General features: G+C 59.8%; 52 protein-coding genes, 3 tRNA genes and 3 pseudogenes (1 of these 58 running past the window's edge). 30 read left to right on the forward strand and 28 right to left on the reverse strand.

The genetic code is table 11. The features are described from left to right. Positions 1-377: 377 nt before the first annotated feature. Complete coding sequence (locus tag ACIO0C_RS17975; RefSeq protein ID WP_401314216.1) at positions 378-1448, reverse strand: 3-deoxy-7-phosphoheptulonate synthase; 1071 nt, start codon at positions 1446-1448, stop codon at positions 378-380. A 624-nt stretch (positions 1449-2072) separates the two neighbouring features. Here ACIO0C_RS17975 and ACIO0C_RS17980 point away from each other — a divergent pair. From ACIO0C_RS17980 to ACIO0C_RS18010, 7 genes and pseudogenes are all read left to right on the forward strand, one after another. Further along, positions 2073-2549: a GNAT family N-acetyltransferase gene (locus tag ACIO0C_RS17980; RefSeq protein ID WP_401314220.1), complete on the forward strand. Its 477-nt coding sequence runs from the start codon at positions 2073-2075 to the stop codon at positions 2547-2549. 128 nt (positions 2550-2677) lie between these two features. Beyond that, positions 2678-3319 (forward strand): UvrY/SirA/GacA family response regulator transcription factor, encoded by a 642-nt coding sequence (gene uvrY, locus ACIO0C_RS17985; protein ID WP_008015884.1) that lies wholly within the window; start codon positions 2678-2680, stop codon positions 3317-3319. 2 nt (positions 3320-3321) lie between these two features. Next, entirely contained in the window at positions 3322-5145 is a 1824-nt protein-coding gene (gene uvrC / locus ACIO0C_RS17990; RefSeq protein ID WP_401314222.1) for an excinuclease ABC subunit UvrC, read from the forward strand. Positions 5146-5178: 33 nt separating this feature from the next. Further along, positions 5179-5739, forward strand: coding sequence for a CDP-diacylglycerol--glycerol-3-phosphate 3-phosphatidyltransferase (pgsA, locus tag ACIO0C_RS17995; protein WP_401314223.1), 561 nt, complete (start codon positions 5179-5181; stop codon positions 5737-5739). 63 nt (positions 5740-5802) lie between these two features. Continuing rightward, a tRNA-Gly gene (locus ACIO0C_RS18000) sits at positions 5803-5878 on the forward strand. A 45-nt stretch (positions 5879-5923) separates the two neighbouring features. Further along, positions 5924-5997 (forward strand) — tRNA-Cys (locus tag ACIO0C_RS18005). A gap of 263 nt (positions 5998-6260) precedes the next feature. After that, positions 6261-6600 (forward strand): annotated as a pseudogene (locus ACIO0C_RS18010) (reverse transcriptase domain-containing protein); the annotation flags it as partial. Positions 6601-6778: 178 nt separating this feature from the next. Here ACIO0C_RS18010 and ACIO0C_RS18015 read toward each other — a convergent pair. The 6 genes from ACIO0C_RS18015 to ACIO0C_RS18040 form a co-directional block, all read right to left on the reverse strand. Next, complete coding sequence (locus ACIO0C_RS18015; RefSeq protein WP_401314404.1) at positions 6779-6919, reverse strand: DUF2256 domain-containing protein; 141 nt, start codon at positions 6917-6919, stop codon at positions 6779-6781. Next, positions 6916-8454 (reverse strand): cryptochrome/photolyase family protein, encoded by a 1539-nt coding sequence (locus ACIO0C_RS18020; RefSeq protein ID WP_401314225.1) that lies wholly within the window; start codon positions 8452-8454, stop codon positions 6916-6918. Before ACIO0C_RS18020 ends, ACIO0C_RS18015 begins: the two co-directional genes overlap by 4 nt. Before the next feature lie 25 nt (positions 8455-8479). Continuing rightward, positions 8480-8785: a DUF6482 family protein gene (locus tag ACIO0C_RS18025; protein ID WP_401314227.1), complete on the reverse strand. Its 306-nt coding sequence runs from the start codon at positions 8783-8785 to the stop codon at positions 8480-8482. Between the two features lie 14 nt (positions 8786-8799). Then, on the reverse strand, positions 8800-9510 hold the full coding sequence (locus ACIO0C_RS18030; RefSeq protein ID WP_401314229.1) for an SDR family oxidoreductase: 711 nt from the start codon (positions 9508-9510) through the stop codon (positions 8800-8802). Between the two features lie 35 nt (positions 9511-9545). Next, positions 9546-10106, reverse strand: a complete 561-nt coding sequence (gene folE, locus ACIO0C_RS18035) for a GTP cyclohydrolase I FolE (protein ID WP_401314231.1) — start codon at positions 10104-10106, stop codon at positions 9546-9548. A gap of 131 nt (positions 10107-10237) precedes the next feature. Next, on the reverse strand, positions 10238-10711 hold the full coding sequence (locus ACIO0C_RS18040) for a thiol-disulfide oxidoreductase DCC family protein (RefSeq protein ID WP_401314233.1): 474 nt from the start codon (positions 10709-10711) through the stop codon (positions 10238-10240). Between the two features lie 233 nt (positions 10712-10944). On the opposite strand from ACIO0C_RS18040, the gene ACIO0C_RS18045 reads away from it, so the two are divergent. After that, a complete protein-coding gene (locus ACIO0C_RS18045) occupies positions 10945-11130 on the forward strand; it encodes a hypothetical protein (RefSeq protein ID WP_401314406.1) in 186 nt (61 codons plus the stop codon). Between the two features lie 278 nt (positions 11131-11408). Here the strand turns inward: ACIO0C_RS18045 and ACIO0C_RS18050 are convergent, their stop codons facing one another. The 3 genes and pseudogenes from ACIO0C_RS18050 to ACIO0C_RS18060 all read right to left on the reverse strand — a co-directional run. Then, complete coding sequence (locus tag ACIO0C_RS18050; protein ID WP_401314235.1) at positions 11409-12179, reverse strand: EAL domain-containing protein; 771 nt, start codon at positions 12177-12179, stop codon at positions 11409-11411. A 71-nt stretch (positions 12180-12250) separates the two neighbouring features. Further along, positions 12251-12760 (reverse strand): methyl-accepting chemotaxis protein, encoded by a 510-nt coding sequence (locus ACIO0C_RS18055; protein WP_401314408.1) that lies wholly within the window; start codon positions 12758-12760, stop codon positions 12251-12253. A gap of 33 nt (positions 12761-12793) precedes the next feature. Beyond that, positions 12794-13567, reverse strand: a pseudogene (locus tag ACIO0C_RS18060) (PAS domain-containing protein); the annotation flags it as partial. A 562-nt stretch (positions 13568-14129) separates the two neighbouring features. Between ACIO0C_RS18060 and ACIO0C_RS18065 the strand changes: the two are divergent. Further along, positions 14130-14327: a hypothetical protein gene (locus ACIO0C_RS18065; RefSeq protein WP_401314237.1), complete on the forward strand. Its 198-nt coding sequence runs from the start codon at positions 14130-14132 to the stop codon at positions 14325-14327. Between the two features lie 3 nt (positions 14328-14330). On the opposite strand, the gene uraH is transcribed toward ACIO0C_RS18065, so the two are convergent. Together uraH and ACIO0C_RS18075 are read right to left on the reverse strand one after the other, a co-directional pair. After that, positions 14331-14741, reverse strand: coding sequence for a hydroxyisourate hydrolase (gene uraH / locus ACIO0C_RS18070; protein WP_401314239.1), 411 nt, complete (start codon positions 14739-14741; stop codon positions 14331-14333). A gap of 10 nt (positions 14742-14751) precedes the next feature. Further along, a complete protein-coding gene (locus ACIO0C_RS18075) occupies positions 14752-15255 on the reverse strand; it encodes a heme-binding protein (protein ID WP_401314410.1) in 504 nt (167 codons plus the stop codon). 146 nt (positions 15256-15401) lie between these two features. Here ACIO0C_RS18075 and ACIO0C_RS18080 point away from each other — a divergent pair, with 146 nt between their 5' ends. The 3 genes from ACIO0C_RS18080 to ACIO0C_RS18090 all read left to right on the forward strand — a co-directional run bounded on the left by ACIO0C_RS18080 (position 15402) and on the right by ACIO0C_RS18090 (position 18311). Further along, complete coding sequence (locus tag ACIO0C_RS18080) at positions 15402-16073, forward strand: heavy metal response regulator transcription factor (RefSeq protein WP_401314241.1); 672 nt, start codon at positions 15402-15404, stop codon at positions 16071-16073. After that, positions 16070-17440, forward strand: coding sequence for a heavy metal sensor histidine kinase (locus ACIO0C_RS18085; RefSeq protein WP_401314412.1), 1371 nt, complete (start codon positions 16070-16072; stop codon positions 17438-17440). Before ACIO0C_RS18080 ends, ACIO0C_RS18085 begins: the two co-directional genes overlap by 4 nt. 784 nt (positions 17441-18224) lie before the next feature. Further along, positions 18225-18311: transfer RNA gene (locus ACIO0C_RS18090), tRNA-Leu, on the forward strand. A gap of 364 nt (positions 18312-18675) precedes the next feature. Here ACIO0C_RS18090 and ACIO0C_RS18095 read toward each other — a convergent pair. From ACIO0C_RS18095 to ACIO0C_RS18160, 14 genes and pseudogenes are all read right to left on the reverse strand, one after another. Then, entirely contained in the window at positions 18676-19281 is a 606-nt protein-coding gene (locus ACIO0C_RS18095) for a GNAT family N-acetyltransferase (RefSeq protein ID WP_401314243.1), read from the reverse strand. Then, positions 19278-20354 (reverse strand): alpha/beta fold hydrolase, encoded by a 1077-nt coding sequence (locus ACIO0C_RS18100; protein WP_401314245.1) that lies wholly within the window; start codon positions 20352-20354, stop codon positions 19278-19280. Before ACIO0C_RS18100 ends, ACIO0C_RS18095 begins: the two co-directional genes overlap by 4 nt. Beyond that, positions 20338-20781 (reverse strand): hypothetical protein, encoded by a 444-nt coding sequence (locus tag ACIO0C_RS18105; RefSeq protein ID WP_401314247.1) that lies wholly within the window; start codon positions 20779-20781, stop codon positions 20338-20340. Before ACIO0C_RS18105 ends, ACIO0C_RS18100 begins: the two co-directional genes overlap by 17 nt. Beyond that, positions 20778-21986: an alpha/beta hydrolase gene (locus ACIO0C_RS18110; RefSeq protein ID WP_401314249.1), complete on the reverse strand. Its 1209-nt coding sequence runs from the start codon at positions 21984-21986 to the stop codon at positions 20778-20780. Before ACIO0C_RS18110 ends, ACIO0C_RS18105 begins: the two co-directional genes overlap by 4 nt. Before the next feature lie 368 nt (positions 21987-22354). Beyond that, positions 22355-22593 (reverse strand): annotated as a pseudogene (locus ACIO0C_RS18115) (DUF1214 domain-containing protein); the annotation flags it as partial. Between the two features lie 59 nt (positions 22594-22652). Beyond that, on the reverse strand, positions 22653-24239 hold the full coding sequence (locus tag ACIO0C_RS18120) for an arylsulfatase (RefSeq protein WP_401314251.1): 1587 nt from the start codon (positions 24237-24239) through the stop codon (positions 22653-22655). Between the two features lie 242 nt (positions 24240-24481). Beyond that, positions 24482-25114 carry an SDR family NAD(P)-dependent oxidoreductase gene (locus tag ACIO0C_RS18125; RefSeq protein ID WP_401314253.1) on the reverse strand — a complete coding sequence of 211 codons (633 nt, stop codon included), beginning with the start codon at positions 25112-25114 and terminating at the stop codon, positions 24482-24484. After that, on the reverse strand, positions 25111-25758 hold the full coding sequence (locus ACIO0C_RS18130; RefSeq protein WP_401314255.1) for a TetR/AcrR family transcriptional regulator: 648 nt from the start codon (positions 25756-25758) through the stop codon (positions 25111-25113). The genes ACIO0C_RS18125 and ACIO0C_RS18130 overlap by 4 nt, the downstream gene beginning before the upstream one ends. Before the next feature lie 124 nt (positions 25759-25882). Then, positions 25883-26707, reverse strand: coding sequence for an SDR family NAD(P)-dependent oxidoreductase (locus tag ACIO0C_RS18135; RefSeq protein ID WP_401314257.1), 825 nt, complete (start codon positions 26705-26707; stop codon positions 25883-25885). Between the two features lie 30 nt (positions 26708-26737). Further along, a complete protein-coding gene (locus ACIO0C_RS18140) occupies positions 26738-27154 on the reverse strand; it encodes a MaoC family dehydratase (RefSeq protein ID WP_090320285.1) in 417 nt (138 codons plus the stop codon). Positions 27155-27168: 14 nt separating this feature from the next. Continuing rightward, on the reverse strand, positions 27169-27609 hold the full coding sequence (locus tag ACIO0C_RS18145) for a MaoC family dehydratase N-terminal domain-containing protein (RefSeq protein WP_401314260.1): 441 nt from the start codon (positions 27607-27609) through the stop codon (positions 27169-27171). A 29-nt stretch (positions 27610-27638) separates the two neighbouring features. After that, positions 27639-28823 (reverse strand): lipid-transfer protein, encoded by a 1185-nt coding sequence (locus ACIO0C_RS18150; RefSeq protein ID WP_401314261.1) that lies wholly within the window; start codon positions 28821-28823, stop codon positions 27639-27641. Between the two features lie 28 nt (positions 28824-28851). Then, complete coding sequence (locus tag ACIO0C_RS18155; RefSeq protein ID WP_401314414.1) at positions 28852-29952, reverse strand: acyl-CoA dehydrogenase family protein; 1101 nt, start codon at positions 29950-29952, stop codon at positions 28852-28854. A 223-nt stretch (positions 29953-30175) separates the two neighbouring features. After that, entirely contained in the window at positions 30176-32992 is a 2817-nt protein-coding gene (locus tag ACIO0C_RS18160; RefSeq protein ID WP_401314263.1) for a LuxR C-terminal-related transcriptional regulator, read from the reverse strand. Positions 32993-33190: 198 nt separating this feature from the next. On the opposite strand from ACIO0C_RS18160, the gene ACIO0C_RS18165 reads away from it, so the two are divergent. The 18 genes from ACIO0C_RS18165 (at position 33191) to ACIO0C_RS18250 (ending at position 55577) form a co-directional block, all read left to right on the forward strand. Further along, entirely contained in the window at positions 33191-34345 is a 1155-nt protein-coding gene (locus tag ACIO0C_RS18165; RefSeq protein WP_401314264.1) for a CaiB/BaiF CoA transferase family protein, read from the forward strand. Positions 34346-34377: 32 nt separating this feature from the next. Next, entirely contained in the window at positions 34378-35181 is an 804-nt protein-coding gene (locus tag ACIO0C_RS18170; RefSeq protein WP_401314265.1) for an enoyl-CoA hydratase/isomerase family protein, read from the forward strand. A gap of 60 nt (positions 35182-35241) precedes the next feature. Beyond that, complete coding sequence (locus ACIO0C_RS18175; RefSeq protein WP_401314267.1) at positions 35242-36798, forward strand: long-chain fatty acid--CoA ligase; 1557 nt, start codon at positions 35242-35244, stop codon at positions 36796-36798. Then, positions 36798-37232 (forward strand): PaaI family thioesterase, encoded by a 435-nt coding sequence (locus ACIO0C_RS18180; RefSeq protein ID WP_401314269.1) that lies wholly within the window; start codon positions 36798-36800, stop codon positions 37230-37232. Before ACIO0C_RS18175 ends, ACIO0C_RS18180 begins: the two co-directional genes overlap by 1 nt. Further along, positions 37223-38746, forward strand: coding sequence for a long-chain fatty acid--CoA ligase (locus tag ACIO0C_RS18185; protein WP_401314271.1), 1524 nt, complete (start codon positions 37223-37225; stop codon positions 38744-38746). Before ACIO0C_RS18180 ends, ACIO0C_RS18185 begins: the two co-directional genes overlap by 10 nt. 245 nt (positions 38747-38991) lie before the next feature. Then, the gene (locus tag ACIO0C_RS18190; protein ID WP_401314273.1) at positions 38992-40131 is read left to right on the forward strand and encodes an acyl-CoA dehydrogenase family protein; all 1140 of its coding nucleotides are present in this window, start codon (positions 38992-38994) and stop codon (positions 40129-40131) included. Between the two features lie 31 nt (positions 40132-40162). After that, entirely contained in the window at positions 40163-41371 is a 1209-nt protein-coding gene (locus ACIO0C_RS18195) for a lipid-transfer protein (protein ID WP_401314275.1), read from the forward strand. Next, a complete protein-coding gene (locus tag ACIO0C_RS18200; protein WP_401314277.1) occupies positions 41368-42525 on the forward strand; it encodes an acyl-CoA dehydrogenase family protein in 1158 nt (385 codons plus the stop codon). Before ACIO0C_RS18195 ends, ACIO0C_RS18200 begins: the two co-directional genes overlap by 4 nt. Positions 42526-42547: 22 nt before the next feature. Then, positions 42548-43549, forward strand: a complete 1002-nt coding sequence (locus ACIO0C_RS18205; RefSeq protein WP_401314279.1) for an acyl-CoA dehydrogenase family protein — start codon at positions 42548-42550, stop codon at positions 43547-43549. Positions 43550-43561: 12 nt separating this feature from the next. Further along, positions 43562-44350, forward strand: a complete 789-nt coding sequence (locus tag ACIO0C_RS18210) for a crotonase/enoyl-CoA hydratase family protein (protein ID WP_401314281.1) — start codon at positions 43562-43564, stop codon at positions 44348-44350. A 168-nt stretch (positions 44351-44518) separates the two neighbouring features. Continuing rightward, on the forward strand, positions 44519-46351 hold the full coding sequence (locus ACIO0C_RS18215; protein WP_401314283.1) for a DUF1302 domain-containing protein: 1833 nt from the start codon (positions 44519-44521) through the stop codon (positions 46349-46351). A gap of 26 nt (positions 46352-46377) precedes the next feature. After that, complete coding sequence (locus tag ACIO0C_RS18220; RefSeq protein ID WP_401314284.1) at positions 46378-47745, forward strand: DUF1329 domain-containing protein; 1368 nt, start codon at positions 46378-46380, stop codon at positions 47743-47745. Positions 47746-47880: 135 nt separating this feature from the next. Then, positions 47881-50037, forward strand: a complete 2157-nt coding sequence (locus tag ACIO0C_RS18225) for a LuxR C-terminal-related transcriptional regulator (RefSeq protein ID WP_401314286.1) — start codon at positions 47881-47883, stop codon at positions 50035-50037. A 133-nt stretch (positions 50038-50170) separates the two neighbouring features. Next, complete coding sequence (locus tag ACIO0C_RS18230; protein WP_401314288.1) at positions 50171-51523, forward strand: coniferyl aldehyde dehydrogenase; 1353 nt, start codon at positions 50171-50173, stop codon at positions 51521-51523. Between the two features lie 28 nt (positions 51524-51551). Beyond that, entirely contained in the window at positions 51552-52634 is a 1083-nt protein-coding gene (locus ACIO0C_RS18235; RefSeq protein WP_401314289.1) for a Zn-dependent alcohol dehydrogenase, read from the forward strand. Between the two features lie 68 nt (positions 52635-52702). Next, positions 52703-53896 carry an acyl-CoA dehydrogenase family protein gene (locus ACIO0C_RS18240; protein ID WP_401314291.1) on the forward strand — a complete coding sequence of 398 codons (1194 nt, stop codon included), beginning with the start codon at positions 52703-52705 and terminating at the stop codon, positions 53894-53896. 10 nt (positions 53897-53906) lie between these two features. Beyond that, positions 53907-55049, forward strand: coding sequence for an acyl-CoA dehydrogenase family protein (locus tag ACIO0C_RS18245; RefSeq protein WP_401314292.1), 1143 nt, complete (start codon positions 53907-53909; stop codon positions 55047-55049). A gap of 306 nt (positions 55050-55355) precedes the next feature. Next, positions 55356-55577, forward strand: a complete 222-nt coding sequence (locus ACIO0C_RS18250; RefSeq protein ID WP_401314293.1) for a hypothetical protein — start codon at positions 55356-55358, stop codon at positions 55575-55577. 62 nt (positions 55578-55639) lie between these two features. Here the strand turns inward: ACIO0C_RS18250 and ACIO0C_RS18255 are convergent, their stop codons facing one another. After that, positions 55640-56020, reverse strand: coding sequence for a hypothetical protein (locus ACIO0C_RS18255; RefSeq protein ID WP_401314295.1), 381 nt, complete (start codon positions 56018-56020; stop codon positions 55640-55642). Positions 56021-56319: 299 nt separating this feature from the next. After that, on the reverse strand, positions 56320-57545 hold the 3' portion of the coding sequence (locus ACIO0C_RS18260; protein ID WP_401314297.1) for an arylsulfatase. It continues 433 nt past the right edge of the window; only the last 1226 of its 1659 coding nucleotides appear in the window; the start codon falls outside the window, past its right edge; it ends in the stop codon at positions 56320-56322.

The raw sequence follows: 57545 nt of genomic DNA on the forward strand, positions 1-57545 counted from the left end.
GATGCGGTGTATTTAAACCCGGAGCGTCCTGAAATTAAGGGCGCAACGGGCTAACAACTGTAGGACCAAGGCGACAGGTACCTTGACACGTACCGGGGTTCAAGAAAGTGATTTCGACCTCACTTTAAAGACTCCAATCCCCGCGCGATGCATGAAATGGGCGCTGTGGCCTGGGGAAAAAGGCATAGGTACGGTACGAATGCTCGGAGGTGGACGTGGACGTGGCCTTGGTCGTGAACTGCGCAGGGCTTTTGTGTGGGGGGGAATAGCCGTTGCCGGGATAACGGCCACTTACGGTTTTGCCCTTACTGTATGAGCGAGCATGCTCGCGAGAACGGGGTGTCAGGCACCCCGGAACATGCTCGCTCCTACAGGCGTTATTCCTGTATCCGCAGCCGATCTGCCGCCTGGCGCAACAGCTGTTCTGTCGCGCTCCAGCCCAGGCAGCCGTCGGTGACCGACACGCCGTACTTCAGCGACGGGCCCAGCGGCTGGCAACCCTCGAACAAATGACTTTCGATCATCATGCCGATCAGCGAGCGATCACCCTGCAGGCGTTGTTCCAGCACGTCGTTGAACGCGGCTGGTTGGCGCAGCGGATCTTTACCGCTGTTGGCGTGGCTGCAGTCGACCATGATCCGGGCCGGGATCTTCAGGCGGGTCAAGTCGGCGTGCACGCGGGCGACGCTGGCGCGGTCGTAGTTGGAGCCGTGATGACCGCCGCGCAGCACCAGGTGGGTGTCCGCGTTGCCCGGGGTCTGGATGATCGCGGGATGGCCCTGGCTGTCGACACCGAAATGGCGATGCGGGTGGGCGGCCGAGCGCATGGCGTCACAGGCCACGCCGACACCGCCGTCGGTGCCGTTCTTGAAGCCCACCGGCATGCCCAGGCCGCTGGCCATTTCCCGATGGATCTGCGATTCGGTGGTACGCGCACCAATGGCCACCCAGCTCAGCAGGTCATCGAAGTAGCCAGCGGCCATGGGTTGCAACAGTTCAGTCGCCACCGGTAAGCCGAGCATGAGCATTTCACGCATCAGTTCGCGCGACAGGCTCAGGCCACCGGCCATGTCATCGCTGCCATCGAGGTGCGGATCGTAGGCAAGGCCTTTCCAGCCTACCGTGGTACGAGGCTTTTCGACGTAGGCGCGCATCACCAGGAGCATCTGGTCGCTGACGTCGGCGGCCAAACGGGCCAGATTGTCGGCGTATTCGAGCGCCGATTTCGGATCATGGATCGAGCAGGGTCCGACGATGACCAGCAGGCGGGAGTCTTGCCCGCCGAGGATCGCGCGAACCGCCTGGCGGTGAGTCGCGACTTGGCGGGCCAGGGCGTTGCTCAGTGGCAATTGCTGTTTGAGTTGCAACGAACTTGGCAGGCGCAGGGTCAGCGCTTCGTTGGCTGGGTTGAGGGTTGACAGTGGCAGAGCAGAGACGGACGAGTTCATGTTCAGGCTTCCTGGGCGGCGGCGGGTCGTTCCCGCGCGCTCGGCCCTACTGGGGTGTTCGACAATTGGCCGGATTGGCTGCGTGTGTGTGCTTGCCACCAGTGGGTGACCGATCGGAGGCGGCAGGCTGTCCCGAGCGGAGGGTGGTAAATCGCCAGGCGGTAAAACTGTCGTGACGGTAATAAGTGGCGTAGTTCATTTCGTGAATCCTCTTGATGGCGGTGTGTCGCTAAATAAGTGGCGGGCCCAAAAAACAAAACCCCCGGTCGGGAGGCCGACCGGGGGTTGAAAATTCTCTGGTGGCGACCCGTTTGAAGTGGGCGCCGTTTGGGTATCAGGCGCGCCAGTGGCTAAACCAATACCCAAAATAAAAGCTTGCCGGAGCGCACGCGTCGTTCACCCGGGCAGCCGCGACCGAGCGCGGGGCGCTGGCGGTACGAAGCAGTGGGCGGGCGTTGAACATGGTCTATCTCCGATGAATGCACCGAGCTTACTAGAGGCTGGTGCGAGGTTTCAATCAGAAAATGCTATCGCTCATCAACGGCGGCTTCTATCGCTTGAGTGCCCATGGGGTTGTGACACACTCCGTGTTCTTTGAAACAACCCACCCTCACAGGATCAAGCATGACGCCATTGCATGACGTTCGCCGCGACTTGCCGGATGCTGACTGGCGCCCGGCAGCGGACCGCGACCTCGACTTCGCCCGGGACCTGACGTGCGTCAACATGCTGCGTTATTACATCCAGCACGATCTGTTGTGGCTGGACGAAGCATTCGATGTCGCCTGGGCCGGGCGGGACAACCGGGTGATTGTGCGCGGCGAGTGTCGTCTGGGATTTGTCAGCCTCAGTCGGGATGCCAGGGCGCTGTACATCCGCGAACTGCAGGTTGGCCAGGCGTTTCGAGGGCAGGGCGCGGGTTCCTGGGCAATCGATCAGGTATTGGCACTGGCGTGCAGGGAAGGGCGCCAGCTCTTGCGCTTGACGGTTTTTGAACATAATCCGGCGCGGGCCTTGTACGAGCGCAAGGGCTTTAAGGAGGTGGGCAGGGACGAGTATTTCCTGCGCATGGAGCGTGAGGTGTCCACTGCGCCACGTTGAAACACGCAGCCGACAGGCCGCGCAAGACGAATGGAAACTTTTTATATAACGCTTGGCGCTAGGTCTGCCAGATGCTTTTTGCTAAGGTGGCGGGCAATCCAAATAAGATCATATCGCGAGGTGTCTGCTTGATTAGGGTGCTAGTAGTCGATGACCATGATCTCGTTCGTACAGGCATTACGCGAATGCTGGCTGACATCGATGGCCTGCAAGTAGTCGGCCAGGCAGAGTCCGGGGAAGAGTCCCTGCTCAAGGCGCGTGAGTTGAAACCCGATGTGGTCTTGATGGACGTCAAAATGCCCGGGATCGGCGGTCTTGAAGCCACCCGCAAATTATTGCGCAGCCATCCCGACATCAAGGTCGTCGCGGTGACCGTGTGCGAGGAAGATCCGTTTCCCACGCGGCTGTTGCAAGCCGGTGCGGCGGGCTACCTGACCAAGGGCGCCGGATTGCCGGAAATGGTCCAGGCCATCCGCCTGGTGTTTGCCGGGCAGCGCTACATCAGCCCGCAAATTGCCCAGCAACTGGCGATCAAGTCGTTCCAGCCAACCAACGATTCGCCGTTCGACGCACTGTCGGAGCGGGAAATCCAGATCGCGCTGATGATCGTCGGTTGCCAGAAAGTCCAGATCATTTCCGACAAGTTGTGCCTGTCGCCGAAAACCGTGAACACCTACCGATATCGCATTTTCGAAAAGCTTTCGATCAGCAGCGATGTCGAGTTGACACTGTTGGCGGTGCGACACGGCATGGTTGATGCCAGCCTCTGAAAATGACTGAAAAATTCGATCCAAGCGCCTTCCTGTCGACGGTCAGCGGGCGCCCCGGCGTCTATCGCATGTTCGACAGCGATGCGCGCCTGCTCTACGTCGGCAAGGCCAAGAACCTCAAGAATCGCCTGTCGAGCTACTTTCGAAAAACCGGCCTGGCCCCCAAGACGGCTGCGCTGGTGGCGCGTATCGCCCAGGTCGAAACGACCATCACCGCCAATGAAACCGAGGCCTTGCTGCTTGAGCAGACGCTGATCAAGGAGTGGCGTCCGCCGTACAACATCCTGCTGCGCGACGACAAATCCTATCCTTATGTCTTTCTCTCCGATGGCCAGTTTCCACGCTTGAGCATCCACCGCGGGGCGAAGAAGGCCAAGGGTAAATACTTCGGTCCCTATCCGAGCGCCGGGGCGATTCGCGAAAGCCTGAGCCTGTTGCAAAAGGCCTTTTTCGTTCGCCAATGCGAAGACAGCTATTACAAGAACCGCACGCGGCCTTGCCTGCAATACCAGATCAAGCGCTGCAAGGCACCTTGTGTCGGCCTGGTCGACCCACAGGTGTATGCCGAGGATGTGCGGCACTCGGTGATGTTCCTCGAGGGTCGCAGCAATGCGTTGAGCGACGAGTTGTCCGCGGCCATGGAAGAGGCGGCGATCAACCTCGAATTCGAGCGCGCCGCCGAACTGCGCGATCAGATTTCGCTGCTGCGCCGGGTTCAGGATCAACAGAGCATGGAAGGCGGCACGGGTGACGTCGACGTGATTGCAGCGTTCGTCAATCCGGGTGGCGCCTGTGTCCACCTGATCAGTGTGCGCGGCGGGCGAGTGCTGGGCAGCAAGAACTTCTTCCCGCAGGTGGGTATCGAAGAAGACGTGTCTGAAGTCATGGCGGCGTTTCTCGGCCAGTACTACATCAGCAGTCCTGAACGCGACTTGCCGAGCGAGTTGATCGTCAATGTGGTTCACGAAGATTTTCCGACACTGATCGCGGCCATTCACGAGCTGCGCGGTCGCGAACTGACCATCAGCCACCGGGTGCGCGGTACGCGTGCGCGCTGGCAGCAATTGGCGGTGACCAATGCCGAGCAGGCCCTGGGCGCGCGCCTGGCCAACCGACAGCACGTTGCCGCGCGTTTCGACGCCCTGGCCGAAGTGCTCAAGCTGGACGAGCCACCCCAGCGTCTCGAGTGCTATGACATCAGCCACTCCAGCGGGGAGGCGACAGTGGCCTCGTGCGTGGTGTTTGGCCCCGAAGGCCCGATCAAGTCCGATTACCGGCGCTACAACATCGAGGGCGTCACGGCGGGCGATGACTACGCCGCCATGCACCAGGCGCTGACCCGGCGCTTCAGCAAGCTCAAGGACGGGGAGGGCAAGCTGCCGGATATTCTGCTGGTTGACGGCGGCAAGGGCCAGCTGTCGATGGCTCGCGACGTGCTCGATGAGCTGGCGGTCCCCGACCTGATCCTGCTCGGCGTAGCCAAGGGTGCGACGCGCAAGGCCGGTTTCGAAACCCTGTACCTCAACGATGCCGCCCACGAATTCACTTTGCGCGGTGATTCCCCCGCGCTGCACCTGATCCAGCAGATTCGCGACGAAGCCCACCGTTTTGCGATTACCGGGCACCGCGCGCGACGCGGCAAAACCCGGCGCACCTCGACGCTTGAAGGCGTTGCCGGAGTCGGGCCGACACGTCGGCGCGATTTGCTCAAACATTTTGGTGGATTGCAGGAGCTGTCTCGTGCCAGCATCGAAGAGATCGCCAAAGCCCCCGGGATCAGTAAAAAGCTCGCAGAGTTGATTTATGCCAATCTGCACAGCGAGTAGAATGCCCCCCTCACCTCGTAGCCAGTTGTGCCGATGAATATCCCTAATCTGATTACCGTTCTACGCGTCCTGCTCATACCGATCTTCATTTTGCTGTTCTACCTGCCTTACCACTGGAGTTACCTGGCGTCAGCCTCGGTCTTCGCCTTCGCCGCCGCCACCGACTGGCTGGACGGGTACCTGGCCCGACGCCTGGAACAAAGCACGCCGTTCGGGGCCTTCCTCGACCCCGTGGCCGACAAGCTGATGGTCGCCGTTGCCCTGGTGTTGCTGGTGCAGGAACACGGCAATCTGTGGCTCACGCTGCCGGCTGCCGTGATCATCGGTCGCGAGATCGTGGTCTCGGCCTTGCGCGAATGGATGGCCGAGCTCGGCGCCCGTGCGCACGTGGCCGTATCGAACCTGGGCAAATGGAAAACCGCCGCGCAAATGCTGGCGCTGGTGATCCTGTTAGCCAATCCAAAGGATTTCAGCTTCTGGGTCTTGTTGGGTTACACCTTGCTGATGGTCTCCGCAGGCCTGACTTTGTGGTCCATGGTTCAGTATTTGCGGGCTGCCTGGCCGCACCTGAAGACTGACGTGCAAAAGAAATAAAACTTTTTTGAATCAAAGGGTTGACGGGGCTTCTGGATTCTATAGAATGCGCCACACCAAGACGCGGGAATAGCTCAGTTGGTAGAGCACGACCTTGCCAAGGTCGGGGTCGCGAGTTCGAGTCTCGTTTCCCGCTCCAAGTTTTACGCATTTGATGTCGCGCTACTGACAGCAGATGTTTTGAGGCCGAGTAGCAAAATGGTTATGCAGCGGATTGCAAATCCGCCTACGCCGGTTCGATTCCGACCTCGGCCTCCACTATAAATAGCCCCGTAGATCAGTGATCTACGGGGTTTTTTATTGGTGCGCCAGGCATGGCGCGTTGCGCGTAAGCGCAACCAGCTTGGCTGTGGTGGCCTCGCTGGTGACTTGGAGGTGAAAGTCCTTTACACACCCGGCAAGGGGAAGTGTTAGTCAGTGGCAAAGGTGTCGTGGGTGACTGCGAATCTGAAGGAAGCCCGAGGCAAAATGCTGGCCTGACGAACAGGAAGCGGATTAGGCGGCACAGCGGGGTAAGAAGTCCCTGCGTCGTGGATCGCCTGATCCAACAGGCACTGCTGCAACAGCTCACGCCGATCTTCGACCCACTTGTTCTCGGATTACAGCTACGGCTTCCGTCCGGGCAGAAGCGCTCACCCAGCCATCGAAACAGCCCGTGCCCACGTGGCAGCGGGTCACCGCTGGTGCGTGGAACTGGATCTGGAGAAGTTCTTTGATCGGGTCAACCACGATGTATTGATGGCCTACACCGAGCGTCAAATCGAAGACAAACGTGTGCTCAGGCTGATCCGTCGCTATCTCGAAGCGGGAATGCTGTCGCCGTTGCTGTCGAACATCCTGCTTAACGAACTCGACCACGAATGGAACTTGGGAGCGCCACATATGAACCAGGCGTTGCCGAAGAAGCTATGGGATGGGCTCGGACTGGTCTCGGTACTGGATACGATAAACCGGCTTAGCCGTGTAACCTGAACCGCCGTATACGGAACCGTACGTACGGTGAGAGGACGGCGGATGTGAATCCGCCTCCTACTCGATCTCAGTGTTTGGTAGGTTTGCTGCGCCGGCAGCGTTCCGAGCAGTAGCGCACTTGCTCCCAGCAGTGAGCCCACTTCTTCCTCCATGTGAAGGGAAGGCCGCATGTCAGGCATGTTTTGACTGGGAGCTCACTCTTTTTCAGAATGACTCGCCTTCATCTAGTTTTGCGAGCAAAAATTGGCCACGTTGCCATAGCGCCTGCTGCCTGGATTCAGGCATGCGGTCAAGGTTCTTATAAATCATGCTCATGCGCTGATTGCCACGCAGAAGGTCACCGTGACGCATCAGGAAATGCCAGTAGAGCGAGTTGAAAGGGCAAGCGTCGTACGTCGTGCTTTCACTGACTTTGTATGCGCAGTCACGGCAGTAGTCAGACATTCGCTTTATATATTGGCCACTGGCGCAATAAGGCTTGGAGCCCAGGTAACCGCCATCGGCGTGCATGACCATTCCCAACGTATTCGGCAGCTCGACCCAGTCGAATGCGTCCATGTATATCGCCAGGTACCAGTCGCAAATCTGGCTCGGCGCGATGCCGGCCAATAGCGCAAAGTTGCCGGTCACCATCAGGCGCTGGATATGGTGGGCATAGGCGTATTTCAAACTTTGACCGATCGCCTGGCTCATGCAGTTCATCTGGGTGTCGCCCGTCCAATAGAACTCAGGAAGCGGCCTGCTGTTGCCAAAAAGATTGCCGCTGGCGTACTCGGGCATTTTCAGCCAGTAGACGCCCCGCACGTATTCACGCCAGCCGATGAGTTGGCGGATAAAGCCTTCGGCAGCGTTCAGCGGAATCCTGTGCGCCCAGTAAGCAGCTTCCACGTCATTGCACAATCGACGCAGATCCAGCAAGCCAATATTGAGTGCAGCGCTGATACGCGCGTGGAACAGGAAGGGTTCATCACTGGCCATCGCATCTTGGTAATCGCCAAAGGCGGCCAAGCCCCAATCGAGGAAGTAATCCCACAAGGCCTGGGCATCGGCGTGGGTGACCGGGTAATCGAAGGCGTCGAGGGCGCCATAGTGGCTGGAGAAGTTTTTTGCGACTAGCGCCAGCACATCCTGTGTGACTGCATCGGCCGAAAAACGCATGGGCGAGGGGGCTCTTAAGCCTTTGGGAAGTGTCTTGCGGTTTTCGGCATCAAAGTTCCAGGTACCGCCGACCGGGCTGCCGTCACCGTTGAGCAACAGGCCACTCTTGCGCCGCATCTCACGGTAGAAGAACTCCATGCGCAGCTGCTTTTTGCCTTCGGCCCAGGACGAAAAATCGGCCCGGGAGCAGAGAAAGCGGCTATCGGTATGCCACTGGATCGCTAAGCCGCACTCCTTGAGCGACTGCTCCAGGCGCCAGTCACCGCACTCAGTCAGGTGCAGTTCCTCTGCGTGCAGCAGCGACTGCCAGCGGCGTAATTCGCCCGGCACCGAACCGCTATTCTGTGGATCATCGAGGGTGACGTACTGCACGCGGATGCCACGCTGCTTCAACGCTTCGGCAAAATGGCGCATGGCGCTGAAGATCAGGGCGATTTTTTGCGGGTGATGGGGCACATGGCTGGCTTCCTCCATCACCTCCACCAGCAAAACCGTATCCTGCTCCGCATCCAGCCCTTTCAATGAGGCCAGGTCGAAGGACAACTGGTCGCCCAAGACCAGGCATAGTCGGTGAGTCTTGTTCATTCGACAGGATCCAGCGTAAGGTGACTCACCAAGGCGCAGCCAGGGAGAAAGGAATGCGCAACGGCTCGATGGGCCCCTCACGTGAGCCGCACATCTCGTCATGGACACACTGCTGCACAAGCACGCATGGAAATGGCGGGACGAGCTGCATTAACTCACGCAGGTGATTGATGGAGCGAAGGTGCATAGGCTTCGCTACATCGTCCAGCAAAGTTAACTGGCCGTGATCCAGCCTGACTCGTGCCAGATAAAAACCGCCCTCCAGCGACAGCAGCTCCAACTCGCGTACTTCGCCATTCGCGGCCCGTTCGGTCAACGCTTGCAGATTCAAGGTTCACTCCCTGCCTACCAAGGTAGGCGTTCTCCGTTGTAAGCAAAGAAATTGCCGCTGTCGGCGGGCGCCAAGCGGTCAATCAGTGATAACAACTCATGGGCAGCAATACTTGCCGGCCTGGCTGCAGAGGCGCCACGAAAGGGTTGTGACAGGCCGGAAATGACGGTGCCTGGATGTAGACTCAACAAGCGGGTCTGAGGACGCGTTCTTGCCAGTTCGATGGCAGCGGTTTTTATCAGCATGTTCAACGCCGCCTTGGAGGCGCGATAGGCATACCAGCCGCCCAAACGGTTATCGCCGATACTACCCACCTTGGCGGAGAGCACAGCCATCGCGCCACGAGGGTCAAGCAAGGGCAGAAAGTGACGCAAAACCAACGCAGGCCCGAGTGTGTTGACTTGGAATACTGCCAGTAACGCATCCGCTTCAATTGCGGAGTAACTCTTTTCTGGCTTGATTTCATCACGATGGAGCAGACCCGCAGCATGCACAATCAACTGGTACGGGGCTTCTTCAGATAATTCGGCAGCCGCCCTGGCGATACTATCGGGCTTTTCCATATCCAATCTCGGAACACTGTTGCGCCCCAGCTCGCGAACACCCGCACAACGCGAATCTTCATTGAGCAACTCACAAAACGCCGAGCCGAGCGCTCCATTGGCGCCTATCACCAAGGCACGGTAGCCTTCGCCAAGGGAGCTCATCCTGAAGGAACTGTTCATTTAGCCTCTCCCGCAGACCGTCACGATTTTTGGCGCTAACCGCGTCGCCCTATCAGTTGCAAGAACTCGTGACGCGTAGCGGACGACTCGCGGAAGGCGCCCAGCATCACCGATGTGGTCATCACCGAGTTTTGCTTCTCCACGCCTCGCATCATCATGCACATGTGCTTTGCCTCAATAACCACAGCCACCCCGGCGGCATCGGTCATGTGCTGAAGGGCGTCGGCAATTTGTTTGGTGAGGTTTTCCTGAATCTGTAAGCGGCGGGCAAACATATCGACCACTCGTGCGACCTTGGACAGGCCCAATACCCTCCCTGTCGGGATGTACGCGACATGAGCTTTGCCGATGAAGGGCAGCATGTGGTGCTCGCACAATGAATACAGTTCGATGTCGCGCACGATGACCATTTCGTCGTTTAGCGATTCGAACAGTGCGCCGTTGATGACTTCCTCCAGACTCATCGAATAGCCGTTGCACAGGTACTGCATCGCTTTGGCTGCGCGCTTGGGCGTGTCCAGCAGTCCTTCACGCTCAGGGTTCTCGCCCAGGGCGACGAGAATTTCACGGTAATGCTCGGCTATTGATGGGTTCATTTAGATTCCTCGCAGCCATGCTGCGCTTCATGTGATGGCAATCCTTGGCAGTAGGGGCGTTTCTGCTGCGTACGATATGACGCAGATAACACGGGGTGCGGCTCTGGTTATTCGTCGAGCCCATCCCAAAGCTAATCGTTCCAGGGCTGCTTTGTTTTGAAGGTGAGCAGCTCGTCGGGTGTGGGTTTTGCTTCCGGCACCGCACACCGGTTATCGACACATCGACGGCGGCCATCTGGGTGAGGTAACCACGCCAAATGGGGACGGAGACGACAAAACAGGCGATAACCGAGTGCAAGCAGCGGTCTGAGTGCACGCCACGTCAGCGGCGTGGCCCAAAATCCCAGGCCGGCGGCACGCCAGCTCCATAGGGTGGCGTCCAGGCCTTTAACCCAGCGGCCATCGGCGAAACAGGCATGAAGAGTCGCCTGCATTTGCTCGAACGTGAAACCAAGTGCTTTGGCGTCAAACTCAGCGCTGTTTATGTCAACAAACAGCAGTCGGCTCTGTGCGGCGTGTCGGCGCAAGATCTTAATTTCGCGCGCACACAATGGACATTTACCATCAAAGTACAGCGTCAGTGGCTGATGCTCTTTGTTGTACATTTGCTATGATCTTGTATAGGTTTTGTATAACATAGACCCAAAAATACGACCTGACAATTGCGCATTCCGGCGAAGGCTCGGATCGACGCGTATCCGACATTGGAGCGCTATGGCTGGATCTGGGGATTTTTGGTTGACCTACCCGGCCACCTCTACCGACGCTGGACTGGGTCGACGATTCAGCTGTAAACGTGGTGTCCGGTCATTTCGATTGGGAGGCAAGTTGGGATCGTGTGATTGAAAACGGCCTCGATTTTGCGTATGCACCGTTTGTACACGGCTCCACATTCGGCGATCGGGATCACCCCCCAAAATCGACGTCGTTCGACGTGGCAGGTGATCTTCGAAGCGGTCATGCACAAATGATTAGGCGGCGCCCTAAAAGCAGCGAGCTCTCACAAGGCGGGCCCCTGGCATGACCACTATCAATGGTGTCAGAAGGCGCTGATCGAGTCCGACCTGCGACCGTTGGAAACGATTTTGCAATGCGGTGCAGCCTCTGCTCTCGAAAAAGCCGAGATCCCACTGGTAGGGTCAGCAAAACTGCTGCCGAAATTATCAGGAAAAAAACCACCTAAAGTGGCAGCGGAATGACGAGCACGCTTTGAATAGCTCAATATTACTGTCGTACGGGTACAACGTGATGGCGAACGATAGCGGCTTTTAGCACGGTGCTTTAAGACAGCTCGATCACCGTCTAGCCAATGGTTGGGGTTGGCCAATTCACCTTTGGCAGCGTTTCATATTCGGGTTTTGCGAACAGATAGCCTTGATAGAGGTTAATGCCGAGCGTTAGTAACTGCTGTAATTCAGCATTGGTCTCTACGCCCTCTGCAATCACATCAATATTGAGCGCTTTGCATACACCGAGAATGCCTTGGACGATTGCCTGTCGCACCGGGTCAGTGCAGATGCTACGTACCAAGGCCATGTCCAGTTTGAGAATGTCGGGTTGGAACTCTGCCAGCAAATTGAGCCCCGAGTACCCAGCACCGAAATCATCTATCGCTGTCTTGAAGCCTTTAAGACGATACTCTCGAATGATGCTTTTTAGATGTTCCTTGTCCACCAGCTCTTCGTTTTCGGTGATCTCAAAAATCAGCCGCTCGGTGGGAAATCCAAATCTGTTTGCGGCTTCAAGCGTCGCTCGAATGCACGTGGCTGCTTGATATACCGCATTGGGTAAGAAGTTGATGCTGACAAAGCACGGGATTTGCAAGCGTGAAGCAAGTTCAACAGCCTTGACCCGACAGGCTTGGTCAAAGGCATATCGGTTCTGTTCGTTCACCTTTCCAAGAATGGCAGAGGCACCACTGCCATCGCAACCACGTACCAAAGCCTCGTAGGCAAAAATACTGTTGTCGCGCAGATCGACGATTGGCTGGAACGCCATACTGAACTCAAAATCCAGTTCTTTGCCCTCCCTGCAGGCACTACAAGGAGGGACTGGTCGTGATTTTTCGTTCATTCAAAACCCATTTTTCAATAACTATCAATGTGTCGATCAAACCAAGATTTCGTATATGCCGCTAGGCTGAATCATCGTGCGAGTGCCGACGAGAAATTGCTGATCGCGTGTACGACTTGGCGAGCACTATCCTGAATATCCAGGATCACTTGACCAGCCTCGCCGGCTAATTTGACGCCTTGTTCTGCCTTGTCTTTACTCGCCTCCATCCTGGTCACTGCCCCCTTGGCCAATTCACGATTGTGCTGCACCACCTCGACAATCTTGATGGTGGCTTGGCTTGTGCGCGAAGCCAGATTGCGCACTTCGTCAGCGACCACCGCAAAACCACGACCCTGCTCTGCGGCACGAGCCGCTTCGATGGCTGCGTTTAGCGCTAGAAGATTCGTTTGTTCGGCGATGCCACGGATGGTTTGCACGATGCTGCTGATTACTTCCGACTGCTGACTGACAGCATTGATACCTTCGGCTGCGTGATTCAATTCGCCAGCCAGGCTTTGCATGACATCCACTGTCTCCTGCACCACTCGTGCACCTTCGTGTGCTGTATCGTCGGTTTTCAGTGAAGTCTCATAGGCCATGCGTGCAGCTCGTGACTCAGCTTCCTGCTGGAGCACCTGAGCAGTGATATCGCTCGCAAACTTAACGACTTTGTAAAGGCTGCCGTTGGCGTCGAACACCGGATTGTAAGTCGCACGTAACCAGACGGTGTGTCCCTGGTTGTTGAGGCGCTTGAAGTTACCGGAGAAAAATTCGCCATGATTCAGGCGCTCCCAGAACTGGCGGTACTCGTTGGATTCACTTTCGCGACGCTCACAGAACAGACGATGGTGCTTGCCTATAATCTCATCCAGCCGGTAACCCATGACTGCAAGGAAGTTTTCGTTGGCGCTGATGACTTCTCCCTGCCGGTTGAACTCAATGGTTGCCATGGAACGGTTAATCGCCTTGATTTGGCTCTCCTGCTCTTGTTCCTTCTGCACCCGGGCAGTGACATCAGTCGCAATCTTGACGACCTTGATCACCCGTCCGGAGGTGTCGCGAACTGGGTTATAACTGGCCTCCAGCCAGATCTCATGTCCCTGTTTGTTCAGGCGCAGGAAGCGGTCGTTTATGAACTCACCCTTACTCAGGCGTGACCAAAAACCTTGATAAGCGACGCTGTTGGCGTAGGTCGGCGTACAGAATAAGCGGTGATGCCGAGAGTGAATTTCCTCAAGGCGATAGCCCATTAGTCTCAGGAAATTGTTATTGGCGCCGAGGATCGTGCCATCAGGTTGGAACTCAATCAGAGCCATGGAGCCACCTAATGCTGCGAGGGTGGCTTCGCAGTCAGTCAGGCGCTGCTGGCTGATGGCCAGCTCTTTTTTGATTTGCGAGTTGAACATATGTACCTCAATGGATATGGACTGCTTGGCACTTTCATCAAGCTAACGCAAAACCTGTACATGGCTATGGTGATTGTACAAGAAAATTCGTGGTTAAACACGATGGTGCATGTTGAACGCGGGTCATGCATTGACCGGGTAGGGATTGAGCATCGGCAATTGACCATCGGTTTACGCAGCTTTCGCATAATCGGCAGAGCACTCGATATCCGGCTGAAAGGGGCGCACAGATTGCGCCTCAAGTCATTTAAGTAGCCGAAATACTTGAGGGTTGCAGCGCGCTAGCACCATGGCGTGGGTTCAGGCCCATCACAACGGACGCCGACAAAAACGGTTGGGACTGATTGGCGCTTTTGCGCAGGACATTGATTTAGAGAACGCAGAGCGGGCATTCCTCGTCAAAGTAAAGCGCCACTGCCCGCTGTTCAGTCTTATGCGCATGGCAGTATTTTGTATAAGTTTTAATCAAGTACGCCCAGGAACAGGCTGAAGATGGGCGCTATTCTTTGCGCCGTGAAATCGACCGCAGCCCTTATCTCAGCATGGCCAATCGGGAGGGGGGATGAGCTGCCTGCAATTCATGGTCAAGGATCAGAGCGTTGCTGTCACCGGCATCATCCCCTGTAATGAGAACCAGGCTAAGGAGTGGGCGTGGTCATCGCGCAAGGTTTTGATGTCGAAAATTCAAGTGACAGTGCCGCCCTTTGGAGTAGGGGCGGCTGTCTTCACCTTCGGGTGGTATCCATTTGGTATCGCTTAACTATCAATTTCCTCGGTAGGTGGAGAAACCGTAGGGGCTGAGAAGCAACGGGATGTGGTAGTGCGGGACGGTACCGTCCACCTCAAATATGACGGGTACCTCCGGAAAGAAGCTGGACGTTTTGTGCGCCTTGAACCACTCACCGGTCTTGAAGGTGACACGGTAGGTACCTTTCTCCAGACCCCGACCTTCCGGATACAGCCCGGTGATACGACCTTGCTCGTTGGTTGCCGCGCTGTTGAGCATGTCCCAGTTTTTCCCATCCTGTTTTTCCAACGTGACATTGATGCCAGGGGAGGGCAGGCCATCCTGCAAATTGAGTACATGCACGCTCAATGGATTTGCTGCCGCTGATGCAAGGGCTGAAAGGGCACTTAATACAGCGCCAGCGAAGAAACTTTTCAATACAGTCATGGTGATGTCCTTAGTTTTTAACGGCAGGTAAAACTTTGTTGATAGCAACCTCTGCACAACCCTCATCGTTTGCAGCACCGCCTGCACCGGCCACTCCGATGGCGCCGATGACCTGACCCTCGAATTTCAATGGCACGCCTCCACCCAGCAGCAACAGCTCATCGAGGGTGTTGAGGTTTTCAGCATCCGGATTAGCGCGAGCGCGTTCAGCTAACAACCGCGTCGAAGTCTTGGTCGACAGGGCGGTGTAGGCTTTGCGTTGCGCGGCTAACGTGTTGTGCGGGCCGACATTGTCATCGCGTTGCACGGCAACCAGATTGCCGCCACGGTCAACAACGGCGGCAACGGCTGTGCGGCCATCGGCGTGACAGGCTGTGAGCGCGGCATTGAGCAAATCGTTAGCCATTGCAAGTGACACGTCCTTGCGCTGCGCCACTTGATCCGGGGCTGCAACGGCGAACGCAGAGCTCATTGCGAGTGTGATCAGCAATGAAGTCGATAGGCTTGTACGCATGCGGTTTCCTTGGTTGAGGATGTCTGAGTCATTGCCAGACATCATGACCAGCCCACCCCGTCAGAATGATTGCCTCCTGATTACCAATATGTAATGTGAGAAATCAGCGAAGCGGGCTAGCCTGTGCTCCTGTTCTGGAGGAAAAAATGCGTATCCTGGTGGTTGAAGACGAAACGAAAATGGCGGATTACCTGCGCAAAGCCCTGACTGAATCGGGCTATGCGGTAGAGATCGCCCTTGACGGGCTGGATGGCCAGCATTTGGCACAGGAGAGTGAGTTCGATCTGGTCATTCTGGATGTCATGCTGCCGGGGTTGGATGGCTGGCAATTGCTGCAAATCATCCGGCGTAAGTGGCAGACCCCGGTGCTGTTTCTCACCGCACGTGATTCGGTTGATGATCGGGTCAAGGGGCTGGAGTTGGGTGCCGATGATTATCTGGTGAAACCCTTTTCCTATGCCGAGTTATTGGCACGCGTACGCACTTTGCTACGCCGTGGCCCGCCTCGCGAGGTTGAGCATTTTGTGGCTGGTGATCTGAGCCTGGACTTGTTGCGACGCAGGGTAACGCGCAACGGCGAGCGTCTCACCCTGACCAACAAGGAATTCGCCCTGCTGCATCTGCTGCTCAGTCGTGAAGGGGAGGTGCTATCGCGCTCGCTGATTGCCTCCCAGATCTGGCAGATGAATTTTGACAGTGACACCAATGTGGTGGATGTCGCTATCCGTCGACTGCGTGCCAAGGTTGACGATCCATACTCACTTAAGTTGATACACACAGTGCGTGGTATCGGTTACATGCTTGAGGTGCAATCCTGAATCTGTTTCCGCGCACCCTGAGCCTGCGCCTGGCGATCATGTTCGCATTGGTCAGCGCACTGTTACTGGGCTCCATCGGTTTTTATCTTTATCAATCGTTGCGGCGAGAGATTGCCTGGCGTGATGACCAGGCCCTGCTGGGGCGCCTGGAGCGAATGCAAGCCTTGATCAGCGATAGCGACAGCATCGAGCAACTGCGAGGTCGGCCCAAGCTCTACGAAAACATGTTGGGCAATCGCGACAATTTGCTATGGATCGTCGATGACACCGGCAAGGTGCTGATCGAAATCAACCCAGTGGGGATGACGTTTCCAAAGTTGCCGGCGGCACCCCATGCTCGCCTCGTTGACGACCACTCTTCCGAGCCAGTGCGGCTTGCCTGGCAGGACGTCATGCAGGGTGATCGCGGCTTGACCCTGATCGCTGGCAAGTTGTTGGCAGAGCGCGAGCAGATGATGGGGGTTTACCGGCTCAAGCTATGGCTGGCCATGTCCGTCGGTGCGCTGCTGGCTTTCGTATTCGGCTGGTGGGTTAGTCAACGAGGCTTGCGCCCCGTGCGTCTGCTGGCCAAGCGCGCTGCGGCAATTGACGTGCAGCATCTGCATCTGCGGCTGGATGAGTTCAATGAACTGAATGAGCTCAAGCTGCTCTGTAGCGCCCTCAACCAGATGCTTGCACGCCTTGAGGACGGATTCGCCCAGCTATCACGCTTCTCGGAAGACCTCGCCCATGAGATGCGAACCCCGCTTGGCAACCTGATGGGACATACCCAGCAAGCCCTGAGGCGCAGTCGCTCAATCGAGGACTATCAAAACCTGCTGGTTTCCAATCAGGAAGAGTATGAAAGGCTGGCACGAATGATCGACAGCATGCTGTTTCTTGCTCGTACCGAGCAGCCAAATGCTTGTGTAAAATTCGAGCACATCGACCTGCACGATCTGATTGAGCAGCTATCTGAGTATTTCGAAGGCGTGGCGCAAGAGCGAGATGTGCAACTGATAAACCAGGCCCGGGATCAGTTGCGGGGTGATCCAGGCTTGATCCGTCGAGCCTTGGCTAACTTGCTGGCCAATGCGCTGCGCTACGCAACTCCCACCTCTGTAGTGACGATCAGCAGCGAGATTTCGCAGGACACGCTCGAAATCACGGTGCACAACCACGGTGAGCCGATTGCTGCAGAACATCTACCGCGATTGTTTGAGCGCTTTTACCGGTGTGATCCATCACGCAATCAACCCGACGATTCCGGTGGTCTGGGATTGGCCATTGTGCGCTCAATCATGCAACTGCATGGTGGTTGTGTAAGCGTTGATAGCACTGAAGCAGGTACAAGCTTTCACTTGGAGTTTCCTCTTAAAAACGCCTGAACTCGAACCGAAGGAATTGCACCTGATACAGCAGGTGATGGCAAATTGCGCTGCGCTGGGTTTTGTTGCAGTGGTACCACCTAGGAAGCATGCAAATGTGGCTCGAAAAGTTGTCTTTCGGGCACATGCGAAAGGGGAGACGCAGTGCTGAGGATGAATCCGAAAGCCTACTACGCCATTTTTGGGGACGTAACTTTGCCCAGCATCATTTTTGAGTCGCAAGTATGCGAATCGGACGTGATCCCCTGGGCGTTGTTTTCAAGACTCAGCGACCTTCAAATCGGCATTTCATCGGTCGCCCGCCACCTATCTCTTTTGGCTTCGACGTTGGTTGCCAAGGCACGGTTCTCCCACTGCGCCTTGGAAGGTTAAAGTGATGCTTACTAAACGGCGCAGCTCCCTGGTAGGGTTCATTATACTGGCCGTTGAAAGGGGTGAGGATAATGCGGACAGCATCGCATTGCGAAGGCAAATATCGGCGCTGCTGGCACCAGCATAGATCAGGTTCCGGGGTTGGCTGGCGGGGCAACGGGCGTACAGGCTGAAAGGGTTGGGTTGTGTTGCCAGGCCATTGAAACATCGGGTGATATTGTTGTTTTCGCGACGCACGGGGGCAAGTTCGTTGTCAATCTTGCCCGATGCTGTAAAAAAGCACCGTAGATCCATGATTTAAAGCGCTTTTTTTTCCGCAATCGGTTCGATCCAGTGTTCGAAAAACACCGTCGCGAACTTGCTTCGACCGGACGGGATGTATATATTCCCCCCTCTGCTTCACCGCGCTACCGCCCGAATGGCGAAACTGGTAGACGCATGGGACTTAAAATCCCCCGCTCGTAAGGGCGTGCCGGTTCGATTCCGGCTTCGGGCACCATGAATATCAAGGGCTTACCGATTTTTCGGTAAGCCCTTTTTGTTGGGCGTGGATTTTCGTGTCTATAAGGTGTCTGTTAGATGGGCACGCGGAGAAGCAGGTACCAGGGGGGCCACGTTAGGACACGGCGAGGCGTGGAACCCACCCAACAGCCACGCGAAATCTGAGCCCGCAATCCTCTGCACAAAGTAAAGACTTCAATCTCAAGCGCTTACTTTTCTGCCGTGGAAACCATGGCCGATTTTTTCAACAGAATCGACCCATTATAGATAAGGCAATCATGCGGCACAGCGGCCATTCAAGAAGATCGACTTAAGGGTGAGGCGCCAGGGGCCATGCATTGGCGCGGCCCGACCAACACACCTTAACCCTCGCTATCCAATGCTTCGGGGACACCGAGGGTCTCCATCAGTGCCTGTACCTCAGCGACGTCGTGACTCAACAACGCCAGGTCGTAGGCATTACCCTCATGGTCCTTCACGTGTTTGTGAAGTACAGCTTCGGCGCGAAAACCCAGTTCTTCAAACACTGTGATGGCGGCCTGCTGGTCGACCGTCATCTGAACGGTCAACTTTTCGAGCCCCCTTTCGAGGCCTAACGCAAAGCATTCCTGAATCAGCGCGCGCCCCAGCCCGCAGCCGCGCCAAGCCGGTGCCACGAGCACGCGCATTTCGCCCACATGCCGCGACCATGACAGGGTATCGGAGACGATCGCGGTGCAACCCACCAGTTCATCGCCATCATAGGCCACAAGGCTCGTTACATTGCCCTGCTCAAGTGCCTGCAGCCAGGCCATGATGACTTTCGGGTGGGTGATATCGCGACGCACGAACAGCAGGTCGCGCGAAGACAATGTCTGGACAAATGCGCTCAATGCGGGACCATCGGCCGCGGTCATCAAGCGGATTACGACTGTTGAAGCATTGCACGACAGGCTGCGCGGATAGCCACGCAAAACAGCAGTACTCATATGGATCGTCCCCCTAACCATTGATCGAGCTTGGGCCACATCCGCTTGATCGCGGCCGGTCCCGCCACCAGGCTGACGTGGCCACCCGGCAGCACCAGTTCCTCCTTGTCTTGCGAACCTACGCCAGCGACCAGCGGCTGCGCACATTCCGGCGGAACCAAGGAGTCATATTTGGCGATGACGTGAAGCAGCGGTACCTCAATCTGCTTCAGGTCGACTGGCCTGCCACCGATGCGCAGGGTGCCTTCGTAAAGCCCATTTTTTTCCACCAGCTCCCGCGTGATCTGGCGGAAGTACTCGCCTGGTAGCGGCAAGGTCTCGCTACCGAAACGCGCCATCATGCGGTAGCCCTTGACGTAGTCATCGTTCCACATGTTGTCCCAGAGCCGGACCTGGCCAGCAATGCGGGCGGCGGGACGTTGCATATCGAACGCCCGGACAATGGCCCGTGCCGGAACGATACCTTGCCCATCGATCAAGCGTTCGGCCTGGAAATGGCGTTGGCTGGTAAGGGCCATCTTCGTCCAGTCGATGGGCGTGGTGAAACACACCAGGTTCTTCAGCGGGCCGCCAGGATGCAGGGCCGCATACAGGGTCGCAAGCACGCCGCTCATGCAGTAGCCGACCAGTGTCACGTCCTCGATCCCCGAATCCTTTTGCACCCGGGCGATACAGTCAGGAATGAAGTCGAGCACATAGTGCTCGAACTTCAAATGTGCCTCCTCTCGCGTTGGCGCATTCCAATCCATGACATAGACGTCATAGCCGCGTGCCAGGAGAAACTCGATCAGGCTCTGACCCTTTGCCAGATCGAAGATGGCTGCCTTGTTGGTTGTCGCCATGACGAACAACAGCGGTACCCGGTAAATCTCGTCCGAGGTTGCGTGATAGTGGTAGAGGCACAGCGTGCCACGCCGATACAGCAACGTCTTTGGGGTCATCCCGACGGCCGGTGCCGGCGTGCTGATGTACTCCAGGCCCTTGAGGCTGCGCTGCACCATCATGCCGACTTCCGATCGCAACCGGTCTGCCAGCGAAGTGTCAGTGCCCTGGTTATCAAGCGGTCGGCTCATCACTGCCTCCTTTCCTTGGCTTTCGCTTGCCCGCCAGTTTGAGCGCTGGTTTTTTCGTATCCGCTGCAGTGGCAGCCGCCTCGGCTGCCGGCCGTCGCGTGCGTGGGGGGCGCGGCGCTATCGTCTCACTGGTCGGCGCTGGCAACAGTCGATCGAGTTTGTCCTCGACGCGCTGCAAGGCGGCGGCAAGCGAGGCGACTTCGGAGCGGCTGGGCAGGTCCATGCGCTTGTACAATCGTTCCAGTGACGATTCCGAGAGGTGCTGCAATCCGAGCGAAACCTTGGACAACTGATTGATCACCAAGCCAAGCTCTTTGGAGTCGAAATGGCGGGAGGCCAGGGCGTTGACGCCGTTTTCAAACTTGTTGATGGCCTCGCGATACAGCTTCAGCGGATCCGGTAGTGGCATGACATGCTCCTTGATCAATGCTTCACAGTGCAGGTTTTCTCGGTCGGATAGGTCTGGCGCGCGGCCAGCAGATCAAGGCCGGCGATGGCTTTGCTCCGGATCAGAACCGTGGGAATGAACCAGGGCTTCAACAGCAGCCGGCAGGCGCTGGCCGCCTTCGGCGACAGCAACTGCAACAGGGTATGGCTCCAACGTTCCGTCGCCACCCAGGCACTCAGGGTCGAGGTCGCCACCTCGCCGGCGGTTGCGCGCAGACGTGAGCGCCGGCGCGGTGATCTATCGGCAATCTCTATCGTCCTGTCGGCTGCGGGTTTGCGCTCGAATGCCTCCTTCAGCGCTTCGCCGATGCGCTGCAATGCGTCCCGGCCGGCACCGTTTATCGAATCGAAATTGAGAAAGCCATGGAACTGGCCCTTGTAGTGCAGCAAATGCACCGGCACACCGGCATTACGCAGGCGGGCGGCATAGTCCAGGCCGTCATCGCGAATCGGGTCGAAGCCGGCAGTGACGATCACCGCCGGCGCAAGACCGCGCAGGTTGCGGCTGCGACGGGGCGAATACCAAGGGTCCAGAAGGTTCAGAGTGCTGAACGAAGCGGCGAGTGTCTGCTCTATCCATTGCACGGCATGATCGGTTAGCAGGGCACGCCGGTGCGCGTTTTCCGCGTAGGAAGGGAACTTCTCTGCCAATTCGGTGGCCGGGTACACCAGCACTTGCAGGCATAGGTCCGGGCCGCCACGGCGAAACGTTTCCTGGGCCAGGACGGCACTGAGGTTGCCACCTGCGGAGTCGCCGCCAATCGCCAGCCGGCTGGTATCAATACCCAATTGCGCGCCATGCGCTGCGACCCAGTTGAGCGCCGCGAGGGCATCCTCGCGGCTTGCCGACAAGTCGTGTTCCGGCGCCAGGCGGTAGCGCACGGCAATGACAATGCAATCGGCGGCGAGCGCAATACTGCGGCAGATCCCATCGGCAGTGTCCAGGTCGCCGATGATGAACCCGCCGCCGAAAAACCACACAAATGCCGGCCGTGGCTGGTCGGACTTGGCGGGCTTGAAGATTCGCAGCGCTATCGCACCACCAGGCCCTTCGATCTGTTGCTCGGTCACTGACGCCACCGGCAGTCGGCGCCCAAGCGCAAGTGCCGCAAACTTCCAGCCTTGGCGCAGTTTGGGCAGCGAGTAGTTTTCGACGGGGCGCACGCTGGTCGATAAGTTAACCATCCGCAGAATTGCCCGAGCCTCGCGGTCAGGTGTGCGCGCGCGCAGTATGCGGGGCATGCCAATGGGGGGGCAGTCGGGCATGGCTGTCCCTACACCTGCCGTTCCTTGCTGGTCAGGGTGAGCCTCTTGGCTTTCGTTGTTTTTCATTGCCACTCCGTCAGCAGAGAATCCGGATACCACGCATGAAGGAGTAGCCTACTGATCACTGTGGGCCCTTGCCGCTACCCGCGATGGGTGGGGATAGCGCCCACTCTTTCGGTGGTTGTAAAAATGGCCGGCGTACAGGGGAGGATTCTACTGTGCAACTCGCCATGACATGGGAATGCGGGCGCCTGGCAATGTTGCTCCCTTGCCGGTGTCCCAGACACGGGTTTTGACAGGTACAAGCGCAGAATGCCGAGGAACGGTCCGTTCGGCGCTGGCAGCCAGTTGCTTTGGCCGGTGCCTCGTTTTGTACGTAAAAGGTCAGTCCGCCGTCGTTGTCGCGCTTGAGGCCGGGCAGCATGCGCGAATTGATCAGGTAGCGATTGAGCGGGTTGGCCACCAGCAATTTGTTCTTGCCGTCGTACATCGTCAGAGACCAGAACGCATCGGCCGGGGGCAGGGCATCTGTGCGGGTTTCTGTAGCATAAAATGCCGCCGCTGACTTGCAGCGGCGGCCTTATCTCATTGCTTCGTCTGCGCCTTGTTTTTCTCTTCGATCTTCGCGTCTACCGCCGCACGGATCTGGTCGATGCTGAAGCTGGCCGGTTTCTGGCTCGGTGGATACTCGATGAAGGTCTGCAGGAACCTAGCCGCCTTGGTCACACCCGCTGCCAGCAGGTACGAGTTCTTCACGGTCCAGTCGTAATACTGATCCGAGACTATGTCGGCCCGTTCATAGGGATCCATCCGCAAGTTGAACAGCTTGGGCACGCGCAACGGCACGAACGGGCTGCTCCATACCGTGAAGCCACCGGGCTCGCGTTGCTCGGCGAACACCACTTTCCAGTTGTCGTAGCGCATCGACACCAGCACGCCGTCATCGTTGAAGTAGTAGAACTCGCGACGTTCGCCCTTGGGCTGTTGGCCAGTCAGGTAGGGTAGTTGGTTGTAGCCGTCCAGGTGCACCTTGAAACTGCTGGCACCCGAGGTGGGAGCCCAGCCTTTGAGAAGCTTGTTTTTTACATCGGTTTCGCCGGCAGCGGCGAGCAGGGTAGGGAACCAGTCCATGCCCGAGAACATCTCGTTGGACACTTCACCGGCCTTGATCTTGCCTGGCCAGCGCACAATCGCCGGAACGCGATAGGCGCCTTCCCAGTTGGAGTTCTTCTCGTTGCGGAACGGCGTGGTCGCCGCGTCCGGCCAGGAGAACTGGTTCGGGCCGTTGTCGGTGGTGTACACCACGATGGTGTTATCGGCGATTTTCAGGTCATCAAGGGTTTTCAGCAGTTTACCGACGTCGCCGTCGTGTTCGAGCATGCCATCGGCATATTCGTTGCCGGGCATGCCGCTCTGCCCCTTCATCGAATCACGCACGTGGGTGAACAAGTGCATGCGCGTGGTGTTCATCCAGACGAAGAATGGCTTGTCGGCCTTGGCTTGTTTCTCGATGAACGCCTGGGCGGCGGCGGTGGTTTCGTCGTCGATGGTTTCCATGCGCTTGGTGGTCAGCGCGCCGGTGTCTTCGATCTTGCCGTCGGCGTAGCTGTGAATCACCCCGCGTGGGGTGCGAGACTTGACGAAGTCCGGGTCATCCTTGGGCCAGTAGGGGCGCTCGGGTTCTTCCTCGGCATTGAGGTGATAGAGATTGCCGAAGAATTCGTCGAAACCGTGGTTGGTTGGCAGGAACTCGTCCTTGTCACCCAGATGGTTCTTGCCGAACTGACCGGTGGCGTAACCCTGGGACTTGAGCGCCTGGGCGATGGTGATGTCGCGCTTCTGTATACCGATGGGCGCACCCGGTACACCGACTTTCGTCAGACCGGTGCGCAGCGGTGACTGCCCGGTGATGAACGACGAGCGTCCGGCGGTGCAGCTGTTCTCCGCGTAATAGTCGGTGAACAGCATACCTTCGTGGGCAATGCGGTCGATGTTTGGCGTCTTGTAGCCGACCACGCCCATGGAATAGGCGCTGATGTTGGTCTGGCCGATGTCATCGCCGAAGATCACCAGAATGTTGGGTTTTTCCGCGGCGCCGGCGGTTGTCGACAGCGCCATGACCGTAGTCGCCATCAGGGCGAGTTTCGGCAGCCACTTTTTTATGCGAGTCATCTGACTGGCTCCTTGTTGACGGGCGTCGCGCAGGGCGACCAGCCGCCATGTTCGAGCGTCTTCTGCGTCGACACGCCACCCATATCAGGTGGCTGCGAAAACTGGCCGGGCGATGCGGATCACGTGGTCAGACACCAGTCTTCCGTAGGCGCTGGCTTGCCAGCGATGGCGTTTTGAAAGCGGCGTGATGTTTGTAGGCATATTCGCCGGTTAGCCAGCCCCTACGGTAGATGGGCGTCCACTCAGATGTTGTGGCTGTCGATGTGCAGCACGGCACCGGTGACGCTGGCGCCCGCACCGCTGGCCAGCAAAAGCAGGGGGCCGTTTAGTGTTTGAAGGGCGGCGCCCTTGTCCCGACCGGCTGCGATGACGTTGACGCGAATGCGATGTGGCGTCAGCGACTGGGCCATGGCACGGCTCATTCGGATCAGGCTGCTGTTGCTGCGCAGGCAGGGGTTGGGCTCGCTGATGGGGCGGGGGGGCGGCTCGATATTGACGATGCTGCCACCGCGTTCGGCCCTGATCATATGCAGGCTGGTGCAGTGGACGAGATGATTGTTCAGGGCAATGTGCTCGTGTTCGGAGCTGTTGTTGATCAGCACATCAACGTTGCCGAAACGTTCCTGCACGACGTCTAGCGCGGCTTCGATGCTGGGTCGACGTGCACTGTCGAGACTGACGATCAACACTTCGCCACCTTCCCAGCGCAGGTCTGCCGCCAATTGCTCCAGTTGCGAAGGGTGTTGCCCGCCGAGCGCCACCCGGGCTCCGGCAAGGCTGATCAGACGGGCGAAATGCGCGCCCAGGCGGGTAGTGGCATCGGCCACCAGCACCGTCTTGCCGGCCATGGAAAACGGCTGCATGAGATCGCTCATGGGCGAATCTCCATCGGTGCGGAGCGCCGTGTCATTACGGTTCGCGGGACGCAGACCCGCGGCGACGGGATGGGTGTGACACCGAGCATTTTCAGCACCAGTTCCGAGTAATGTCGAATAACGTCATCAATGCCCCAGCGACCATTGTCCTGGTACCAGACGCAGGCGTGGGTGAGCATGTTGAACAGGGTACGCGCCATCAGTTTCGGTTCGGCGCAACTGAGCGAACCCTCCTTGACGCCTTGTTCCAGCAGTTCCTGCAACGCTTTCAGGTACAGGCGCCGGGCCTGGCGGACCTGCTCCAGATCCTCTTCGTCGAGGCTTCTGAACTCCAGGTTGCCGAGCTTGGCCTCGTCCTGATGTTCGAGGTGATAGCGCACGTGGCAGGCGATAAAGGCGAGCAGTTTTACATCGGCGGTCACAGCCTTTTTCGGCCGGCGCCGGGTCCACTCCCGAGACAACCCCTGGAAGTACTCGAGGATCAACTCCAGCAGCAGTTCGTTCTTGCCTTTGTAGTAAAGATACAGCGTCGAGGCGTTGACACCGGCTTCAGTGGCGAGCTGACGCAGACTCATCGAGCCGTAGCCGTTACGCGAGATCAGTTTGATGGCGGCCAGGCGGATGTTGTTTTCAGTCATGTTCATGGTTTGATCCTGCGGCCTGTGGGAGCGAGCTTGCTCGCGATAAGCGCCAGAACGACGCGATCAGTCAGACAGCCCGCGTCATCGTTGGCGTCCATCGCGAGCAAGCTCGCTCCTACGGTTTTATTTATTGCAGATTGCCGGCGACAGCGATGGTCTGGGCGGTGATGTAGTTCGACTCCGGCGAGCAGAACAGATACACCGCGTCCGCCGCTTCCTGCACGGTGCCCGGACGACCTAGCGGGTTGCGCTGGGCGAACGACTTGGCCGCTTCCGGGCTGATGCCGACACGAATGTCACGGCCTTCGATGTTCACCGTGGCGCCTGCGTGGGCGTCGGCCTTGGTCATGCGGGTTTCGATGAAACCGAAGGCCACAGCGTTGACGTTGACCTTGAAACGACCCCATTCACGCGCCAGCGCACGGGTCATGCCGATCACACCGGCCTTGGCCGACGAGTAGTTCATTTGCCCGGCGTTGCCGTTCAGGGCCGAAACCGAAGAAATGTTCACCACTTTGCGGAACACTTCGCGTTCTGCCGCCGCATCGGCCAGGGCCTGGGCCTTGATAATCGGGTAGGCGGCACGCAGGATGCGGAAGGGCGCGGTCATGTGGCAGTCGAGAATCGCGTACCACTGCTCGTCGCTCATCTTCTGGATCACGTCGTCCCAGGTGTAGCCGGCGTTGTTGACGATGACGTCAATGCTGCCGAAGTTGTCCATCGCTGTCTTGATGTAGCGGTCGCCGAAATCAGGGGCGCTGACGTTGCCGTGGCAGACAGCGGCTTCGCCACCCATCTTGCGGATCATTTCAGCGGTCTCGTGGGCCGGATCGGCGTCCAGGTCGTTGATCACGATGCGCGCGCCTTCGCTCGCCAGTTTCAGGGCGATCTGCTGGCCAATGCCACGACCGGAACCGGTGACCAGTGCGACTTTGCCTTCGAGTTTTGCCATGGAATGTTGCTCCTCAGTTATCAGTTTTGTTTACAGAGCGATCACGGCGTCACCAACGATCTTGGTCTCGCCGTATTGATTGGTGGTGCGCACTTCGACCTTGATGCGTTGCTCGCCGTCGACTTCAAAGCGGTCGACTACGGCACCGGTGCAGGTGATCTGGTGGCCCAGGTGGGTGATGCCAAGAAAACGCACGCCGAACTCGCGCAATTGGCGCTGATCGACCCACTGGGTCAGCAAGCGACCGAGGTAGGCCATCGACAGCATGCCGTGGGCAAACACGTCGGGCATGCCCGCCCGGCGGGCGTAATCGGTGTCGATGTGGATGGCGTTGTGATCACCCGACGCACCGGCGAACAGGGCCAGGGTGGTGCGGTTGATCGGCGGCAGGGCCAACGGTGGCAGGGTGTCGCCGATGTTGATTTTTTCCAGGCTTATCGCGTTCATCTGTGTTCTCCGCTTCAGCTGTTGCGCTGCACGAGCACGCTGCGCAGGTCCGCAACGTGCTCACCGTGCTGATTGGTGACTCGGGTTTCGCGCACCACGAATTCCAGGGCGCCGCCTTTCTTGTCGTAGATGTCGGCGATGCGCACATCGAAGCGCAGCGTGTCGCCGGCATGGGCCATGCGGTGATAACGGAAGGATTCTTCGCCGTGCAAAATACGCGCGGTGACGATGCCCAGTTCGTCGCGCCAGGCGTTCGAGGGAATCTGGAACTCCAGCGAGAACAGAAAGGTCGGCGGCAGCGGCAGGTTGGGATACCCGGCATCGCGCGCGGCCTGTTCGTCAAAGTAAATCGGGTTGGTTTCACCCATGGCCTTGGCGAAGAAGCGCAGTTGCCCGGCTTCGGCGGTCACGAGGAAAGTGGGCAGTTGTCTGCCGATGTGTTTCTTGTCGATCATCGAAATGGCTCCTTTGCTGAACAGGCGTGTCAGTTCTTCTGGTACACGGTCACCACGCAGGCGCCGCCCAGGCCGAGGTTGTGCTGCACCGCGACGCGGGCGTTCTGCACCTGGCGTTGTTCGGCGGTGCCACGCAATTGGTGGGTCAGCTCGAAACACTGGGCCAGGCCGGTGGCGCCCAGAGGGTGGCCCTTGGAGAGCAGGCCGCCGGACGGGTTGGTGACCCATTGGCCGCCATAGGTGTTGTCGCCGTCGTTGACCAGTCGCTCGCCATCGCCCTCGGCGCACAGGCCCAGGCCCTCGTAGGTCAGCAGTTCGTTCTGTGCGAAGCAGTCGTGCAGCTCGATGACGTCGACATCTTTCGGGCCGATGCCGGCCTGGTTGTAGGCAATGTCAGCGGCCATGCGCGTCATGTCGAAACCGACTACGCGGATCATGTCCCTCGCGTCGTAGGTGCTTGGCAGGTCGGTGGTCAGTGCCTGGCCAGCCATCAACACGTCGGTGCGCAGGCCATGCTTTTTCGCGAACGCTTCGGACACCACGATGGCTGCGGCCGCGCCACAGGTCGGCGGGCAAGCCATCAGGCGCGTCATCACGCCTTCCCACAACATCGGCGCGGCCATGACTTCTTCGGTACTCACCACGTTGCGGAACACGGCGAGCGGGTTATTGGCGGCATGACGGCTGGCTTTGGCGCGGATCTTGGCAAAGGTTTCCAGCTGGGTGCCGTACTTCTGCATGTGCGCGTAGCCGGCGCCGCCGAACTGGCGGATGGCATTGGGCAGGTCAGGCATGCCGATCAGCTCGTTGGCCAGCACCAGGGCACGTTCGGTGGCCGGTGCGCGATCGGTCCAGGCGGATTTCAAGGCACCCGGGTTCATGTGTTCGAAGCCAAACGCCAGGGCACAGTCCACCGCGCCGCTTTGTACGGCCTGGCGAGCGAGGAACAGAGCGCTGGAGCCGGTAGCGCAGTTGTTGTTGACGTTGATCAGCGCAATGCCGGTCATGCCCACGCGGTACAGGGCTTTCTGGCCGCAGGTGGAGTCGCCATAGACGTAACCGGCGTAGGCCTGCTGGATGTCGTTGAAATCCACACCCGAATCGGCCAGGGCCTGGCGGATCGCCTGTTCGCCCATGACATCGTAGGGCTCGTTGGTCCCCGGTTTCTTGAACTGGATCATGCCGACGCCAGCAACGAATACCTTATTGCTCATCGTGTGTTTCCTTTTTTGTTTTAGAGGGTCAGAGCTTGCGCGCGATCATTTCGCGCATGACTTCACTGGTACCGCCGTAGATGCGATTGACGCGCGAGTCGACGAAAGCGCGGGCGATCGGGTACTCCATCATGTAGCCGTAGCCGCCATGCAGCTGGACCATGTCGTCGATGCATTTCCACAGGGTTTCGGTGGTGTAGAGCTTGGCGATGGCCGCTTCTTCCAGGGTCAGGCGGCGGCGCATGTGCTCGCCCAGGTAGTAGTCGACCATCACCCGCATGGCGGTGGCCTGGGCCTTGATGTCGGCGAGCTTGAATTTGCTGTTCTGGAAGTCCCAGACGGTCTGGTTGAAAGCCTTGCGGTCTTTCACGTACTCCAGGGTCTGCTCCAGCAGACGCTCAAGCTTCGCGGCGGCGGAAACCGCGATGGAGAAGCGTTCCTGGGGCAGTTCGCCCATCAGGTAGGTAAAGCCCAGGCCTTCCTCGCCGAGGCGGTTGCCCACGGGCACTCGCACGTTGTCGAAGAACAGCTCGGAGGTGTCGGCGGCGGCCTGACCGACCTTCTCCAGCTTGCGCCCGCGCTTGAAACCGGCGCGGCTGGCTTCCACGGCGATCAGGCTGATGCCCTTGGCGCCGGCGGCCGGGTCGGTCTTGCACACGACGATGACCAGGTCGGCGGTCAGGCCGTTGCTGATGAAGGTCTTGCTGCCGTTGATCACGTATTCGTCGCCATCGCGCACGGCGGTGGTGCGCACGGCCTTGAGGTCGCTGCCGGTGCCGGGTTCGGTCATGGCGATGGCCAGGATGATCTCCCCGGAGCAGATGCCCGGCAGCCACTTCTGCTTCTGTTCTTCGTTGCCGCAGCGGTTGATGTACGGGGCGATGACGTCAGAGTGCATACCGAAGTAGGCACCACTCACGCCGGCCCGGGCGAATTCCTCGTTGAACACCGCACAGTGACCGAAATCACCGCCACCGCCACCGTATTCGGTGGGCAGGGTGATGCCGAGCAAACCTTCGCGGCCGGCCTTGAGCCAGGTCTCGCGGTCGACCTGCCCGGCTTTGTCCCAGGCTGCCTGGCGCGGCACGCACTCTCGCTCGAAAAAACGGCGTGCGGTTGTGCGAAACATTTCATGGTCGTCGCGGAAAACGGTTCGGGCGATATGCACGCAAGACTCCTCAATGATCACGGGCCGGCTTGCTTGGGCCAGGCGCTGATGCAAGGCGCGACGTGCGCCTTTGAACTGAGGGTTACGATAGGGTGGGGGGGCTGGTGGGAACGCCACCCGAGGCGGGTGGCGGGGAGAGAATTTGCCGGCGGGAGAGGCACACCACAGGGTCGTTGCAGGTCTGTTATTGCGGGGCGGGATCACCCTGCGACTCAAGGTCCCGCACCCGCGCCACCGCCTCATCGCGACTGTTGACCCCGAGCTTGCTGTAGATATGACTCAGGTGCCATTTCACGGTTTCCGGGGACAGTCCCAAGGCACGGGCGATTTTCTTGTTGGGCAGGGCCTGGGCCAGCAGGCGCATAACTTCGATTTCCCGCTCGCTCAACGGCTCCATGCCGGTGGCGAGGGGTTTGCCTGTCGAGACCGGGGAGGGTTTGCCGGTCGATGCGGCGGGCACCGTCACTTGCGCCGCTTGCAGGCGCTCGACGTAGAACGCCAGCACCGGGTCCAGGGTTTCTTTGCTTGCGATGTCGGTGATCAGTTTCAGTGCGTCCGGGTGGGCATCGAGCAGGCTGCGCAATAAGCCGAAGCGTTGCCCGCGTCGCAGCGCCTCCATGACGTGATCACGCGCGGCATCGGCATTGCCGCGCTGGGATTCGATCACCGCACTGAGTACCAGCAACCGTACTGAGCCAAGCTGGCGGCGGTGCAGTTCGCAGGTTTCGATCAGTTGTTCGATACGCTTCAAGGCGCCGTCCAGGTCGCCTTGCTGAATCTGCCAGCGTGCTCGCGCGTTCTCCGCCAGGATATGGATTTCCTTCAGGGCGCTTTGCCCGGCATCCGGGTGGCGCGCATCGATGGCTTCCAGGCGCGCCAGTTTGGCCTGGGCCTGCGCATGCTCACCGAGAATCATCAGCCAGCGCACCTGCCAGGTAAGGCAGTAGGCCTGCAGGCGCTCCAGGCCGAGTTTGATCGCGTACTCGTCGAGCCGTTCGACATAGGCCAGGGCTTCCTGGTGATTGCCTGCCAGCCATTGCACATTCCACAGCACCTGCATCACGCGCAGTACCGAATCGGGAATCGAGATGCGTTCAAGGATGTCGATCCAGCCCGAAAGCAGTTTAAAAGCTGCATCGACGTCATTGGTCTCGTACAGCACCTCGCCCAGCAGTGCGGCGGACAGGTAAGTCGCGTCGGCGCCGGCCTTGCCGCACTGGGCGGCTTCATGCATCACATCCCGATAGACCCGCTCCGCCTGTTTCATCTGGCCCTCGAGGGCGTGGCTCAAGCCGATCATGCAGCGCCCCTGCAGACTGCCAGCGGTGGTCCCCAAAAGGGGTTCGCCATTGATCAGCAGCAGGGGACGGTCGAGTTGTATCTGGCGCGCCTTTTCGTATTCGCCCCGGTGCATGTAGAGCCAGGAAAGAATATTGGCGCACGAACCGATGGCCACGCTGTTGCTGCCCTGTGGCGGGTCGAGCAACTGCGGCAGCACCGTCATTGCCGCGTCCGTGTCATCACGCTGCAGCGCAAGAGAGGCGCGCAGTATCGCGATCATGAATCGATCGTGAACGTCAGTCTCGGGCACGTCGTTGAACAATTGATCGAGACTGTTGGCGCACGCCGCGAAATCCCGGGCATAGAGTTGCATCCGGGCCTTGAGGATGCGCAGCTTTACTCGCGCCTGAACTTGTTCGACCGGCAGCAGCCGAACCAACTCGATCAACATGCGCAAGTCGCCGTGGGCATACAGCGTTTCGGCGTTTTGCTGCACCAGGTCGGCAGCGGCATCCGGGTCGCCCGCCATCACGGCATGGTGTACTGCTTCATCCAGGTGCTGGTGATCCCGGAACCAGGCCCAGGCCCGCGCGTGCACGGCCTGTTGTTCGGCCTTGCTGCGCGAATCGAAGTATTTGAGCAAGGTTTCGCGCAACAGCGGATGCAGGCGATACCAGGTTTCACGTTGGGCGGCGTCCACAGGGATCAGGAACAAGTTGTCCCGCTCCAGGCGGGCAAGCAGGGCATTGGCTTCGCGGACTGCTTCCGGGTTGCCGCTGAGGGCGGCACATAGCGAGGCACAGAAGCGGTTGCAAACAGCCATGAGCAGCATCAGGTCCAGATCCGTAGGCGACAGATGGGACAGCACTTCGATTTCGAAAAACTTCGCGAACGCCTGGTCGTCGCGCACCTGTGCCTGGTCGGTCGCGGCGGCGAGCGGGCGATTTTTCTTGCGGCTGACGGCCAGCAACTGCAGTCCGGCGACCCAGCCATCGGTCAGCTCATGCATGAGCTTGGCATCGCGGGGGCTGATCTCGCCCAATTGTGCCTTGAGAAAACGTTCGGACTCGGCGGGCGTGAAGCGCAAGTCGCGCAGGTTCAATTCCAACACCAGTTCCTGGCTGCGCAACCGCGCCAGGGACAAAGGCACGGCACTGCGTGACACCAGTGCCAGGTGCAGATTGGCCGGTGCGTAGTCGATCAGCCATTGCAGGGCCTGATGAATCCCGACGTCGGTCAGGTGATGGAGGTCGTCGAGCACCAGCACCAGTTCACGGCCACGGCTGGCAATACTGCGCACCAGCGTGATGACGGTGCGTTCCACCGCCTCGCTGTCGATGCCGCGACCTTCCAGTTGGGTGGCTTCGTGTACCAGGTCCGGGTCGACGTGACCGAGGCTGGCCAGCAAGTAATCCAGAAAACGAGTCAGTTCATTGTCATCGGCAGACAGCGTCAGCCAGGCCACGTCGAAGCCTAGCGGTAACAGCGCCTGACGCCAGGCAATCAGCGTCGAAGTCTTGCCGCAACCCGCGGGCCCCTTGAGCACGATGCAGCGCTGGCGGCGGGCCTTGAGCATTTGCTCCTGCAGCAGTTCACGGGAAATCAGGCGCCCGGCGCTGCGTGGCGGAATCAGTTTGGTACTGACGATCGGCGACTGAGTCGGATTCAAGACCAGGCTGGAATGCGTGTCCGAGGCTTTGGACTTGCGGGGTTTATCCATGGGGCTGTCCGAATCTTTTTTGTTTTGGGAGTGCACTGAATCCAGAGGAGTGTAACGCACCGCCAGCCAGTCATGGCCCTGTGTTTGGCATTCGCCACCCGATGCGGGTGGTGGTCGGCGAATTGGGGATTGATTAACTGGACGCCACAAAATAGGGGTGCTGCAAGGGCGCTCCGTCAGAACAATGGAGCGGCGGCAATGGGTGTACTGAGCGGCATTCGAGTGGTGGAATTTGAGGCAATCGGTCCGGCGCCTTTTGGCACGATGCTGCTGGCGGACATGGGGGCCGACGTGGTGCGGATCGACCGTCCGGTGGCCGCGAGCGACCTGGGGCCGAAGTTTGAAGGCAAGCGCGCCGACATTACAGGGCGCAATCGGCGCTCCGTCACTCTGGACCTGAAATGTCCGCAAAGCGTTGCCGCCGCGCTGGAATTGATCGAACGGGCCGATGTGCTGATCGAAGGCTTCCGCCCCGGCACCATGGAGCGCCTGGGTCTTGGCCCGGAAGTGGCGTTGGCGCGTAATCCACGACTGGTTTATGCGCGCATGACCGGTTGGGGGCAGACCGGGCCGATGGCTGACCGTGCCGGCCATGACCTGAACTACATCGCCTTGTCCGGCGTGCTGTCGACCATCGGCCCGGCGGGTGGTCGGCCGGTGCCGCCACTTAACCTGGTGGGCGATTACGGCGGTGGCGGCATGCTGATGGCGATGGGCGTGCTGGCGGCGCTGGTGAATGTGCAACGTGGCGGGGCCGGGCAAGTGGTTGATGCGGCCATGACCGAAGGCGCGGCGCAGTTGGGTTCGGTGGTCTGGGGCCTGTTGGCCGGCGGTCACTGGACCGAACAGCGCGGCAGCAACCTGCTTGATGGCGGCGCCCCCTGGTATGACACCTACGAAACCCTCGACGGGCAGTACATGTCGATTGGTCCGATCGAGACGCGTTTCTACGCGCAAATGCTGGAAATCCTCGGGTTGGCAGGCGCCGACCTGCCGCGTCAGCACGACCGGGCGGGCTGGCCGCGCCTGCGTGAGGCCTTTACGGCGGCCTTCCTCAGTCGTACCCGTGCACAGTGGGCCGAAGCGTTTGCCAGCAGCGATGCCTGTGTGGTGCCGGTGCTGGGCCTTGCCGAAGCGGCCGAACATCCCCACAGCGTGGCCCGCGGCAGTTTTATCGAGGTCGATGGCGTCGTCCAGCCCGTTCCGGCACCGCGCTTTCTCGGCACGCCTTCGGCGCAGCCGCGATCGGCGCCGCAACGGGGCGAGCACGGTCAGCAAGCGCTGCGTGACTGGGGTTTCGACAGCGTCGCCATCGAGCGTCTGCATTCGCTGGGCCTGGGCTTCAAGGCCTGACCTCCCTCCCATAAAAACCTAGAGGTTAGTCCATGGCCATTCAGTTCAAGATCATCGATCACGTGGCAGTCATTACGCTCGATGCGCAGGCGTCGAACAATGCACTGTCCATCAGCGACCTGATGCACCTGCGCAAGACGCTGGTGGCTTGCCAGGATGATGAGCAGGTGCGGGTCATCGTGCTGACCGGCGCCGGTGAGCAGGCGTTCTGCTGTGGGGTGAGTCCACGCGATCCTTCGCGCGGACAGTCCGGTTTTATTGCCGCAGCGCTGAAAAGCCGCGAGACCGAGGCTGAGGAGGGCGGCTACGCGCGTCTGTTCGATCTCAGCGATCTGGAGATCTGGAAGCCGATCATCGCCGCCATCAATGGCGCTTGTCTGGCCGGCGGTTTTGAACTGGCGCTGCAATGTGACCTGCGCATTGCGGCCGAGCATGCCGCGTTCGCGTTGCCCGAAGTTCGCGATGCGACGATTCCGGCGGCGGGAGGCGTGCAATACCTGTTGCGCGCTGTGCCTGCCGCCCACGCCATGAAAATGGCACTGACTGGTGAACCGATCGACGCTCAAGAAGCCTTGCGCATCGGGCTGATCATCGACCTCTTGCCACAAGAACGGTTGATGTCCGCCGCCCTGAGCCTGGCCGAGCGCATTGCCGCCAATGGCCCCCTGGCGGTGCAGTCGATCAAGCAGCTGGCGGTGCAGACCGCACACCTGACGCCCCGGGATTTCGTGATTCAAGCCCACTTGCACTGGGGGTTGCTGCGCGACAGCCAGGATCACGCCGAAGGGCGCGTGGCCCTGGTCGAGCAACGCACACCCAAATACATCGGTGCATGACGCACCGCCCAGTGACTGTATGCGTTTTGACCTGACAACAATAATTCACAGGAAGCCATCATGTATCTGACCCAAGGACTGCACCATGTTTTGCAGCAGCGACCTCATGCCCTGGCAACGGTCTTCCGCGACCGGCGCCACACCTATGCGCAACTGGCCGACCGCGTAGCCCGCCTGGCCGGTGCCTTGCAGCAGTTGGGCATGCAGGCCGGCGACCGTGTGGGCCTGCTCGGTCTGAACTCCGATCGTTTTCTCGAGTACTACCTGGCCACCTGGTGGGGCGGTGGTGTGGTCAACCCGGTCAATATTCGCTGGAGCGTGGCGGAAATCGTCTATTCGCTGGATGACTGCGATACACGCATCCTGATGATCGACGACACCTTCCTGTCCATGGCCGAAAGCATTGCCGGCACTGCCAGGGTGCGGCCACTGTTGATTCACATCGGCGAAGGACCGACGCCTGAGGGCATGCTGTCTTACGAGCAACTGATTCGTGACGCCGAGCCGGTCGATGATGCCTTTCGTGGCGGTGACGACCTGGCCAGCATCATGTACACCGGTGGCACCACTGGCCGGCCAAAAGGCGTGATGCAGTCGCACATGAACCTGTGGTCCGCCGCCGTGGCCCGTGCCGCCGATGTCCCGGTGCCAGCCGATGCGCTGACCTTGCACATCGCTCCGATGTTCCACCTGGCCGCGCTGTCGCGGGTGATCCTCATCTCATTGCTGGGCTTGCCGAGCATCTTCGTCCCGTCCTTCGACCCTCTGAACGTGATGCAAACCATCGAACGCGAGCGCATCACCGACATCCTGATCGTGCCGACCATGATCCAGGCCTTGATCATGCATCCGGAGTTCGCCAACTACGACCTCAGCAGCCTGTGCAGCCTGACCTATGGCGCCTCGCCGATTGCCGTGCCCTTGCTCGAACTTGCCCTGAAAGCCTTGCCGAATGTCGAATTCACCCAAGGCTATGGCATGACCGAGGCCGCGCCGCCCATCTCCGCCAACGGCCCGGAAAACCATGGCCCCGAAGGCATCGCCAATGGCCGGTTGCGCTCGGCCGGGCGCCCTGGACTGGGTGTGACGGTGCGCATCGTCGATGAAAACGATAACGAAGTTCCGCGCGGTACGGTTGGCGAAGTGGTGGTGCGTGGCCCGAACATCATGCTCGGCTACTGGAACAAACCCGAAGAGACGGCCCAGGCCCTGCGCGGCGGCTGGATGCACACGGGCGACGGTGCCTACATGGACGACGACGGCTACATCTACATTGTCGACCGCTTCAAGGACATGATCGTCAGTGGTGGCGAAAACGTTTATTCGGGTGAGGTTGAAAGCGCGATTTCCAGTCACCCGGCTGTCGCCGCCTGTGCGGTGATCGGTATTCCGTGTGCGCAGTGGGGCGAAGCGGTCCACGCGGTGATTGTGCTCAAGCCTGATCGCGAGGCTGTTGGCGCCGAGATCATAGAGCATTGCCGTCGACAGATCGCCGGCTACAAAACGCCGAAGTCGGTCGAATTCCGCGCCGCGTTGCCGCTGTCCGGTGCTGGCAAGGTGCTCAAGCGTGATCTGCGCGAACCCTTCTGGGCCGGCAAGGATCGGAGTGTCAGCTGATGGCGCTGGACAATGGAGGGGCAACGATCCCCGAGGGGTTCACAGCGCTGGAAAGCCTTTCAGGCTTCCTGCGCAACTGCGGTGATTTTTTCCTCCATGATGAACGGTCGATCGTGGCCGTTCGTCTGCAGCCGCACCACCTCAACTACGTGCACATCGCCCATGGCGGTTTCCTCGCCACGGTTGCGGACAGCGCCTTCGGTATCGTTTTGCGGCGCCATCTGCGGCCGCCATCGGTAGCGCTGACGGTCAACCTGAACGTCGATTACATCGGACCGGTGCGCGAAGGCGAATGGCTGGAGGCGCATGTGGAAGTGCTCAAGACCGGTGGCACCTTCATCAACGCCAGCTGCCTATTGAAGGTCGGCGAGCGTCTGGTGTTGCGGGCCAACGGTGTCTTCACCACCTGGAAAGGCAAGACACCATGTACATGACCCAGTGTCTGCAACGCACCCTGCAGCAGAACCCGGAGCACCTGGCGACGATCTTCGGCGATCGCCGTCAGACCTATCGCCAGTTTGGTGAGCATGTCGCTCGCCTGGCGGGCGCCTTGCAGAATCTGGGCATGGCGGCGGGGGACCGGGTCGGTATGCTGGCGCTCAATTGCGACCGTTATCTTGAGTACATCATGGGGGTCTGGTGGGGCGGCGGGGTGCTCAACCCGGTCAACATTCGCTGGAGCGTAGCGGAAATTGTCTATTCGCTGGATGATTGCGCCACCGACATTCTGATTGTCGACGAGCACTTCGCGGCGATGGCCGAAGTTATCCGCAAGGGCGCCCGCCAGGCGCCACGATTTATCTACGCCGGGGGCGGTGAAGTCCCGCCGGGCATGCTCGGTTATGAGCAGTTGCTGGCCCAGGCAACGCCGGTCGAGGATGCCGGGCGCGGCGGGGAAGACCTCGCCTGCATCATGTACACCGGCGGCACCACCGGGTTTCCCAAGGGCGTCATGCAGTCTCATCTGAACCTGTGGTCGGCGTGCATGCCACGCATGGTCGACATGCCGCCGATCCATGACGGCCGGCTGTTGCACGTCGCCCCGTTGTTCCACGTCGCCGGCATGGCCCGCGCCTTGATCCAGTTCATGGCCGGTGAAACCCATGTGCTGCTGTCGGGTTTCGACGCGGCTGAGGTGTTGCAGGTGATCGAGCGAGAGCGGATCACCGAGACACTGCTGGTGCCGACCATGATCCTCGCGTTGCTGGCCCATCCGGACTTCGATCGCCATGACCTCGGTAGCCTGAAACGCCTGACCTACGGCGCGTCTCCCAGCGCGGGCGAAATGGTGGAGCAGGTGTTGGCCCGGCTTCCGGATCTGGAGCTTTCTCATTCCTACGGGCTGACAGAAGCCTGCCCGGTGGTGTCGAGCAATCTGCCGTGCAATCACACGCCGCAAGCGCGTCAGAAGGGTTTGTCCCGTTCAGTCGGGCGTGGCGGGTTGGGAGTCAACGTGAAGATCGTCGACCCGCAAGGCCAGCAAGTTCCGCGAGGCACGGTGGGCGAGATCATCGTTCGCGGGCCGAACATCATGCAGGGCTACTGGAACAAACCCGAAGAAACCGCCAGGGCCTTGCGCGATGGCTGGTTGTATACCGGCGACGCCGCATACATGGATGAACAGGGTTACCTGTTCATCGTCGACCGTCTCAAGGACATGATCGTCAGCGGTGGCGAGAATGTTTACTCGGCGGAGGTTGAAAATGTGCTCGCCCGACACCCAGCCGTGGCGCTGGCAGCAGTGATCGGCGTTCCCCATGAACAATGGGGCGAGGCAGTGCACGCGGTGGTGGTACGCAAGCCCGGCGCCCAGGTCGATGCCGAGCAATTGCGCTTGTATTGCCGGGAATTCATCGCCGGCTACAAATGCCCGAAGAGCGTGGAGTTCCGCGACGAGTTGCCGCTTTCCGCCGCCGGTAAAGTCCTCAAGCGCGAATTGCGCAAATAACCCCCTCCACAACGCAACCCCCTGTAGGAGCTGGCTTGTCGGGTCGCCGCATCGCAGCGAAGGCTCCCTCACATTCACCGCAATACTCAAGGGCCCCTTCGCCGGCAAGCCGGCTCCTACAGTGCGGTGTTTCAAACCCTCTATTTTCGCTACCCGATCCGGGTGGCTTCACCACCCACCCGCGTCAATACAGTGGACTCACGAACCAGGCGCAAGCCTTGCCTGGCCATCCACTGGAGATCCCGATGCACATCAACCGTACTGTCTACCGTGAAGACCACGAAATGCTGCGTGAATCCGCGCGGCGTTTCTTCGAGCGTGAATGCCTGCCCCAGCAGGCGCAGTGGGACGCCGCTGGCCAGGTTGACCGGGAAACCTGGCTCAAGGCCGGTCGCCATAACCTGCTGTGCCTCACCGTACCGACCGAGTATGGCGGCGGTGGCGGTGATTTCGGGCATTCGGCGGTGTTGATCGAAGAGCTGTATCGCGCTGGCGTTTCGGGCTGGAGCCTGGGCGTGCACTCCGACATCGTTGCGCCGTACATCGTGCGTCTGGGCACCGAAGCGCAAAAGCAGAAATGGCTGCCGAAAATCTGCACCGGCGAAACCGTACTGGCCGTCGCGATGACCGAGCCTGGCACCGGTTCGGACCTTAAGGCGATCCGCACCACCGCAGTGCGTGACGGTGACGAGTGGGTCATCAACGGCAGCAAGACCTTCATCAGCAACGGCCTGACCTGCGACATGGTGGTGGTCGTCTGCAAGACCGACCCGAGTGCCGGCGCCAAGGGTTGCAGCCTGATCATGGTCGAGTGCGACCGTGAAGGCTTCCGTCGCGGGCGCAAGCTGGAAAAGGTCGGCCAGCATGCGGCCGACACCGCCGAACTGTTCTTCGACAACGTGCGCGTGCCGGTGGGCAACCTGCTCGGTGAAGAAAACAAAGGCTTCATGCACCTGATGGAAGAGCTGCCGCAGGAGCGCCTCGTGATCGCGCTGTACTGCGCCGCCAAACTCGAACGCTTGCTGGAACAGACCGTCGAGTATGTGAAGGACCGCAAGGCGTTCAACCAGACCGTCTGGGACTTCCAGAACACCAAATTCAAGCTGGCCGACATCAAGGCCCAGGCCACGGCCGTGCGCCTGACCGTCGACCACTACATCGGCGAGCACATGCGGCGTCGCCTGACGGTTCAGGAGTCGGCCATCGCCAAGCTCTATGCCACCGAAACCCTGTGGAAGTGCATCGACGACATGGTCCAGTTGCACGGCGGCTACGGCTACATGATGGAGTACCCGATCGCCCGCGCTTTCGTAGACATGCGCGTGACCCGCGTCTTCGGTGGCACCAGCGAAGTGCTGCGCGAACTCATCGCGCGCCAGTTGTGATCCTTTCCCCCTCATTTTTTCAGGTGACAACATGAGCGAAAAAGTACTGGTAGCCGGTGTCGGCATGATCCCGTTTCGCAAGCCGAGCGAGAGCCCGACCTACGTCCAGATGGGCGCCGAAGCGGTACGCCGTGCCCTAGCCGATGCGGCGATCGATTACAGCCTGGTCCAGGAGGCTTACGCCGGGTACGTCTACGGCGATTCCACCTGCGGCCAGACCGTGCTGTACGAAGTCGGCATGACCGGAATTCCGGTGGTCAACGTCAACAATAACTGCTCCACCGGTTCCACAGCGTTGTATTTGGCGCGCAAGGCTATCGAATCCGGTTCGGTCGATTGCGTCCTGGCGGTGGGTTTCGAGCAAATGCAGGCCGGTGCGCTGAAATCCCATTGGGATGACCGTCCGCCCACCCGCGAGCGTTTCCTGCCGATCCTGCGTGGTCTCACCGCCGATATGGATGGCATGGCTCAGGCCATCCGTACCTTTGGTGGTGCCGGGCGCGAGTACATCCAGAAATACGGCATGAAAATGGAAACCTTCGCCGCCGTGCGCGCCAAGGCCAGCCGTCATGCAGCCAACAACCCACTGGCCTTGTTTCGCAAGGTGCTCAGCGTCGAAGACGTGATGAACGACCCAGTGATTCTGCCGGGCGTCATGACCCGCCTGATGGCCTGCCCGCCAACCTGCGGCGGCGCCGCGGCGATCCTGGTTTCCGAGCGTTTTGCCAAGAAGCATGGCCTGCGCCGTGACGTGGAAATCGTTGCCCAGGCAATGACCACCGACACCCCTGAATCCTTCAACTTCGAAAAGCCGTCGATGCTCGACTGGGTCGGCACGCACATGACCCACGCAGCCGTCGGCCAGGTCTACGAGAAGGCCGGCGTCGGCCCGCAGGACATTGATGTCTGCGAACTGCACGACTGTTTCGCCCAGAACGAAGTGATCTGTTACGAGTCGCTGGGCTTTTGCCCTGAAGGCGGCGCGGAAAAATTCGTCATGGACGGTGACAACACCTACGGCGGGCAAATCGTCGTCAACCCGTCCGGCGGCCTGCTGTCGAAAGGCCATCCCCTGGGCGCTACCGGTCTGGCGCAGTGCTATGAGCTGACCCAGCAACTGCGCGGCAACGCCGATCAGCGCCAGGTCGAAGGTGCGCGCCTGGCGATGGCGCACAACCTGGGCCTGGGCGGCGCGTGTGTGGTGACGCTCTACGGCAAAGTCGACGGAGGTGGCCAGTGAGCAGCCTGCTCGACGCCTTTCGTTTGACCGCGCTACCGGAACACGCGGAAGCCTTTCGCAGCGAGGTCAAAACCTTTCTGGCAGCGCATCTGCCACGGGTTGCGGCCGATGTGCGAGCGCGCAGCTGGACCGGATTCGACGCCGCATTCAGCCGCGAACTGGCCCGGCGTGGCTGGGTCGGCCTGACCTTGCCGCAAGCCTATGGCGGTGCCGGGCTGGATGCGTTCAGCCGCTTTGTCCTGGTCGAGGAATTGCTTTCGGCCGGTGCCCCGGTCGCCGCGCACTGGATCGCCGATCGCCAGAGCGGGCCGCTGATCCTGAAATTTGGCAGCGATGCGCAGAAAGATTTCTACCTGCCGCGCATCTGCGCCGGCAAAGCGTTCTTCTGCATTGGCATGAGCGAGCCCAATTCAGGCTCCGACCTGGCCAGCGTGCGCAGTCGCGCCACCCGTTGCGAAGGTGGCTGGCGCCTGAGCGGGCGCAAGATCTGGACCACCAACGCACATCACGCCGACTACATGATCGCCCTGGTGCGTACCAGCGGTGCGCCCGAAGACCGCCAGAGCGGACTGTCGCAATTCATCATCGATCTCAAGCAACCGGGTATCAGCATCCGCCCGATTGTCGACCTCGCCGGTGATGCGCATTTCTCCGAGGTGGCATTCGACGATGTACTGCTCAGCGAAGACGCCTTGGTGGGCGAGGAGGGCAGCGGTTGGAAACAAGTCAACGCCGAACTGGCCTTCGAGCGCAGTGGGCCTGAGCGCTTCTACTCCAGCGTGGTGCTGCTCGATCTGTGGGCTGACACCCTGCGTCGCAACGGTGCCAGCGCCGCCGAAACGGCATTGCTCGGCAGTTTCATCACGCAATTGACCAGCCTGCGCAACCTGTCGCTGGCGCTGACAGCCTTGCTCGCGAAGGGCGAAAGCCCGGTGGTGGAGGCAGCGCTGGTCAAGGACATCGGCACCGAATTCGAACAGGCGATTCCGGGGGCGATTGCCGCATCGATCAGCGTTGATCCGGATGCTCCGATCGACGAGGAGTTGTACCGGACCGTCGCCTACCTGAATCAGGTCGCTCCGACCTTCTCGTTGCGCGGCGGCACCCGGGAAATCCTGCGCGGCATGATTGCCCGTGGCCTGGGCCTGCGTTGATATCGAATAGGAAAACATCGTCATGTTCACTGAAGCCATAGAGAAAATACTGAACGACTTGTGCGCACCGGCACAGGTCCGCGCGGTTGAAAACGGTGATCGCGCCACCGCGTTGTGGCGTGAGCTGGAGGACGGCGGTTTTCTGGAACTGCTGACGCCGGAAGTGTCCGGCGGAGCGGGGTTGTCGCTGGCAGCGGTGTTCCCGATTTTCCTCGCCTTTGGACGTTATGCCCTGCCGCTTCCGGTTGCCCAGAGCATTGCCGCCCGGGCGTTGATGCGTGACTGCCCGCATGCGCCACCGACCGGCATGCTGACCCTGGCCGGCTCCGCTTATCGAGAGGCCGATGGCGGTGTGTGCGCTCCGCGCATGGCTTATGGCGCACTGGCCGATTTCGCCCTGGTGAATCTGGGCGGTGAGCTGCGGTTGCTCGATTGCAGTCAGGCGCGACGCGTCTGCAGCGGTGTCCACCGCAGCCAGTGCGCCACGCTGTATTGGCCACAGGATGCCGACGGTATCTCGCTAGGCGGTAATGGCGAAGAGGTTCGTCTGTTCAGCGCTGCGATTCATGCCGCGGCCGTTGCCGGGGCCATGGAGAGGGCGCTCGACATGACACTCGAGTACTGCAATGACCGGGTCCAGTTCGGCAAGGCCATCGGCAAGTTTCAGGCGGTGCAGCATCAGCTCAGCGTAATGGCCGAGCAGGTCGCGGCTTCCCGTATCGCCGCCGAACGGGCCTTCACCGGCAATCGTTCGATTCCCGACGCGATTGCCGCAGCCATGGCCAAGGCCCGCACCAGCATGGCGGTGCCGCAAGTCACTGCCACGGCTCACGCACTGTTCGGTGCCATCGGCGTGACTGAAGAGCTGGATCTGCAGCTGTACACCCGACGCCTGCATGAGTGGCGCGTCAGCGAAGGTTCGGAAACTTACTGGAACGGTCTCGTTGGTCAGGCGCTGTTGGCGCAGCCGAAAGTTGGCGCCAGTGAGTTCGTGCGCAACGTCATCCCGTCGCAACCCGCTTGAGGACTCCACCCTATGAGCCATTTTTTGAAGTACGAACAAGAGGGGCATGTCGTCACGCTGACGATGAACGATCCCGAGCGACGCAACCCGTTGACCGGTAACAGCGCCGTACCCGAGTTCCTCGAAGCCATCGAGCGGATCGAACGCGACAGCAGTGTTCGCGCCGTCATCATCACCGGTGCCGGTAGCGCGTTCTGCTCCGGTGGCAACGTGCGCGACATGGACCGCTACGCGCAAATGTCGGGCATGGCGTTGCGTCAGGAATACCGCACCGGCATCCAGCGGTTGCCACTGGCGCTGTTCAACCTGGAAGTGCCGGTTATCGCGGCAATCAATGGCGCTGCCATCGGCGCTGGTCTCGACCTGGCCTGCATGTGCGATATCCGCGTGGCGTCCGAACAGGCGAAGTTTGCCGAAAGCTTCGTCAAGCTGGGGATCATTCCCGGCGACGGCGGGGCGTGGTTGTTACCGCGCATCATCGGTTTGTCGCGAGCTACCGAATTGACCCTGACCGGACAAATGATCGACGCCCGCCAGGCCGAACAATGGAACCTGGTGTCCCGCGTCGTACCGGCCGAACAGTTGCTGGACAGTGCCCGGGACATCGCCGCGGCCATTGCTGTCAATCCGCCCCATGCCGTGCGTCTGGCCAAGCGCCTGTTGCGCGAAGCCTTGCACACACGCCTCGACACGCTGCTGGAAATGTCCGCGACCTTCCAGGTGCTGTCGCACCAGACCGCTGATCACCGTGAAGCCGTGGCGGCGTTCATCGAGAAGCGACCTGCGACTTTCACAGGGTAAGTGTCACCGTGCGTAACGCCCGCTGAGCGCATCTCGAACCGGGTCGTTACACCGCAAGAAAAACCGCAAAAAACACGCCCTCTAAATCACCCATTCGGGTGTGAGGGCATCCCGGAAGCCTCGCTAGCATGGGGCTCTCATCACGTCATCCTTAACCGGGGAAACCGCATGACAAAAACAACAATGCGCGGAGTCTTCCAGCCAAGTCTGCTGGCCGTAGCTATAACGTTTGCCGCTTGCGCGAGCAATCAGGCGCACGCTGTGAATTTCAATATCGGGGAGATTCAAGGGACGTTCGACTCGTCGCTGTCGATCGGCGCCAGTTGGTCGGTAGCCGATCCGGACAAGCAGTTCATCTCCAATTTCAACTCCCAGGGCGTCACCGGTGGCGAGTCCGCCTCGCGGACCACCGACGACAACCGGCTGAACTTCAAGAAGGGCGAAACCTTCTCGAAAATCTTCAAGGGCGTGCATGACCTGGAATTGAAGTACGGCGACAGCGGCGCCTTCGTGCGCGGCAAGTACTGGTATGACTTCGAGCTGATGGACGAGAGTCGTCCGTTCTACGACATCGATGACGCGGGACGGGATCGCGCGGCCAAGTCGTCCGGCGCGATGTTCCTCGACAGCTTTGTCTACCACAACTACAACCTCGGCGATCAGGTCGGCAATGTGCGGCTTGGCAAGCAGGTGGTCAGCTGGGGCGAGAGTACCTTCATCGGCAACTCGATCAACAGCATCAACCCGGTCGACGTGGCTGCCTTGCGCCGGCCGGGTGCCGAGGTCAAGGAAGGCCTGATTCCGGTCAACCTGCTCTACGTGTCCCAGGGCCTGGCCGACAACATAACCGCCGAAGCGTTTTACCAGCTGGAGTGGGACAAGTCGGTGGTGGACAACTGCGGTACATTCTTCGGCAGCGACGGCGTACCCCAGGGCTGCAACGACCGGCTGGTGGTCGCCGGCCTCGACCTGCCACCGGGCGCCGCGAGCAATAGCGGTGGCCTGGGCGCCGTCGCCGCCGGCACTGACGATGCGTTCATCCCGCGCCTGAAGGACAACGATGCACGCGACAGTGGCCAGTATGGCCTGGCCTTGCGTTGGTTCGTCCCCGACTTCAATGACACCGAGTTCGGCGCCTATGCGATGAACTACCACAGCCGCAGCCCGTACCTGAGCATCAACCAGATGAGCAGTGCGGCAGGGGGTGTGACCTCGGCGCGTAGCGTGCGTTATTTCATCGACTATCCGGAAGATATCCGCCTTTACGGCCTGAGTTTCCAGACCAACGTCGAGGGCGTGTCACTGGGCGGCGAAGTCAGCTACCGGCCGAACATGCCACTGCAGCTGAACACGGCTGACCTGTTGTCCGCCGCCACCTTCGGCGCGACCTCGCCGCTGATCACCACCGGTTTCGCCGGTCGTAACCTGGGCGCCGAGGTCAACGGCTACAAGCGCATGCCGGTGACCCAGGCGCAAGTCACCGCGACCCAATTCTTCGATCAGGTGCTCGGCGCCAGTCGCCTGACGGTGGTAGGTGAGGTTGGTTACAACCACATCAATGGCCTGGGCAAGGCCGACGGTTCCGACCTGCGCTTCGGTCGCAGCCCGGCCTTCGGCAGTGGCGAATTGCAGGGCGCAGCGGGTCCAGCGACTTGCCGTGGCACCGCCGTGGGCACGCCAACGGCGAGCAACCCGGCGCAGGAATGCAACGACGATGGTTTCTACACCAGCAACAGCTGGGGTTATCGCCTGCGCGGCAAGCTCGACTACCAGAACGTATTTGCCGGCATCAATCTGTCGCCCAACATCGCCTGGTCCCATGACGTCGAGGGTTATGGCCCGAACTTCGATGAAGGCTCAAAAGCCGTCAGCCTGGGTGTCGACGCCGATTACCAGAACTCCTACACCGCCAGCCTGAGTTACACCAATTACTTCGGTGGCGATTTCAACACCAACGTCGACCGCGACTACGTCGCGCTCAGCTTCGGCGTGAATTTCTGATGCAACGTTGCCAGAGGATCCTGAACATGAACGCACGTATTATTCTGCGCGCTGGCGCACTGAGTCTGTCGCTGCTGGCCAGTGGCGTCATGGCCGCTGTCACGCCCCAGGAGGCCGCTCAGCTGGGCACCACGCTGACGCCCCTGGGCGCTCAAAAAGAAGGCAACGCCAACGGCAGTATTCCCGCCTGGACCGGTGGTCTGAAGCCCGGTGCGGCCGCGCTCGACAATGGCTTTCTGGGCGATCCGTTTGCCGGCGAGAAGCCACAGGTAGTGATCACCGCGGCTAATGTCGAGCAGTACAAGGACAAGCTGACACCGGGCCAACTGGCGATGTTCAAACGCTACCCGGACAGCTACAAGATCCCGGTGTACAAGACCCAGCGCACGGCGGCTTCGCCACAGGACATCTATGACATTGCCAAGAAAAGTGCGGTGTCCACCGAACTGACCCCTGACGGCAATGGCCTGCTGAACTTCGCGCAAACCCGCTACTACCCGTTCCCGATTCCGAAGAACGGCGTCGAGGTTTACTGGAACCACACCAACCGTTATCGCGGCGGCAACATGGAGCGCCAGGCGGCTCAGGCTGCACCGCAGACCAACGGCTCGTACTCCATCGTCGAGTACGACGACAAGCTGGCGTTCCCGCAGCTGATGGAAGGCGTCGAAGCCGGGCAGGGCGAAAACGTTCTGTACTACTACAAACAGGAAATCACCGCGCCTTCGCGCATGGCCGGCAGTGTGATCCTGATCCACGAGACTATCGACCAGGTCAAGGAACCACGCCTGGCGTGGGTCTACAACGCCGGTCAACGCCGCGTACGCCGCGCACCGCAAGTGGCCTATGACGGCCCGGGCAACGGTTCCGACGGCATGCGGACCGCCGACAACACCGACATGATGAACGGCGCGCCGGATCGCTATGACTGGAAGCTGGTCGGCAAAAAGGAGCTGTTGATTCCGTACAACAACTATCGGTTGCAATCGCCGAAGCTCAAGTACGACGACATCATCAAGCCGGGGCATATCAACCAGGACCTGACCCGTTATGAACTGCACCGCGTGTGGCACGTCGAGGCGACCTTGAAGCCGGGCCAGCGTCATGTGTATGCCAAGCGTGACATGTACTTCGACGAAGACACCTGGCAATTGGCCGAGGTCGATCACTACGACGGCCGTGGCCAGCTGTGGCGTGTGGCGGAGGGTTATGCGATCAACGATTACGAGCGCGGCGCCTCCAACTTCGCCATGCTTGGCATCTACGACTTGATTGCCGGTCGCTACAACGTGCTGGCGATGACCAACCAGGCCAAGCATGCAACCACTTATGGCATGACGGCGAAGATGACCGACTTCACGCCATCCGCGCTCCGTAACGCCGGCATCCGCTGAGCCTTTGTCCTCGCTTGACCCAACGCCCTGTTCGCAGGGCGTTGTGCGTTCCGTCGGCTACCACCTGATGCGGGTGGCGCGCTTGCGACGGTCTCGCCCAATGATGGCATCCACACACCATCAGCGAGGTCCGCCATGTTTGTGCCACGGCCGCATCTGTGCGACGTACTCAAGCGCGAGCAGTGCCGCTTGCAACTGCTTTGCGCCCCTGCCGGTTATGGAAAAACAGCACTGTTGCGCGAGTATTTGCGCGACGTGGCTGCGCCCGGGCGGGTGGTCTGGCTAAGTCTCGGCGGACAAGCGCAGACGCTGGAGTCCATGGCCTTGTTACTGGCTGATGCCCTGGGGTGGGTGGCGACTGATTCATTGCCTTCGCTGGCAAGCCAGCTCATACAGTTGATCGCGTCCCCCTGTAGGAGCTGGCTTGCCAGCGAAGAGTCCCCTTCAGGCAATAAATCCTCAGCGGTCGTGCCACTTCGATTGGTCTTCGATGATCTGCCGTCGCAAATGCCAACGGACCTGAACCACTGGTTCGACCAGCTCCTTTCCCTCGACAACCCGCAATTGCAAGTGCTGGTCACCTGCCGCCGCCGCCCCGAATGGAACCTGCCGCAACTGATGCTAACCGGCCAGTTGCTGGAGCTGGATGCCCGGCAACTGGCCCTGCGCCCTGATGAGTTCGAGTCGCTGGTCAATCTGCTTGCGCCCACCGCAGATGCCGATTCACGGGAAAGCCTGTGGCATCAAACGGGCGGTTGGTGCGCCGGGGTTCGTCTGCTGCCCAGCGCATTGCTCGGCCCCTACCTTGAACGTGAACTGTTGTCGCGCCTGAGCGAAGAACAGTGCGACGTCCTGTTCGGCATGGCCCATTTGTCCAAGGCCAGCGCCGAGCTCTGCGAGCAACTCTGGGAAGAACAGCAGGGTGCCCGGGTGTTCAAGAGCTTGCTCGCCGCACAGGCGTTTCTCGTTCCGATCGACCATCAGCCCGGCTGGTTCCGCTTGTTGCCAGCTGTGGCGCAGGCGCTGCAGGACCGTTTGCGCGGCGCGCCGTTGAATCGGTTGCGCTTGCGCGCCTGCCAGTTGCTCAGTGTGCTGGGGCAGGTCGATGATGCGGTCGAGCAGGCGCTCAGTGCCGATCAGCCAGAGGTCGCCGCGAACTACATGGAGCGGTTGTGGCTGAGCTGGATCCTGAGCGAGCGGCATTTGGACCGCTTCCTGGACTGGCGCGAACGCATAGAACCGCAACTGCTCCAGAGCAGTTCGCGGTTGATCTATTTATGCGCCAAGGCGTTGCTGTTCAGTGGTCGCCTGGATGAAGCCGAGGAGTGTCTGCAGCGCCTCAGGCATTTCCTGCCACTGCCCGACCCGCACCGCAGTCAGCGTTTGCTGGCGAACTGGCAGGCGTTGCATGGCACCTTGCAGGCGTTGCGCGGCGATGCCGAACAGGCGCGCCTGCATTGCCATGCCGCCCTGGGTTACCTGACAGCCCAGGACTGGCTGTCGGTGTTGTTGTGCCATTGCACCCTTGCGCGCATCGCCATGAACACCGACGAGCTCAACGAAGCCCAAGTGTTGCTGGAGCATTCCCTGGAGCTGGCCCGGCGCCAGGGCAGTCGTGAGGCCGAGGTGCTTGTGAACACTGACCGAGTGCGTTTGATGCTGCTTCAGGGACAGTTGGGGTTGGCTCAATCGTTGTTGCGCACGGAGCTTGCGCAACTGACGGGCAGCAGAACCCAGCCCTATCCATTGCTCGGTCGCCTGATGTTCCTGCAAGGCGAATTGCTGATGCAACAAGGCCACTTCGAAGACGCCGAACAAGTGGTGCAGGGCGGGCTTTTGCAAGTGCGCGATTGCTGCGCGCCATTCGTGCTCAACGCTTATCTGCTGTTATCCGAGATGGCTTCGCGTAACGATGAGGTCGAGAAGGCGCATCTGCTGCTGCACGAAGCCGAGCGGCGCATGCACTGGGGCAAGATCGACCGTGCGTGTTACCAGAATCCGATTGCCTTGCAAAAAGCCCGAAACCTGTCCCGGGAATTCAAGGCCGACAGCGACAGGTGCCCGGTAGCGCCTTTCAGCGGCGTGCCGGAGTACCAGGACAGCCTGACGCCCCGCGAGGTGTCGGTGCTCAAGTTGTTGGCTGAAGGCATGTCGGTGCGTGAAGTCGGCGATCGTCTGTTTATTTCGGTCAATACCGTCAAGACCCACGCCAAGAATATCAACGTCAAGCTCGGCGCCTGTCGGCGCACCCAGGCCATCAACAGTGCCAAGGCGATGGGCATCCTGGCCTGAGCCGATCGACTGAAAGCGCCACCCACCTGATCCGGGTGGCGGCGCGGCGCGACCGATGATCAACCATGCAGGCAACCCCGACGCAAAGCTGCGCAATCGCGGTGGCGTCCAGACAACAACAAAAGAGGTATAGATGAGCGCCATCGAGAGTTGGACGAGCACGGACATCCGCACGATCCTGGAAAAACAGCGGGCGGCCTTCCTGACCAATGAGCCTTACACCGCCGAGCAGCGCTGCGAGCTGCTCGATCGGGCGATCAGCTTGCTGGTCAATCACGAACAGGAAATCATCGACGCCTTGACGGCGGACTTCGGCCACCGCAGCGCGGGATTCTCGAAGGGCAGTGAGGTGCTGTCGCCGTTGGCCACCCTCAAACAGACCAAGGCCGAACTGGCTGAGTGGATGCGTCCGGAAAAACGTCAGGCCAGGGCCGGTGAAGCCTGGGTTCAATACCAGCCGCTCGGAGTGGTTGGTATCGTGACCGCCTGGAACGTCCCTGGCTACATGGTGTTCAGCGGCCTCGCCGGTGCCTTGGCCGCCGGTAATCGGGTGATGATCAAACCCTCGGAATTCACCCCGCATACCTCGGCCCTGATCGCGCGGCTGATCCGCTCGGTTTACGCCGAAGACGAGGTAGCGGTGTTAATGGGCGGTGCGGACGTCGGGCAGGCGTTTTGCGGCCAGCCGTTCGATCACCTGCTGTTCACGGGCGCCACCAGCATCGGCAAGCACGTGCTTCGCGCGGCGGCGGAAAACCTGGTGCCGGTGACCCTGGAGCTGGGCGGCAAGTCGCCGACCATTATTTCCCGCACGGCAGACTTCAAGGACGCGGTGGCAAAGACGGTCGTCGGCAAACTACTCAACGCCGGTCAACTGTGCGTCGCGCCGGACTACGTATTCGTGCCGCGGGAGTCGGTGGATACTTTCATCGCCATCGCCAAGGCGGTGGTCGCCGGATTCCTGCCGACGCTCAAGGACAATCCCGACTACACCTCGATCATTAACAGCCGTCACTATGAACGCCTGCTGGGCTACCTGAGCGAAGCGCGCGAGGCCGGTGTCGAGCTGATCGAATTGAACGCGGCCGCGGAAGATTTCAGCGACAGCAAGCTTAACAAGATTGCGCCGACCCTGCTGCGCGACCCTGGCAACGAACTGCAAGTGATGCAGGACGAGATTTTCGGTCCGCTGCTGCCGATCAAACCCTACGACACCATCGCCGAGGTGATTGCCCAGATCAACGCGCGGCCGCGCCCGTTGGCCCTGTATTACTTCGGCAACGACGCCGCCGAGGAAGCCCTGGTGCTGACCCGTACCTGCTCCGGCGGCGTGACCCTCAACGGCGTGTTGAGCCATGCCAGCACCGAAGGCCTGCCATTCGGCGGCGTTGGCCAGAGCGGTATGGGTGCCTATCACGGCATCGATGGCTTCCGCACCTTCAGCCACGCCAAAGCCGTGCTGCGCAACGTGCCAAATCCGGCCTGAACCCCCATTCATTCTTGAGAGAATTGCCATGAAAGCTGCCGTATTCCACCAGGTTGGAGCCCCGCTGGTCATCGAAGAAGTGGGTATCAGCAAACCCGGTCCGCGCGAAGTGCTGATCCGCACCAAAGCGGTCGGTGTCTGCCACTCAGACCTGCATGTCATCGACGGATCGTTCCCGTATCCTGGACCGTTGGTACTGGGCCATGAAGCGGCAGGCGTGGTCGAGCAGGTCGGCTCCGAAGTGCGTTCAGTCAAGCCGGGCGATCATGTGGTCACTTGCCTGACGGTGTTCTGCGGCCACTGTGATCACTGTGTGACCGGCCACCTGGCGCGCTGCGTGTCGCCTGAAACCAAGCGTGGCAAGGACGAGGAATCGCGCCTGACCTACGTGCAAAAGCCGATCCCTCAATTCGTCAACCTGTCTGGCTTTGCCGAACAGATGCTGGTGCACGAAAACGCCTGCGTTGCGATTCGTCGCGACATGCCATTGGACCGCGCGGCGCTGCTTGGTTGCGCTGTGACGACCGGCACCGGCGCGGTATTCAACACCGCCAAGGTGCGCCCGGGCGAAACCGTGGCGGTCATTGGCTGCGGCGGTATCGGCCTGGCGGCCATCAACGGTGCGGCACTGGCCGGAGCAGGGCGGATCATCGCCATCGACATGCTCGATTCCAAACTGGAATTGGCCAGGCAGTTCGGCGCCACCGACCTGATCAATGGCAAGGATGGCGATGCCGCCAAACAAGTGATGGAGCTGACCCGAGGCGGTGTGCACCACGCCTTCGAATGCATCGGCCTCAAGCAGACCGCCGAGCAAGCGTTTGCCATGCTGGCGCGCGGTGGTACCGCCACCGTGATCGGCATGCTCAAGCCTGGCCTGAAAATCGAGCTGGACCCGCTGCAACTGCTGCACGAGCGCCGTATCCAGGGCTCGCTGATGGGCTCCAACCGCTTCCCGGTGGATATGCCGCGCCTGGTGGACTTCTACATGGCCGGCAAGCTCAAGCTCGACGAAATGATTTCCCAGCGCATCAAGCTGGAACAGATCAACGATGCGTTCGATGAGCTGCGTCGTGGCGAACTGGCACGCTCGGTGATCATTTTCGATTAAACGTCGTGATGGAAAAACCCTTGTGGCGAGGGAGCAAGCTCCCTCGCCACAAATTGCGGAGTGGATTGATGGACATTGATTTCACAGCGGACGAACGCGCTTTTCGCGAAGACGTCCGAGCCTGGTTGCGCGACCACCTGCCAACCGAGTTCGCCGAGCGGATTTCCCAGGGCAAGCGTTTGAGTAAAGAGCATCAAGTGCAATGGATGCGAACGCTCAACCGGCAAGGCTGGTTGGCCCCAGGTTGGCCTGTCGAGTTCGGCGGTACCGGTTGGAACGATGTGCAGAAGCATATTTTCGATGAAGAATGCTTTGCGGCCGGCGCGCCTAAAGTGTCCTCCTTCGGTTTGAAAATGGTGGCTCCGGTCATCATGAAGTTCGGTACGTCCGAGCAGAAAGCACGGTTTCTGCCGCGCATCCTCACCTGTGACGACTGGTGGTGCCAGGGTTACTCCGAGCCGGGCGCGGGTTCCGATTTGTCTTCATTGAAAACCCGCGCCGTGCGCGAGGGCGATCACTACGTGGTCAACGGCCAGAAAACCTGGACCACCCTGGCGCACTTTGCCGATTGGATGTTCTGCCTGGTGCGCACCGACCCCGAGGCACGCCAACAGCGTGGCATTTCCTTTCTGCTGCTGGACATGAAAACGCCAGGCATCACCGTGCGGCCGATCATCACCCTCGACGGCGAGCATGAAGTCAACGAAGTGTTCTTCGACAACGTAAGGGTGCCGGTAGCCAATCTGGTTGGCGAGGAAAACCAGGGCTGGACCTGCGCCAAGTATTTACTGACCCATGAACGCACCAGCATTGGCGGTATTGCGCATAACAAGGCGCTGCTCAGCCGTCTGAAACACATGGCCAGCGAGGAGTTGCGAGATGGCCGGCCATTGATCGACGAGCCGCTGTTTCGGGCACAGATCGCCGAAGTCGAGATGCAGTTGATGGCCGCTGAAATGAGCAGTCTGCGCACCCTCGCGGCAGTTCGCGATGGCGGCGTACCCGGCGCGGAGAGCTCGTTTCTGAAGATCAAGGGCACCGAGATTCGTCAGGCGATCACCTGGTTGATCAGCAAAGCGGTGGGCCCGTACGCCTTGCCGTTCATCGAGGATGAGCTGGGTTATGGCAGTGAGGCGGTGCTGTACACCGACTACAGCAGCGCGGCCACCTATCAGTATCTGGATGCGCGCAAGGCCTCGATCTACGGCGGGGCCAACGAGATCCAGAAGAACATCATCGCGAAAATGATTCTCGAACTGTAAGGGGCCGACCATGGATTTCAAACTGACAGAAGAGCAGCTGATGCTGCAAGACACTGCCGCAAGGCTGGTGCGTGATACCTACGGTTTCGAACAGCGCGAAGCATTCAGCCAGAGCGAGCCCGGTTTCAGCCGCGAGTTCATGCAGCAACTGGGTGACCTGGGCCTGTGCGCTGTGCCCTTCGCCGGGGCATACGGCGGGTTTGGCGGCAGTGGTGTGGAGAACATGCTGATCATGACCGAACTGGGCCGTGGCCTATGCCTGGAACCTTATTTGCATTCGGTGATTTTCGCCGGTGGCCTGATCAGCCAATTGGGCACCGAAACCCAGAAGGAAACGTTGCTTGCGCAATTGGGCAGTGCCAGTTTGCAGATGGCGGTGGCCGTGGATGAGCCTCAGAGCCATTACCAATTGCATGACGTACAAACAACTGCCGTAGCGGTGACAGGAGGCTGGAAACTCCATGGCCGCAAGTCGGTGGTCGTCGGTGGCCAGAGTGCTGGGTTGATCCTGGTCTCGGCGCGTACCAGCCACGGCTCGCGCGACGAGCAAGGCATCAGCCTGTTTCTGGTCGATCCGCAGGATAGCGGCGTGTGTCGCCGTACGTTCGCAACCATGGATGGACGCAAGGCCTGCGAGCTATACCTCGATGAGGTCTTCGTCAAGAGCAGCGCGGTTTTGGGGTCAGTGGAGCAGGCCCTGCCGGCGCTTCGTTACCAGCAGGGGCGTTGCATCGCTGCGCAATGCGCGCAAGCCGTAGGCAGCATGGAAGCCGCGTGCGCCTTAACCCTCGACTACCTGAAAACCCGCCAGCAATTTGGCCAGCCGATCGGAAAGTTCCAGGCATTGCAGCACCGCATGGTCGATATGCGCATCGAACTGGACCAGGCCACTTCAATGACCCTGTACGCCGCCTGTGTTGCTGATCAAGCCGACAGTGAAGAGCGCAGTCGGGTTTTGGCTGCAGCCAAGTTCATTGTCTCCCGCGCCGCCCGCTTCGTCGCCGACCAGGGTATTCAGCTGCACGGCGGCATCGGCCTAACTTGGGAATACATGCTGTCGCACCATGCCAAGCATTTGTTAATGGTGGACCGTCAGTTTGGCGATGACGACCACCATTTGCAGGTGTTTGCGAAGTTGATGCAGGTGACGTGACTCGCTGTGTACGCTTGAACATACTTTGGGCGAGCCTGCTTGTCCCATCATGGTGAAAGCCGCGTATCTATGCACCAAAGCAAGGGATTAGAAATCCCCCGCTCGTAAGGGCGTGCCGGGTCGATTCCGGCTTCGGGCACCCTCTTAAATCAAGGGTTTGCGGGCGAAAGCTGATGCAAACCTTTGTTTGGTTCTGGTCTGTAATTCTTTGGGTTGACCAGACCTTTTCCTAGCACCACCCATCGCAAACCCTGAACGCTGAGTCTTATCCGACCTCTACCAAAGCAGGCGATAGAGGGTGCGACCATGTACGAAGATCGAAAGCAGATGGCAATGGCTGGCTGGCGGAATCTTTTGACTCAGCCCGAGATTCGTATGACTGCAGAGGAGCAGTACGACGAATTGCTGAAAATGGCCGATGCGATGCAGCAGGAGGGGCTTTTAACGGGGGCAGAGTGGCGTCAGTTGATCCGCGACGCGGGTGCAGTCTTTACGAACGCCAGAGAAGGCCTGGAGGGTGGAACATAGTGCTGGACAACGAGCCCGGCACTTGGCCGGGCTCCGGAAAGCTGTGGTTTGCTCATTCAACGTTAATTGAAATGCTTCTCGATCACCTGCTTGCCAATGGCTGCCTCGATGTCCCTGTAGGTGCGCTTCTGCGCCGCGCAAAGCAGCGACCTGCCGTCCCTGAGCAACATCGAAAAGGTCAGCTCGATTTCATCCTCCGCCAGTATCACCCCGGCGACAGCGCCGATCGGGCCGAGCGCCAATGCGCCCGCCAACCCCAGGCCGACAGCACTCGATACGTCTCGATAGGACGTTTCACTGACAACCGTGGCGTCGAGTATTTCGGATGTCGCAATCTTGAGGCCAGGCCATGGGTAGACAGCGGTTTCTATCGTGATAAACCCTGGTTCCAGCACTGCACAACCCTCAAGGAAATCCCCGGCCAGGATTTTTATTTTTGCCATGTGGTGTCCTCCCTGTATGAGCTACAGGAAAATTCAACGCTTGCGGGGGTGGGGGTGTCAACGCTCTCTGGACGAGGGATGCCTATTGGCCGACTAGTGGATCAGTGGGAAATCCCTGACGGGCAAGTACCCCACACCGTTACCTGGGGGTAAACTGAAGACGGTGCAACATGCCGTGCACTTCTAACAGGCCGCTGAATTCGCGCTGCTTTCCGTTAGGATCTCGAGCTGCCGACTGCGCGCAAACGTCAAATTGAAGTGGCGACCTCGGATGAGGCCGCCATTTTTCGGCTGTTTGATCAGTTGCCGGCTGGCATCGGCAGGTTGATGCCTTCTTTTTTCAAGACTTCACGCACGGATTGGAATTTCTGGTACTGAGACAGTTCGATCGGCCCGTCGTAGCCCATGCTTTGCAATTTGCGTGGTGGGTAATCAACATAGGTCTTCATCAGTTTCATGATCGCGCCCGTAATGGGCACCATCGTCCAAGTGCGCTCAGTAAAGTTGTTCATGAACAGGTCATAGCGTTCTTGCGGGTCTTGCCACAAGTCAAACACCTGCGGCACGGTGGCCACATATTTTTGTGCGCCTTTCCATCCCAGGTTTGAGTCCACGGCGAGACCGCCCGTTTGGGCGCCATCATCGCCCCGCAGGTTGAATACCGCTTTGTAGTTCCCTACACGGGCCGCACCCGGGGACAATTCGTTCTCGGTAAAATAGAACCACTCCTTACGCGGCGAAGGGGCACTACCGGTGAGAACCGGCGTCATGTCGTAGCTGTCGAAGATGATCGGCTGACCTTCACGATCTTTCTCGGGCAGCTTCACGCCGGCCACAGAGGCGAACGTCGCCATCAAATCCAGGCCACCGAGAATTTCGTGGTTTTTCGTGTCTGGCTTGATCTTGTCCGGCCAGACGGCAATGGCCGGTACCCGGTTCCCGCCCTCACGCACCGTACCCTTGGTGCCGCGGAACGGGGTATAGCCGGCGTCTGGATAAACGTCCTGCCAGGCCCCGTTGTCAGTGGTGTAAACCACCAACGTGTTCTTATCCAGGCCCAGCGCCTTGAGCTTGTCCATGATGCGGCCGATGCGGGTATCGAGTTCGACGATGGAGTCGGCGTATTTGGATTTGGACATGGACTTATGAACGAACTCCGGGGCCGGCATATTCGGCTGGTGGACTTTCATGAAGTTGACGTTGATGAAAAACGGTTTGTCGGATTTGGCCGCCGTGTCGAGAAACTCAAGCGCAGCTTTTTCGACATAGTTATCAAAGAACGGAATGCCGACCACGCCAGGTTGACCGTCAACCACCGGCGTGTCCACGTACTGGCCATTGACCTTGAATTCTTCAACCGGTTTTTCGCCGGCCTTGCCGGACAACGCGCCTTTGGTGACCTTCTGGAACATCTCGCGGGTCTCCGGATCCATGTCGGGGAACCACGTCGGGTCGGCGTAGGTATAGGCATTGAGGTGATACAGGCCGACGTACTTCATGACGTCATACCCTTGCGCATTGGGCA

This window comes from Pseudomonas sp. NPDC087336 (genome assembly GCF_044744285.1).
Lineage (GTDB): Bacteria > Pseudomonadota > Gammaproteobacteria > Pseudomonadales > Pseudomonadaceae > Aquipseudomonas.

Coding starts and splice junctions, on each gene's coding strand:
- ACIO0C_RS18175 (WP_401314267.1), top strand. CDS start 35,242: ATGTATCTGACCCAAGGACTGCACCATGTTTTGCAGCAGCGACCTCAT.
- ACIO0C_RS18110 (WP_401314249.1), bottom strand. CDS start 21,986: ATGGTTAACTTATCGACCAGCGTGCGCCCCGTCGAAAACTACTCGCTG.
- ACIO0C_RS18180 (WP_401314269.1), top strand. CDS start 36,798: ATGGCGCTGGACAATGGAGGGGCAACGATCCCCGAGGGGTTCACAGCG.
- ACIO0C_RS18075 (WP_401314410.1), bottom strand. CDS start 15,255: ATGCGTACAAGCCTATCGACTTCATTGCTGATCACACTCGCAATGAGC.
- uvrC (WP_401314222.1), top strand. CDS start 3,322: ATGACTGAAAAATTCGATCCAAGCGCCTTCCTGTCGACGGTCAGCGGG.
- ACIO0C_RS18145 (WP_401314260.1), bottom strand. CDS start 27,609: ATGATCGACAAGAAACACATCGGCAGACAACTGCCCACTTTCCTCGTG.
- ACIO0C_RS18030 (WP_401314229.1), bottom strand. CDS start 9,510: ATGAACAGTTCCTTCAGGATGAGCTCCCTTGGCGAAGGCTACCGTGCC.
- ACIO0C_RS17980 (WP_401314220.1), top strand. CDS start 2,073: ATGACGCCATTGCATGACGTTCGCCGCGACTTGCCGGATGCTGACTGG.
- ACIO0C_RS18120 (WP_401314251.1), bottom strand. CDS start 24,239: ATGACTCGCATAAAAAAGTGGCTGCCGAAACTCGCCCTGATGGCGACT.
- ACIO0C_RS18155 (WP_401314414.1), bottom strand. CDS start 29,952: ATGTTTCGCACAACCGCACGCCGTTTTTTCGAGCGAGAGTGCGTGCCG.
- ACIO0C_RS18255 (WP_401314295.1), bottom strand. CDS start 56,020: ATGGCAAAAATAAAAATCCTGGCCGGGGATTTCCTTGAGGGTTGTGCA.
- ACIO0C_RS18095 (WP_401314243.1), bottom strand. CDS start 19,281: ATGAGTACTGCTGTTTTGCGTGGCTATCCGCGCAGCCTGTCGTGCAAT.
- ACIO0C_RS18170 (WP_401314265.1), top strand. CDS start 34,378: ATGGCCATTCAGTTCAAGATCATCGATCACGTGGCAGTCATTACGCTC.
- ACIO0C_RS18215 (WP_401314283.1), top strand. CDS start 44,519: ATGACAAAAACAACAATGCGCGGAGTCTTCCAGCCAAGTCTGCTGGCC.
- ACIO0C_RS18065 (WP_401314237.1), top strand. CDS start 14,130: ATGAGCTGCCTGCAATTCATGGTCAAGGATCAGAGCGTTGCTGTCACC.
- ACIO0C_RS18140 (WP_090320285.1), bottom strand. CDS start 27,154: ATGAACGCGATAAGCCTGGAAAAAATCAACATCGGCGACACCCTGCCA.
- ACIO0C_RS18130 (WP_401314255.1), bottom strand. CDS start 25,758: ATGAACATGACTGAAAACAACATCCGCCTGGCCGCCATCAAACTGATC.
- ACIO0C_RS18220 (WP_401314284.1), top strand. CDS start 46,378: ATGAACGCACGTATTATTCTGCGCGCTGGCGCACTGAGTCTGTCGCTG.
- ACIO0C_RS18050 (WP_401314235.1), bottom strand. CDS start 12,179: ATGAACGAAAAATCACGACCAGTCCCTCCTTGTAGTGCCTGCAGGGAG.
- ACIO0C_RS18160 (WP_401314263.1), bottom strand. CDS start 32,992: ATGGATAAACCCCGCAAGTCCAAAGCCTCGGACACGCATTCCAGCCTG.
- ACIO0C_RS18205 (WP_401314279.1), top strand. CDS start 42,548: ATGTTCACTGAAGCCATAGAGAAAATACTGAACGACTTGTGCGCACCG.
- ACIO0C_RS18235 (WP_401314289.1), top strand. CDS start 51,552: ATGAAAGCTGCCGTATTCCACCAGGTTGGAGCCCCGCTGGTCATCGAA.
- ACIO0C_RS18135 (WP_401314257.1), bottom strand. CDS start 26,707: ATGGCAAAACTCGAAGGCAAAGTCGCACTGGTCACCGGTTCCGGTCGT.
- ACIO0C_RS18040 (WP_401314233.1), bottom strand. CDS start 10,711: ATGTACAACAAAGAGCATCAGCCACTGACGCTGTACTTTGATGGTAAA.
- ACIO0C_RS18185 (WP_401314271.1), top strand. CDS start 37,223: ATGTACATGACCCAGTGTCTGCAACGCACCCTGCAGCAGAACCCGGAG.
- ACIO0C_RS18210 (WP_401314281.1), top strand. CDS start 43,562: ATGAGCCATTTTTTGAAGTACGAACAAGAGGGGCATGTCGTCACGCTG.
- ACIO0C_RS18190 (WP_401314273.1), top strand. CDS start 38,992: ATGCACATCAACCGTACTGTCTACCGTGAAGACCACGAAATGCTGCGT.
- ACIO0C_RS18125 (WP_401314253.1), bottom strand. CDS start 25,114: ATGAGCGATCTCATGCAGCCGTTTTCCATGGCCGGCAAGACGGTGCTG.
- ACIO0C_RS18100 (WP_401314245.1), bottom strand. CDS start 20,354: ATGAGCCGACCGCTTGATAACCAGGGCACTGACACTTCGCTGGCAGAC.
- ACIO0C_RS18165 (WP_401314264.1), top strand. CDS start 33,191: ATGGGTGTACTGAGCGGCATTCGAGTGGTGGAATTTGAGGCAATCGGT.
- ACIO0C_RS17975 (WP_401314216.1), bottom strand. CDS start 1,448: ATGAACTCGTCCGTCTCTGCTCTGCCACTGTCAACCCTCAACCCAGCC.
- pgsA (WP_401314223.1), top strand. CDS start 5,179: ATGAATATCCCTAATCTGATTACCGTTCTACGCGTCCTGCTCATACCG.
- ACIO0C_RS18195 (WP_401314275.1), top strand. CDS start 40,163: ATGAGCGAAAAAGTACTGGTAGCCGGTGTCGGCATGATCCCGTTTCGC.
- uraH (WP_401314239.1), bottom strand. CDS start 14,741: ATGACTGTATTGAAAAGTTTCTTCGCTGGCGCTGTATTAAGTGCCCTT.
- folE (WP_401314231.1), bottom strand. CDS start 10,106: ATGAACCCATCAATAGCCGAGCATTACCGTGAAATTCTCGTCGCCCTG.
- ACIO0C_RS18230 (WP_401314288.1), top strand. CDS start 50,171: ATGAGCGCCATCGAGAGTTGGACGAGCACGGACATCCGCACGATCCTG.
- ACIO0C_RS18245 (WP_401314292.1), top strand. CDS start 53,907: ATGGATTTCAAACTGACAGAAGAGCAGCTGATGCTGCAAGACACTGCC.
- ACIO0C_RS18055 (WP_401314408.1), bottom strand. CDS start 12,760: ATGGCCTATGAGACTTCACTGAAAACCGACGATACAGCACACGAAGGT.
- ACIO0C_RS18250 (WP_401314293.1), top strand. CDS start 55,356: ATGTACGAAGATCGAAAGCAGATGGCAATGGCTGGCTGGCGGAATCTT.
- ACIO0C_RS18020 (WP_401314225.1), bottom strand. CDS start 8,454: ATGAACAAGACTCACCGACTATGCCTGGTCTTGGGCGACCAGTTGTCC.
- ACIO0C_RS18240 (WP_401314291.1), top strand. CDS start 52,703: ATGGACATTGATTTCACAGCGGACGAACGCGCTTTTCGCGAAGACGTC.
- ACIO0C_RS18225 (WP_401314286.1), top strand. CDS start 47,881: ATGTTTGTGCCACGGCCGCATCTGTGCGACGTACTCAAGCGCGAGCAG.
- ACIO0C_RS18080 (WP_401314241.1), top strand. CDS start 15,402: ATGCGTATCCTGGTGGTTGAAGACGAAACGAAAATGGCGGATTACCTG.
- ACIO0C_RS18150 (WP_401314261.1), bottom strand. CDS start 28,823: ATGAGCAATAAGGTATTCGTTGCTGGCGTCGGCATGATCCAGTTCAAG.